General features: G+C 36.9%; 54 protein-coding genes, 3 tRNA genes and 1 riboswitch (2 of these 58 running past the window's edge). Of the genes, 45 read left to right on the top strand and 12 right to left on the bottom strand.

The features are described 5' to 3' along the window. From IGL32_RS05125 to IGL32_RS05180, 12 genes are all read left to right on the top strand, one after another. A protein-coding gene (locus IGL32_RS05125; RefSeq protein ID WP_002379375.1) for a phage tail protein crosses the window boundary here: on the top strand, positions 1-238 show its end. 1,220 nt of this gene lie to the left of the window's left edge; 238 of the gene's 1,458 nt are visible here — the last part of the coding sequence; its start codon lies off the left edge, out of view; its stop codon occupies positions 236-238. Between the two features lie 32 nt (positions 239-270). Further along, positions 271-2,040, top strand: coding sequence for a hypothetical protein (locus tag IGL32_RS05130; RefSeq protein WP_002379376.1), 1,770 nt, complete (start codon positions 271-273; stop codon positions 2,038-2,040). A gap of 23 nt (positions 2,041-2,063) precedes the next feature. After that, positions 2,064-2,459, top strand: coding sequence for a phage holin family protein (locus IGL32_RS05135; protein ID WP_002357842.1), 396 nt, complete (start codon positions 2,064-2,066; stop codon positions 2,457-2,459). Between the two features lie 118 nt (positions 2,460-2,577). Then, entirely contained in the window at positions 2,578-3,702 is a 1,125-nt protein-coding gene (locus tag IGL32_RS05140; protein ID WP_002382241.1) for an SH3 domain-containing protein, read from the top strand. A gap of 153 nt (positions 3,703-3,855) precedes the next feature. After that, positions 3,856-4,776, top strand: a complete 921-nt coding sequence (gene truB, locus IGL32_RS05145; protein WP_002379378.1) for a tRNA pseudouridine(55) synthase TruB — start codon at positions 3,856-3,858, stop codon at positions 4,774-4,776. Between the two features lie 25 nt (positions 4,777-4,801). Continuing rightward, the gene (gene ribF / locus IGL32_RS05150) at positions 4,802-5,752 is read left to right on the top strand and encodes a riboflavin biosynthesis protein RibF (protein WP_002363808.1); all 951 of its coding nucleotides are present in this window, start codon (positions 4,802-4,804) and stop codon (positions 5,750-5,752) included. Beyond that, positions 5,752-6,348, top strand: coding sequence for a GNAT family N-acetyltransferase (locus IGL32_RS05155; protein ID WP_002361699.1), 597 nt, complete (start codon positions 5,752-5,754; stop codon positions 6,346-6,348). Before ribF ends, IGL32_RS05155 begins: the two co-directional genes overlap by 1 nt. 149 nt (positions 6,349-6,497) lie before the next feature. Beyond that, positions 6,498-6,839 carry a PadR family transcriptional regulator gene (locus tag IGL32_RS05160; protein ID WP_002379380.1) on the top strand — a complete coding sequence of 114 codons (342 nt, stop codon included), beginning with the start codon at positions 6,498-6,500 and terminating at the stop codon, positions 6,837-6,839. Further along, positions 6,826-7,167 carry a DUF1048 domain-containing protein gene (locus IGL32_RS05165; RefSeq protein WP_002379381.1) on the top strand — a complete coding sequence of 114 codons (342 nt, stop codon included), beginning with the start codon at positions 6,826-6,828 and terminating at the stop codon, positions 7,165-7,167. The genes IGL32_RS05160 and IGL32_RS05165 overlap by 14 nt, the downstream gene beginning before the upstream one ends. 25 nt (positions 7,168-7,192) lie before the next feature. Continuing rightward, complete coding sequence (locus IGL32_RS05170) at positions 7,193-7,453, top strand: DUF2087 domain-containing protein (RefSeq protein WP_002360471.1); 261 nt, start codon at positions 7,193-7,195, stop codon at positions 7,451-7,453. A gap of 158 nt (positions 7,454-7,611) precedes the next feature. Then, the gene (locus IGL32_RS05175; RefSeq protein ID WP_002357834.1) at positions 7,612-8,787 is read left to right on the top strand and encodes an FtsW/RodA/SpoVE family cell cycle protein; all 1,176 of its coding nucleotides are present in this window, start codon (positions 7,612-7,614) and stop codon (positions 8,785-8,787) included. Continuing rightward, on the top strand, positions 8,753-9,901 hold the full coding sequence (locus tag IGL32_RS05180; RefSeq protein WP_002357833.1) for an FtsW/RodA/SpoVE family cell cycle protein: 1,149 nt from the start codon (positions 8,753-8,755) through the stop codon (positions 9,899-9,901). Before IGL32_RS05175 ends, IGL32_RS05180 begins: the two co-directional genes overlap by 35 nt. Before the next feature lie 61 nt (positions 9,902-9,962). Here the strand turns inward: IGL32_RS05180 and IGL32_RS05185 are convergent, their stop codons facing one another. Beyond that, entirely contained in the window at positions 9,963-10,850 is an 888-nt protein-coding gene (locus tag IGL32_RS05185) for a LysR family transcriptional regulator (RefSeq protein WP_002357832.1), read from the bottom strand. Between the two features lie 23 nt (positions 10,851-10,873). Continuing rightward, on the bottom strand, positions 10,874-11,749 hold the full coding sequence (locus IGL32_RS05190) for a LysR family transcriptional regulator (protein ID WP_002382245.1): 876 nt from the start codon (positions 11,747-11,749) through the stop codon (positions 10,874-10,876). Positions 11,750-12,001: 252 nt separating this feature from the next. Then, a riboswitch (M-box (ykoK) riboswitch) is annotated at positions 12,002-12,172 on the top strand. 113 nt (positions 12,173-12,285) lie between these two features. On the opposite strand from IGL32_RS05190, the gene mgtA reads away from it, so the two are divergent. From mgtA to IGL32_RS05250, 12 genes are all read left to right on the top strand, one after another. Then, complete coding sequence (gene mgtA / locus IGL32_RS05195; RefSeq protein ID WP_002379382.1) at positions 12,286-14,946, top strand: magnesium-translocating P-type ATPase; 2,661 nt, start codon at positions 12,286-12,288, stop codon at positions 14,944-14,946. A gap of 243 nt (positions 14,947-15,189) precedes the next feature. Beyond that, complete coding sequence (gene hemW, locus IGL32_RS05200; protein ID WP_002360468.1) at positions 15,190-16,338, top strand: radical SAM family heme chaperone HemW; 1,149 nt, start codon at positions 15,190-15,192, stop codon at positions 16,336-16,338. Positions 16,339-16,563: 225 nt separating this feature from the next. Beyond that, positions 16,564-17,607, top strand: coding sequence for a heat-inducible transcriptional repressor HrcA (gene hrcA, locus IGL32_RS05205; protein WP_002357828.1), 1,044 nt, complete (start codon positions 16,564-16,566; stop codon positions 17,605-17,607). A 54-nt stretch (positions 17,608-17,661) separates the two neighbouring features. Beyond that, positions 17,662-18,201 carry a nucleotide exchange factor GrpE gene (gene grpE, locus IGL32_RS05210; protein WP_002357827.1) on the top strand — a complete coding sequence of 180 codons (540 nt, stop codon included), beginning with the start codon at positions 17,662-17,664 and terminating at the stop codon, positions 18,199-18,201. Positions 18,202-18,260: 59 nt separating this feature from the next. Continuing rightward, positions 18,261-20,090 carry a molecular chaperone DnaK gene (gene dnaK / locus IGL32_RS05215; RefSeq protein ID WP_002357825.1) on the top strand — a complete coding sequence of 610 codons (1,830 nt, stop codon included), beginning with the start codon at positions 18,261-18,263 and terminating at the stop codon, positions 20,088-20,090. Between the two features lie 114 nt (positions 20,091-20,204). Further along, complete coding sequence (locus tag IGL32_RS05220; protein ID WP_002357824.1) at positions 20,205-20,327, top strand: hypothetical protein; 123 nt, start codon at positions 20,205-20,207, stop codon at positions 20,325-20,327. Positions 20,328-20,381: 54 nt separating this feature from the next. Beyond that, positions 20,382-21,548, top strand: coding sequence for a molecular chaperone DnaJ (gene dnaJ / locus IGL32_RS05225; protein ID WP_002361704.1), 1,167 nt, complete (start codon positions 20,382-20,384; stop codon positions 21,546-21,548). A 238-nt stretch (positions 21,549-21,786) separates the two neighbouring features. Continuing rightward, the gene (locus IGL32_RS05230; RefSeq protein ID WP_002379384.1) at positions 21,787-22,521 is read left to right on the top strand and encodes a metallophosphoesterase family protein; all 735 of its coding nucleotides are present in this window, start codon (positions 21,787-21,789) and stop codon (positions 22,519-22,521) included. Between the two features lie 97 nt (positions 22,522-22,618). Further along, positions 22,619-24,811, top strand: a complete 2,193-nt coding sequence (locus tag IGL32_RS05235) for a Tex family protein (protein ID WP_002366578.1) — start codon at positions 22,619-22,621, stop codon at positions 24,809-24,811. A gap of 26 nt (positions 24,812-24,837) precedes the next feature. Then, positions 24,838-25,299, top strand: a complete 462-nt coding sequence (locus IGL32_RS05240) for a SprT family protein (protein WP_002365561.1) — start codon at positions 24,838-24,840, stop codon at positions 25,297-25,299. Positions 25,300-25,367: 68 nt separating this feature from the next. Next, positions 25,368-25,451 (top strand) — tRNA-Leu (locus IGL32_RS05245). A gap of 246 nt (positions 25,452-25,697) precedes the next feature. Then, positions 25,698-26,915 (top strand): pyridoxal phosphate-dependent aminotransferase, encoded by a 1,218-nt coding sequence (locus IGL32_RS05250; RefSeq protein WP_002382249.1) that lies wholly within the window; start codon positions 25,698-25,700, stop codon positions 26,913-26,915. Between the two features lie 65 nt (positions 26,916-26,980). Here IGL32_RS05250 and IGL32_RS05255 read toward each other — a convergent pair whose 3' ends face one another. Continuing rightward, complete coding sequence (locus tag IGL32_RS05255; protein ID WP_002357816.1) at positions 26,981-27,157, bottom strand: hypothetical protein; 177 nt, start codon at positions 27,155-27,157, stop codon at positions 26,981-26,983. 177 nt (positions 27,158-27,334) lie between these two features. On the opposite strand from IGL32_RS05255, the gene IGL32_RS05260 reads away from it, so the two are divergent. Both IGL32_RS05260 and nagA read left to right on the top strand, forming a co-directional pair. Then, on the top strand, positions 27,335-28,162 hold the full coding sequence (locus IGL32_RS05260; protein ID WP_002381942.1) for a helix-turn-helix domain-containing protein: 828 nt from the start codon (positions 27,335-27,337) through the stop codon (positions 28,160-28,162). A 100-nt stretch (positions 28,163-28,262) separates the two neighbouring features. Next, positions 28,263-29,411, top strand: a complete 1,149-nt coding sequence (gene nagA, locus IGL32_RS05265; protein ID WP_002357814.1) for an N-acetylglucosamine-6-phosphate deacetylase — start codon at positions 28,263-28,265, stop codon at positions 29,409-29,411. Between the two features lie 42 nt (positions 29,412-29,453). Here nagA and IGL32_RS05270 read toward each other — a convergent pair whose 3' ends face one another. Together IGL32_RS05270 and IGL32_RS05275 are read right to left on the bottom strand one after the other, a co-directional pair. Continuing rightward, a complete protein-coding gene (locus IGL32_RS05270; RefSeq protein WP_002357813.1) occupies positions 29,454-29,840 on the bottom strand; it encodes a hypothetical protein in 387 nt (128 codons plus the stop codon). Positions 29,841-29,853: 13 nt separating this feature from the next. Next, on the bottom strand, positions 29,854-30,513 hold the full coding sequence (locus IGL32_RS05275; protein WP_002382251.1) for a DNA/RNA non-specific endonuclease: 660 nt from the start codon (positions 30,511-30,513) through the stop codon (positions 29,854-29,856). A 160-nt stretch (positions 30,514-30,673) separates the two neighbouring features. Between IGL32_RS05275 and IGL32_RS05280 the strand changes: the two genes are divergently transcribed. The 8 genes from IGL32_RS05280 (at position 30,674) to IGL32_RS05315 (ending at position 37,196) form a co-directional block, all read left to right on the top strand. Next, entirely contained in the window at positions 30,674-31,375 is a 702-nt protein-coding gene (locus tag IGL32_RS05280) for an ABC transporter ATP-binding protein (protein WP_002363831.1), read from the top strand. 9 nt (positions 31,376-31,384) lie between these two features. Beyond that, entirely contained in the window at positions 31,385-34,021 is a 2,637-nt protein-coding gene (locus IGL32_RS05285; protein ID WP_010706591.1) for an FtsX-like permease family protein, read from the top strand. A gap of 183 nt (positions 34,022-34,204) precedes the next feature. Beyond that, entirely contained in the window at positions 34,205-34,738 is a 534-nt protein-coding gene (locus tag IGL32_RS05290; RefSeq protein ID WP_002357809.1) for a hypothetical protein, read from the top strand. Between the two features lie 16 nt (positions 34,739-34,754). Continuing rightward, positions 34,755-36,224: a flotillin family protein gene (locus IGL32_RS05295; protein WP_002357808.1), complete on the top strand. Its 1,470-nt coding sequence runs from the start codon at positions 34,755-34,757 to the stop codon at positions 36,222-36,224. A gap of 146 nt (positions 36,225-36,370) precedes the next feature. Continuing rightward, positions 36,371-36,604, top strand: coding sequence for a DUF2969 domain-containing protein (locus IGL32_RS05300; RefSeq protein ID WP_002357806.1), 234 nt, complete (start codon positions 36,371-36,373; stop codon positions 36,602-36,604). A 96-nt stretch (positions 36,605-36,700) separates the two neighbouring features. Beyond that, a tRNA-Tyr gene (locus IGL32_RS05305) sits at positions 36,701-36,781 on the top strand. A 9-nt stretch (positions 36,782-36,790) separates the two neighbouring features. Further along, positions 36,791-36,862, top strand: a tRNA-Gln gene (locus IGL32_RS05310). 154 nt (positions 36,863-37,016) lie between these two features. After that, entirely contained in the window at positions 37,017-37,196 is a 180-nt protein-coding gene (locus IGL32_RS05315) for a hypothetical protein (protein WP_002357804.1), read from the top strand. A gap of 55 nt (positions 37,197-37,251) precedes the next feature. On the opposite strand, the gene IGL32_RS05320 is transcribed toward IGL32_RS05315, so the two are convergent. Next, the gene (locus IGL32_RS05320; RefSeq protein ID WP_002357803.1) at positions 37,252-37,863 is read right to left on the bottom strand and encodes a TetR/AcrR family transcriptional regulator; all 612 of its coding nucleotides are present in this window, start codon (positions 37,861-37,863) and stop codon (positions 37,252-37,254) included. Positions 37,864-38,038: 175 nt separating this feature from the next. Here IGL32_RS05320 and IGL32_RS05325 point away from each other — a divergent pair, with 175 nt between their 5' ends. From IGL32_RS05325 to IGL32_RS05360, 8 genes are all read left to right on the top strand, one after another. Continuing rightward, a complete protein-coding gene (locus IGL32_RS05325) occupies positions 38,039-42,286 on the top strand; it encodes a 2-hydroxyacyl-CoA dehydratase (protein ID WP_002385954.1) in 4,248 nt (1,415 codons plus the stop codon). A 206-nt stretch (positions 42,287-42,492) separates the two neighbouring features. Further along, complete coding sequence (locus tag IGL32_RS05330; RefSeq protein WP_002357800.1) at positions 42,493-43,200, top strand: GntR family transcriptional regulator; 708 nt, start codon at positions 42,493-42,495, stop codon at positions 43,198-43,200. A 662-nt stretch (positions 43,201-43,862) separates the two neighbouring features. Then, entirely contained in the window at positions 43,863-44,996 is a 1,134-nt protein-coding gene (locus IGL32_RS05335; protein ID WP_430600105.1) for a ThiF family adenylyltransferase, read from the top strand. Continuing rightward, positions 44,960-45,832 (top strand): hypothetical protein, encoded by an 873-nt coding sequence (locus tag IGL32_RS05340; protein ID WP_002379389.1) that lies wholly within the window; start codon positions 44,960-44,962, stop codon positions 45,830-45,832. Before IGL32_RS05335 ends, IGL32_RS05340 begins: the two co-directional genes overlap by 37 nt. A 22-nt stretch (positions 45,833-45,854) precedes the next feature. Next, complete coding sequence (locus IGL32_RS05345) at positions 45,855-46,799, top strand: ABC transporter ATP-binding protein (protein WP_002379390.1); 945 nt, start codon at positions 45,855-45,857, stop codon at positions 46,797-46,799. After that, entirely contained in the window at positions 46,777-47,535 is a 759-nt protein-coding gene (locus IGL32_RS05350) for an ABC transporter permease (protein WP_002382254.1), read from the top strand. The genes IGL32_RS05345 and IGL32_RS05350 overlap by 23 nt, the downstream gene beginning before the upstream one ends. Before the next feature lie 8 nt (positions 47,536-47,543). Next, a complete protein-coding gene (locus IGL32_RS05355; protein ID WP_002378341.1) occupies positions 47,544-48,257 on the top strand; it encodes an ATP-binding cassette domain-containing protein in 714 nt (237 codons plus the stop codon). Continuing rightward, a complete protein-coding gene (locus tag IGL32_RS05360; RefSeq protein ID WP_002382255.1) occupies positions 48,229-48,963 on the top strand; it encodes a hypothetical protein in 735 nt (244 codons plus the stop codon). The genes IGL32_RS05355 and IGL32_RS05360 overlap by 29 nt, the downstream gene beginning before the upstream one ends. A 21-nt stretch (positions 48,964-48,984) precedes the next feature. Here the strand turns inward: IGL32_RS05360 and IGL32_RS05365 are convergent, their stop codons facing one another. Together IGL32_RS05365 and IGL32_RS05370 are read right to left on the bottom strand one after the other, a co-directional pair. After that, positions 48,985-50,016 carry a sensor histidine kinase gene (locus IGL32_RS05365; protein WP_010717312.1) on the bottom strand — a complete coding sequence of 344 codons (1,032 nt, stop codon included), beginning with the start codon at positions 50,014-50,016 and terminating at the stop codon, positions 48,985-48,987. Between the two features lie 278 nt (positions 50,017-50,294). Continuing rightward, positions 50,295-50,993 (bottom strand): LytR/AlgR family response regulator transcription factor, encoded by a 699-nt coding sequence (locus tag IGL32_RS05370; RefSeq protein ID WP_156210051.1) that lies wholly within the window; start codon positions 50,991-50,993, stop codon positions 50,295-50,297. A 576-nt stretch (positions 50,994-51,569) separates the two neighbouring features. On the opposite strand from IGL32_RS05370, the gene IGL32_RS05375 reads away from it, so the two are divergent. Continuing rightward, the gene (locus tag IGL32_RS05375) at positions 51,570-52,001 is read left to right on the top strand and encodes a cupin domain-containing protein (RefSeq protein WP_002379393.1); all 432 of its coding nucleotides are present in this window, start codon (positions 51,570-51,572) and stop codon (positions 51,999-52,001) included. A 168-nt stretch (positions 52,002-52,169) separates the two neighbouring features. Further along, positions 52,170-53,084, top strand: coding sequence for a thioredoxin-disulfide reductase (gene trxB, locus IGL32_RS05380; protein WP_002357780.1), 915 nt, complete (start codon positions 52,170-52,172; stop codon positions 53,082-53,084). 42 nt (positions 53,085-53,126) lie between these two features. Here the strand turns inward: trxB and IGL32_RS05385 are convergent, their stop codons facing one another. From IGL32_RS05385 to IGL32_RS05395, 3 genes are all read right to left on the bottom strand, one after another. Beyond that, entirely contained in the window at positions 53,127-53,588 is a 462-nt protein-coding gene (locus tag IGL32_RS05385; RefSeq protein ID WP_002355960.1) for a hypothetical protein, read from the bottom strand. A 196-nt stretch (positions 53,589-53,784) separates the two neighbouring features. Continuing rightward, positions 53,785-54,285, bottom strand: a complete 501-nt coding sequence (camE, locus tag IGL32_RS05390; protein WP_002358931.1) for a plasmid sex pheromone cAM373 precursor — start codon at positions 54,283-54,285, stop codon at positions 53,785-53,787. 118 nt (positions 54,286-54,403) lie between these two features. Next, entirely contained in the window at positions 54,404-56,743 is a 2,340-nt protein-coding gene (locus IGL32_RS05395; RefSeq protein ID WP_002360456.1) for an ATP-binding cassette domain-containing protein, read from the bottom strand. 124 nt (positions 56,744-56,867) lie between these two features. On the opposite strand from IGL32_RS05395, the gene IGL32_RS05400 reads away from it, so the two are divergent. Then, complete coding sequence (locus tag IGL32_RS05400; RefSeq protein WP_002365578.1) at positions 56,868-57,377, top strand: MarR family winged helix-turn-helix transcriptional regulator; 510 nt, start codon at positions 56,868-56,870, stop codon at positions 57,375-57,377. 37 nt (positions 57,378-57,414) lie between these two features. On the opposite strand, the gene IGL32_RS05405 is transcribed toward IGL32_RS05400, so the two are convergent. Beyond that, positions 57,415-57,671: the final stretch of a sugar ABC transporter permease gene (locus IGL32_RS05405; RefSeq protein ID WP_002360454.1), read on the bottom strand. The gene runs 607 nt beyond the window's last position; only the last 257 of its 864 coding nucleotides appear in the window; the start codon falls outside the window, past its right edge — the gene reads right to left on this strand; it ends in the stop codon at positions 57,415-57,417.

A 57,671-nucleotide genomic window follows, 5' to 3' on the forward strand; every position in this document is an offset into this window, starting at 1 on the left:
TAAAGGACCTTCGCATTCTGTAACGAACATTGATTTGGTAGTGGATGGCAAAAAATTACCCCAACTATCATTGCAACAACAACGGCTAAACATTTTGAGTTATTTACGAAAAACAACAGATGAAAAAATCGAACGCGGCAATCACACGCTTCAATTTTTCTCTCATCAGCCACTATGGTTGGATGCTTCGGTCATCTGTCGTGTGTATATTCAATCCCAATTGGGTGGCCAGTTTTAATAAAATAATGAAAACTAGAGGAGTGTGACGAAATGTCAGTAGAACATATTGAAGAATTAGATACCCTGAATCAAGGTCGCCTTAAAATCAATGCAATCTTGGATCAGTCGAATGCATCAGCTGAGAAAGTAGATGCTTACCAAGTCCAGTTAACGAATGGAATTTCTGAAGCGAAAAACATAGCAGATGAAGCTGGCAAAGAAGCCGTACAAATTGCCACCGATGCAGGCAATCAAGCAAATGAAACAGCCAACCAAGCGATGAACAATGCCAAAACAGCAATCATGATTGCAGGAAATGCAGTTTCAACGGCAAATAATAATAAACAAGAATTTGATACTTTACGAAATGATTTCGATCAATTAGTAGCAGAAGCGGGTGATAGTAATCCAGAAATTGTCCAAGCACGTACAGATACACAAGGCATCAAACAAGCTACCTTAGCGAATCGTCTTCAAATTGATTTGAATGACCGTATGACAAAAGCAGACGGTATTTCTTTATTGGCTAAGCCAACTACTGTCAAAATGAAGTTAGACTTTAACGGTAAAACGGCCGGCAATACAGCCACCAATGCAAACAGTTATTCCACTGATTTTACGGCAAAAATTCTTAAGAAGCCAACAGAAGTTTGGGAGGAAGTTTCCCAAGCGGACTACAATAAAATGGCCAGCCGTGATGATGAGGGCGTGAAAACAGGTTCCACCCAAAGCGGTGTGATTCCGCAACAATTAGCGGCCTTCAATCTCGTTGAAGCCGCTAAAAAATTAATTCCACAAATGTTTGAAACAGTCACAACTGACGAGGCGGTGGCATTTATTCGCCAGAACGTTCAATTTTTTACGATTAATCAACGTGTGAAAGCCGCTGCGCCCAATAATCAAACGATTAAAATCGCTACGTATTTACCAACTACGGATAATTGGGTAACTCAAATCCAAGAATCAGCAAAAGAGTTTGGCGATTTTTCAATTCAAATCAATGATCAGAATTTTATCACAGATGAAGGTTTCATTTATTTAATGAGCTATACAGATTCATCGAATGGGGTAACGCCAGCTAGCTTAGAAGTTGATTACGTGGGGCTTCATATTGGTCTGTCTGTTGATGCCCAAGCGGTTTTAGCGAAGAGTGGTTTTGTTCAAGCAGAGCAACTCAATACCCATATGGAAAATCAAGATAACCCGCACCAAGTAACCGCTGAACAAGTGGGGCTAGGCAATGTAGAAAATTATGGCTTCGCATCAGACAGCGAAGCAGTCGCGGGAACTTTAACGAGTAAATATATGCACCCGAAAAACGTTGCGGAAGCGATTAAAGGTCAAGCTGTGACACAAACAGGTGATCAAGAGATTGCTGGGGTGAAGAATTTTGTAACTATGCCAACCGTCAATGGTGTGCCTTTGGAATCCTCTAGAATGGCCATTTATGAAGCTAGTGGAGTTGGTGAAGTCGAGGCAAAATATCAGGCGGCCTTTAATAAGGATAATATGAAATTTGTATTAATTAGGGTAGGAAATCGTGTCGATGCATTTGTAAGATGTAATTTGAGTGATCCAACGAAATTGAATAATAATTTGGTTAAAGTGTTTACTGTTCCAACAGGATATACATTATCGACGAAGATTACAAAGGGAATATGGAATTTGGCGTTAACTGCTATGCAATATACATTCCCTCAACCGAATTGTGCTGGTTTATATGAGATGGGAAATCAAGGAATTCTTTTTGGTGCTAACCGTGCTGGAAATATTTACCTACAAGGAAGTTGGTACACGGACGATCCGTTTCCAACAAAATAACAAGCTAGTTTAGGAGTCTTTTTATGGAACGTTATCTCAACACAATAACAATGCTTTTAAGCATTTTCGGTGGGATTGTCGTACGTTTATTAGGCGGATTAGATCAATTGTTGGATGTCTTCCTCTTTTTAATTATTGTCGATTTCATCACAGGTTGGATTAAGGCAATCGCCACAAAAGAATTGTCCAGTCGGATTGGTATGCTCGGAATTGCGAAAAAAGTGACGATGTTATTTGTGGTTGCCGTAGCGGTTCGTGTTGAAAAAGTTGTGGGGAACAATTTGCCAATTCGGGAAATGGTTCTGATTTTTTACATTGCGAACGAAGGACTTTCTTTTTTTGAAAACATTGCGACCTTTATTCCTATGCCGAAAAAGTTAAAAGAGTTATTTATTCAGTTAAAAAATAAAGATGATTAAGTAGAAGTGGTCGGGACAAACGTAGAACTTTCGGCTGATTGCCGAAGAAATTACTTCTGTCCCGCCATTTATATGCAGGTTTAAGCCGTGGAAGGGAAGTTATTTTGACTTTCCTTTCATGGCTTTTTTAAGAAAGGAGCATGCTATGTTTAAAAAATTAATGATTCAACTTGCTTTAGTGATTGGTTTAAGTTTAACGATTCCGATGACGGCTTGCGCTTACACCATCGAAGCGGATCCAATCAACTTTACTTATTTTCCCGGCTCTGCAAGCAATGAATTAATTGTTTTACATGAATCTGGAAACGAGCGGAACCTAGGACCACACAGTTTAGACAATGAAGTGGCCTATATGAAACGAAATTGGTCAAATGCTTATGTCTCATATTTTGTCGGATCTGGTGGACGAGTGAAACAATTAGCTCCTGCTGGCCAAATTCAATATGGCGCAGGTTCTTTAGCTAATCAAAAAGCCTATGCGCAAATCGAATTGGCTCGAACGAATAATGCGGCGACATTTAAAAAAGATTATGCTGCCTATGTTAATTTGGCCCGTGATTTGGCTCAGAACATTGGTGCTGATTTTTCTCTGGACGATGGAACAGGTTATGGCATAGTCACTCATGATTGGATTACAAAAAATTGGTGGGGAGATCATACAGATCCTTATGGTTATTTAGCGCGTTGGGGGATTAGTAAAGCGCAGTTGGCACAAGATTTACAAACGGGCGTTTCTGAAACAGGTGAGACTGTCATTATTCAGCCAGGTAAACCTAATGCGCCAAAATATCAAGTAGGACAAGCAATTCGTTTCACTTCAATCTATCCAACACCAGATGCTTTAATCAATGAACATCTATCAGCAGAGGCACTTTGGACACAAGTAGGAACAATTACAGCGAAATTACCGGACCGACAAAACCTTTACCGTGTTGAAAATAGCGGACATTTGTTAGGTTATGTGAACGACGGCGACATTGCTGAACTTTGGCGCCCGCAAACGAAGAAATCATTTCTAATTGGTGTGGACGAAGGCATTGTTTTAAGAGCAGGACAACCTAGTCTGTTAGCACCCATTTATGGTATTTGGCCTAAAAATACTCGCTTTTATTACGATACGTTTTATATTGCAGATGGGTATGTTTTTATTGGTGGAACAGATACGACAGGCGCGAGAATTTATTTGCCAATCGGACCAAACGATGGCAACGCACAGAATACATGGGGATCATTTGCTAGCTAAAAAAAGCCACAAACTCTGCTTTTATCAGAGTTTGTGGCTTTTTTTGCATTTAGCAGAGATTTTTCCAAAGGGAATAAGCAACGGAGACTGCGAAGCTAGGTACTTTTATGCTATAATGACAAAGTTAGTATTATCGGAACTGGAGGAACTATAATGGACGGCATTTTACCGTTATGGAAGGAACGTGGCATGACAAGTCATGACTGCGTATTTAAATTGAGAAAAATTTTACATACCAAAAAAATTGGTCATGGTGGTACGCTAGATCCAGATGTCGAAGGGGTCTTACCCATCTGCGTTGGCAAAGGAACGAAAGTGATCGAATACATGGTAGATTCTGGCAAAACCTATGAAGGTGAAATTACACTTGGATTTGCTACGACAACCGAAGATGTTAGTGGCGAAATTGTTGAAAAAAAACCAGTTACAGCACCTCTGTCAACTGAACAAATTGATCAAGCAATGGCCGAAATGACAGGTGAAATCACACAAATCCCACCGATGTTTTCTGCGGTGAAAGTCAATGGTAAACGTTTATATGAATATGCGCGGAACGGGGAAGAAGTTGAACGGCCCCAACGAAAAGCTATGATTTATTCATTTGAACGCACTAGTGAACCAATTTTTAACGAATCCGCTCATACACAAAGTTGGCGGTTTAAAGTGGTCTGTGGCAAAGGAACCTATGTGCGGACACTATCAGTGGATACTGGCAAAAAATTAGGCTATCCTGCCCATATGTCGGATTTAACGAGAACGGCAAGTGGCGGTTTGCAAGCTGCGCAATGCTTAACGTTAGAAGAAGTAGCCAAACAAATGGCTGCTGAAACAATCGATCAATGCCTGTTGCCCATTGAGACAGCAGTAGAACAATTCCCACGAATTGATTTATCAGATGAATTGTATCAAAAAGTAAAAAATGGCATGCGTTTGCACAAAAAAGAATTAGGAATAAAGGCAATGCCAGAATCCTTAGTCGCCTTATTTTACCAAAATCAAGTGGTTAGTTTATACATGCCACACCCAACGCATGATAAATTATTGAAACCAAGTAAAGTTCTACGGAACAATTAAATAAAAAAGAAGGAAGTTTTTGCACATGCAAGTTATTCAACTACATCATCCCTATGAACCCAATCAAATTCCTAATGAAGAAGTCGTGATGGTCCTAGGCTTTTTTGACGGTGTTCACAAAGGCCACCAAAAAGTAATTGAAACAGGTAAAAAGATTGCGGAGGAAAAAGGCTTGAAGTTAGCTGTGATGACCTTCAACCAACACCCATCAATCGTTTTTCAAAAAGTTTTACCAGAAAATATGAAATATTTAACTAGCTTGGAACAAAAAGAACGCCTAATGGCCAACTTGGGCGTTGATATTTTATATATTGTCGAATTTACTTCAGCGTTTGCTCAATTAAAGCCGCAAGATTTTGTCGATCAGTATATCGTTAATTTAAATAGTGCAGTGGCAGTCTCTGGGTTTGATTATACGTATGGTCCTAAAGAAATTGCTGGAGTCAAACAGTTACCAACTTATGCGCAAGGCCGTTTTGAAGTGGTGACAGTACCAAAAGAAGAAATGACTGGTGCCAAAATTAGCTCAACAAGAATTCGCGAAAAAATGGAAGCCGGCGAAATGGAGGAGGTCACGGAGTTGTTAGGATATATTTATGAAACAGAAGGAACAGTTGTCCATGGCGATGCTCGTGGCCGTTTATTGGGTTTCCCGACCGCTAATGTCAAAGTGAAAAGCACCGTGCGTTTACCAAGAATTGGCGTCTATGCTGTGCAAATCGAAGTTGGTGGCAAATGGTATGTCGGCATGGGCTCAATTGGTCATAATGACACCTTTGGAGAAGGACGCGATTTAACCGTGGAAGTCTATATTTTGGACTTCCATCAAGACATCTATGGTGAGCAAGTGGTGGTTCGTTGGAATCATTATTTACGTGACCAAGTGAAATTCAATGGGGCTGAAGCCTTGATCGACCAATTAAAACAAGATGAACGAGATACGGCTGACTATTTCCAACAATCTGAGGACAAATAATGAAGATTCGTCAAGAAAAACCTGCAGAGTATCAAGCTGTAGAACGTTTAACGTATCAAGCGTTTAAGGAATTAAACTTGACCGAAAACTGGCGTCCCACAGAGCATTTTATCGTGCATTTATTAAGAGAAAGTGCCGACTTTATTCCGGAGTTGTCCTTAGTTTCAGAAACTGATCAAGGAAAATTAACGGGTCATATTATGTCTTCAAAAGCCAAACTACGATTACCTGATCATACAGAAAAGGCTGTTTTGACCGTTGGGCCGCTAAGTGTCCATCCAGAAGCACAGAACACGGGCGTAGGCTCAGCGTTAATTAAGCATTCTGTTCAGAAGGCCAAAGAATTAGGCATCGGCGGATTGATTATCCTGGGCCATCCAACTTACTATACGAAGTTCGGTTTTGTTCCAGCGACTACTTTTCAGATTACGTTACCGGAAAAAGAAACATCAGAAGCATTATTGGCTTTGGAATTACTGCCAGGTTATTTTGGCACAAGTGGTGGGGAGTGGCATTTTTCAACATGCTTTGCTTATCCAGAAACACACCCTGCAGAATTAGAAGCCTTTGAAGCAGAACTCGGAATAAATGAATAAAGAATAATAAGACGCGACAACTACTAGTTAAGTACTGGTGGTTGTCGCGTCTTTACTACTTTTTATTACAAAGTAGTTGACAGAACCGGTACTCAGTATTATTATGTAGTGGTACGTAGTACTAAAGAGTAGTTTAGGGAGGAAAAGCAGTGAAGCAGACAGAGTTGCTAAAAGGCATTTTAGAAGGTTTAGTTTTAGCCATCATCCAAAGGAAAGAAACATATGGTTATGAAATTACAAAAATTTTAAATGACCAAGGGTTTACTGAAATTGTTGAAGGAACCGTTTATACGATTTTACTGCGTTTAGAAAAAAATCAATGGGTTATAGCTGAAAAAAAGCCTTCAGAAAAAGGGCCAATGCGGAAGTTCTATCGCTTAACCTCATCAGGAGAAGCAGAACTCGCTGATTTTTGGCAGCGATGGACGTTGCTTTCAAAACAAGTAAACAAGATGAAAAAAAATGGAGGGATAGAGCATGTCAAATTTTAAAGCGTTGATCAAAAAAGTTGTTGGGGATAAAAAAGAGTACAAAGAATATAAACGACGGATTGCAGCATTACCAGTAGAGTATCGACAAGTATTTCAAGAAATTGAAAAATATGCTTGGCATTTTTCAGATCATAGTGGAGCCAATATGTTCAATGCGTTGACTGATTTACTTGATTTGTTTGAAGAAGGAGCTGCTAACGGAACACCTATCAAAAATATTACGGGAGAAAAAGTAGGTGATTTTGCTGAAACAATTGTCAATGAAGTCGCTGGCAAATGGACTGATAAACAGAAAGAAAAACTGAATCATCAATTTTCTAAACAATAGTCAAAACAAAAAAAGGAGAATAAACATGGTTGAAAATTTTTTTAAAGAAGGAAAGTTGCTGGTTATTCCCAAGAAAAATGCGAAAAAAGTCCAAGTGTTTCAACGTGTGGCCAACCAATTTGAATTTGGGAAAGAATATACGGAAAAAGAAGTCAATCAGCGACTTAGAGAAATCTATGAAGATTATGCACTTTTGAGACGGTATTTAGTAGATTATCAGTATTTAGAAAGAGATAAGTTTGGAAAAATTTATCAGAAATGTGAGCAACACACAAAAATTATATAAATGGCTTTTTTTAAAAGTAGCGAAACTAAGTGAAATGAACCAAGTCTAGCTACTTTTTGTTATGTAAGCTTAGTAATAGTTCTATAAAAAACTCTCTATTTGTTTTCTAACTCAGACTGGTAAGATTGATTTAATTAGAAAAAGATAGAGGTGAGAGAATGAATCTACGTACTTTAGGTCTAACAAAAATTCTTTTGACCTTTATTATATTAAGTATTATTGGCGCGTTAATGATTTATAGCGCCAGTAGCTATGACTTGTTGATGCAAGGCGTGAAGCCCACTGCTGTGTTTATTAAACAAGGCATTATTATGTGTCTCAGCTGGGTGCTAATGTTCGTGATTTACAAAGTTCGACTAGAAGTGTTATTTAATAAGAAAATTGCGATTGGACTGCTTTTAGTTTCGGTACTATTACTGTTAATGGTTCGACTACCTTTTTTTGGTGTAGCAGCGAATGGCGCACAACGTTGGATTTCTCTCTTTGGAATCCAGTTTCAGCCATCAGAACTTTGTAATTTTGCGATTATTTATTACTTGAGCTGTTATTTAGGTGAAAAAGAAAATGGCTTGACAACGAAGCAGTTAAGGAAACAATGGCTGTTTGTTTTGGTCGTTGCATTTTTAGTTTTGATTCAACCCAAAGTTGGCGGGGCCATTCTTATTTTAGTTATTGGCAGTGTCTTGATTTTCTCAGCAAGTATTCATGCAAAATTTAGTGTAATTGCTGCGGGGATTGTCGTTGCTAGCGCGGCGCTTCTTTCTAAAATAATTATTTTTCTAGGCGATCACCGCTACTTACCACATTTTTTTGCGCATGTGTATGACCGCTTAGTTGTTTTGAAAAATCCGTTTTTATCCTTTCATGATCGAGGATTTCAGCCTTCAATGGCCTATTTAGCAATGTATAACGGTGGGTTTTGGGGCACTGGACTAGCCAATGGTATGGTAAAAAAAGGTGGCTTGCCAGAAGGTCAAACCGATTTTATCTTTGCGGTGATTGTGGAAGAACTTGGTTTGATTGGCGGCTTACTATTGCTATTTCTTTTGTTATTTTTAGCGGCCTCGATTTTGCGGAGTAGTTGTGTAATAAAGAATCATTGTTACGGCTTGTTTTTGTTAGGGGTCGGGACCTTGATTTTAGCTCAAACGGCGATTAACATTGGTGGCGTTTTGGGTTTGATTCCAATGACGGGAATTCCTTTACCGTTTGTTAGTTACGGTGGGACAAGTTATTTAATCTTTTCAGTGGCATTAGGAATCGTCATTAAAATTATTGCAAACGAAAGGCGGCAGTTAAATGGTCAATACAAAAAAATTCAACTTACATCTTAATTATGATTTATTATTGCCCATTTTTTTACTCACACTTTTATCTTCTGGTGTGCAATATTGGATTGCCGTTAATGAAGGAAAAGATGGAACTGTGCCAGCATTAAAACAACTTTTCTTTATTTTTGTTGGCTATGCAGGCATGTTTTTAGCTAGTCGGCTGTCACAGAAATTTATTTGGAAAGTAGCTCCTTTTTTCTATGGGTTTTCATTAATCTTAATGAGTGCTTTGTATTTTTCCTATGACAAAGGAATGTATTTATTGACGGGCACAAAGCGCTGGTTAGATTTAGGGTTTATTAAATTTCAGCCATCAGAAATTGCGAAAATTGCGTTTATTTTAATGTTGGCAAAAATTATTGTCCAACATGAGCAACAAGACTGGTCTGATAAATGGCGTTCAGACAAGCAACTTCTAAAAAAAATCGTTGCGGTTAGTGTCCCTGTTTTTTTCTTGATGGCGGTACAAAAAGATTTTGGGACATCCCTTGTTTTCGTAACGATTATTCTATCTCTTTTAGTTATTTCAGGAATTGATCGCAAAATTTTAATCATTATTTTCAGTGCTTTAGCAACGTTAGGCGTGGTCTTGATTCTGTTAGTCTTTACAGAGTGGGGGCACAAAGTACTCTTCTTTTTACATTTTAAACAATATCAATTGGATCGAATTTTAGCATGGATTCATCCCTATGATTATGTCGATAAAATCTCCTATCAACAAGTACAAGGCTTATTGGCAATTGGTTCGGGTGGTTTATTTGGCAAGGGTGTGCATGGGATTGAAGTGTATGTTCCTGTTCGTGAGTCTGATATGGTTTTTACTTTTATCGGGGAAGCCTGGGGCTTTGTGGGCAGTGCCACCGTTGTTTTTCTCTATTTTTACTTGTTTTATCAAGTTTTAGTAGCTGGCTTGCGGAGCAATTCGCGTTTTTGTATGTACATCTGTGTCGCCCTCATTTTTTCGCTGGTCTTTCAAACGGTGGAGAATATCGGTGCGGTGATTGGACTGTTGCCGTTAAAAGGTATTCCGCTTCCGTTTTTAAGTCAAGGAGGCACTTCGTTAGTGATGGCTATCACTTCTTTAGGATTTGTCAAAGGAAGAGAAGCCGCTACCTGAAAACACAAATAAAAACCAAGACTGGAACTCGCTTGCCGACAAGCTCTAGTCTTGGTTTTTACTATTGAAATTGTTTTTGGCATTCAGCCAAAAGTTGTTGAAGTTGTCGACTCATGTAACGTTCTTTTAAATAATAAACTGCCATGTTTCGTTTAGGTAGTTCTTGGTAAGTTAGTGTATGGATCGAATTGTCTAAAAGTTGAATATTTGTGTATTCGGGGACAATAGCGAAACTATCGGAATGAGACACCAAGTGAGTAATAAGTGAAAGAGTATCCACTTGAATGACTTTCTCTGGAGAAAAATTAGAAAACGTAGTATCTAGCCAATTGGTTAATTTGTTTTGCTCGGAAAATTCGGTATTTAAACGGACGAAGGGGTACATTGTTAGTTCTTTTAAAATTTCTTCCGTCGTGGCTTTTGCCAAAGCTGGATGATCGTTTCTTAAAATGAATTGATAATTTGCTGTAAATAAATCAATTTTACCAATATGTTCAGGTAATGGTAAGTCAGCAAAGGAAATACCAAAATCTGCATCCATTGTTTCCAAGGATTGAAGAATATTTTCTGTAATAATAGTGTGGACTTGTAAGTTGGATGAACGATCCGTTAATGTTGTCATTAGTAAGTCATTCAATTTATATTCTAAATCACAGAGATAAGTGGCCACATAAATATGGTTGGAAGAATGATTAATTTCTTTTAGCTCTTCTTCAATTGAGACCAACTCATTGGTGATGCGCCAACAATATTTTTCTAAAATTAATCCAGCTGGCGTTAAGGTGGTAGTTTGGCCTTGGCGATTAAAAAGTTCCGCGCCTAACGTTGCTTCAAGAATTTTTATTTGCTTACTTAATGCAGCTTGAGAAATTGCTAAATTTTCGGCTGCTTTAGTAAATTGTTTCACTTTGCATAACTCTAAAAAATAATGTAAACGAAATAGTTCCATGGGAATTCCTCCTTTTTCTATTCCTAGAATAAATAACGTAATTGTTCGAATAAATAACGGTGTGCTTCACAATGTCCGTGATGATTATTCTGAACTAAATAGATGGCTCGTTCTGGACTATCTTCCAGAGGAATACCAACTAAGTTACGTCTGTTTAGTTCATCAGTGAGTGAATAGGGAAGGATGCTACAGGCTTTTTCTCGTTGGACCATGTCTAAGACTAAATGAAGAGAAGGAAGTTCGATGACGATTTGCCGATTTTCCCAATTGATTTTACGTTCCCAACGTTTGAACACTTTTTTTTCATATACTTGATCGGAATATGCAGCAAAAGGTAAAGAACGAATTTCGTCAATCGTCACGCTATCGGCATGGGCTAAAGGATGATTTTTATTGACACAAAGGAGATAGCTTTCTGTATAAATTAATTCTTTCTCTAATGGAATCGAGGTATCCAAAAATATCCCAATCCCAATGTCAATTAAATCTGTTTCCAAGGCTGTTTCAAGATCGTAATAATACTTAAAATCAATACTTACATACGGATAGGATTGATTAAATAACAACAAGACTTCTCCAAATGCTTTATCTATATCAATTAAGTTTGTTCCAATCCGAATGGTCGTTGTCGATCCTTGGGTCACTAATTCATTAATCTCTTCTTGCGCTTCCTTAATGAGTGCAAAAATCATTTCTGTTCGCTTGGCGACGACTTCGCCTGCTGGAGAAAGCCGACAATGTTTCTTGTCTCTTAAAATTAATGAAGCACCTAATTCACGTTCCAACTCCTTGAGCTGGGTACTTAAATAAGGTTGACTCGTATGGAGCTTTTGAGAAGCTAAAGTAAAACTCGCATACTTTGAAACTGCCATAAAATATTCTAGTTGTTGTAATTTCATTTTCCTCACCGCCGTTTCTTTAACTATACAAAAAATAGCAGAAGAAAAGCTTCTCGACAAGGCTATCTGACGGTCTTTAGATTAATTTAACCAGTTATGATTCTATGAATAAATACGAATCATACCAGAAAACCATAGTAAATAAGCGGATTATTTTTCTTTTTGTTACTGAATGGACAAAAAGTTATCTACTAAAAACTTTTTCTATATCGTTATTTTTTCATGGAAGAATTATACTTGCTGTTGTAATTAAATAAGATTTGTTAGGTGAGGCTCCTATACAAACATAGGCTACTGCCCAAAAATGTCGAGAGACGCCAATGGGTAGAACAGGAACTGTCGAATGAAGGCTTTTCTTAAGGTAGCTAAAAGCAATCGCTTTTTACGTTGTATAGTGCTAAAGCTCAACGATAAGAACGATTATTCTTTGACACGTTGAGTTTTCAGCGTGTCTTTTTTTGTGGAAAGGGTGAGGAAAATGGAAGATGAACCGATCGTCAATTCAAGTCAACCACAGATAAATGAGGTGAAAGAAAATGGAAAAGAAAATGCGTCACTTGGGCCATGACTATAGTTACAAAAAGTTTGCCCATTCAGAAGTAGAAAAAGTTTTACAACGTTTTGGCTCAACTTGGGATGGCATTAAACACCAAGATATTGAAGAATTACAAGAACGTTATGGCCGCAATAAAATTATGAATGAAAAAAAAGCTTCGCGGCTGCGACTTTTTATAAAATCGTATATCACGCCGTTTACTTTGGTGTTACTAGCACTAGCCACGATTTCATTTTTTACAGAATATGTCTATGCTGCGCCAGAGGAAAAAGATGTTACTGGCGTGTTAATTATGTTAGCGATGGTCATCTTAAGCGGCACGATGAGTTTTGTCCAATCAGTCAAATCAAGCAATGCAGTTGAAAAATTACAAAATATGATTAAAGTTACAGCGACAGTCATTCGTGACAAGAAGCAAATGGAAATTCCTATTGAGGAAGTTGTGTGTGGCGACTTAGTCCAACTATCCGCTGGCGATATGATTCCAGCCGATTTACGTTTAATCCAATCTAAGGACTTATTTGTTTCCCAATCATCCTTGACTGGAGAGAGTTTTCCCATTGAAAAACACGCGACTCATCAAAAAGATAGTGATCAAATTGATACAGAATACGACAATCTTTTGTTTTTAGGAACAAATGTAATTAGTGGCACTGGTTTGGGCATTGTCATTAAAGTTGGTAATCAAACTTTATTCGGAAGGATGGCTTCTGATAACGGAGAAGAGCAGCAGCAGACGAGTTTTGAAACAGGAATTAATAAAACAACGTGGGTGCTGATTCGCTTTATGTTGGTCATTACGCCAACTGTTTTTCTAATTAATGGGTTAACAAAAGGTGATTGGGCGGAAGCGTTAATGTTTGCGATTGCCACAGCTGTCGGCTTGACACCAGAAATGTTACCTATGATTGTAACAACCAATTTAGTCAAAGGTTCTCGAGAAATGGCTAAAGAAGGCACGATTATGAAAAATGTCAATGCCATTCAAAATTTTGGCGGGATGGATGTACTTTGTACGGATAAAACAGGTACCTTAACACAAGATAAAGTAATTTTAGAATACCACTATAATATTGGGTGCCAAGAAGATCAAAAAGTCTTGGATTTAGCATTTCTAAACAGTTATTTTCAAACAGGTTTGCGTAATTTAATGGATAACGCCGTTATTCAAGCGGCGACACAAGAAAGTGATATACAATCAGATGATTTTTATAAAGTAGATGAAATTCCTTTCGATTTCAATCGACGTCGAATGAGTGTGATTATCAAAGAGTTTAAAACGCGAGAAACACGCTTAATTACCAAAGGGGCGGTTGAAGAAATGCTCTTGGTCTGCACACAGGTACTTTTAAATGGCGAAATTGTGCCCTTAACAGAGACGCTGCGTCAAAAAATTACCAAAGACGTTGAAGCTTTAAATCGAGATGGTTTGCGCGTTCTAGCAATTGCCGATAAAAAAGTCGAAGCGGCTGAATGGGAGTATACAACTAAAGATGAATCAGAGTTGATTTTACAAGGCTATCTTGCTTTCTTAGATCCACCAAAAGAAACAGCGGCGGCAGCTATTCACGCCTTGCATCAACATAATGTAGCTGTGAAAGTATTAACGGGGGACAATCAGTATGTGACGCATTCTGTTTGTAAAGAAGTTGGTCTGGCTGGTGAAAAAATTATTACAGGAAATGAACTTCAACAATTAAACCAAGAAGAATTAAGAAAAACCGTTCAAGCGTATAATATTTTCGCCAAAATTACGCCTGACCAAAAAGTTCGTATTGTAAATGCGTTAACTGAAAATGGTCAAACTGTTGGCTTTTTAGGTGATGGAATAAATGATGCTGGAGCAATGCGTGCTGCTGATGTAGGAATCTCTGTTGATACAGCTGTCGATGTGGCGAAAGAATCGGCGGATGTAATTTTATTGAGAAAAGATTTAATGGTTTTGGAAAAAGGGATTTTATCTGGACGGCGCGTGTTTACGAACACGATGAAGTACGTCAAATTAACAGCAAGTTCTAATTTTGGCAATGTTTTTTCCGTGATCCCAGCAAGTATCTTTTTACCATTTTTACCGATTGCTCCGATTCAATCGCTATTATTAAATCTAATTTACGATACTTCGTGTATGTCAGTTCCTTGGGACAAAGTAGATGAAGAATACGTAGAAAAACCAAAAAAATGGGAACCAAAATCAATTGGTAATTTTATGCGTTGGTTTGGCCCAACGAGTTCTATTTTTGATATTGTTACCTATTTATTTATGTATTTCATTGTGTGTCCGGCTATCCTAGGTGGCTCATTCTTTGAATTAAATGGAGCAGATCAATTGCTCTTTATCGGTATTTTCCATGCAGGGTGGTTCATTGAGTCCTTATGGTCCCAAATGCTCGTCTTGCATTTCCTACGAACAGAAAAAATGCCTTTCCTTCAAAGTAGTGCTTCTGGAATTATGACGTTAGTCACTACAGCAGGGATTGTTCTCGGAACTGTTTTACCCTTTACCGCTTTCGGTGCAGAACTAGGATTTGTCGGTTTATCACCAAGCTATTTCTTGTATTTAATCCCGACAATTGTTGCTTATTTAGCACTGGTTGCGTTCATTAAAGTTTTATACGTCAAACGTTACGGTCAATTACTGTAACTGATTTGTACTATTATATATAGAAAAATTTTTTTACTTTTCTTTCAAGGTTGAGGAGGTGTCGGTTTTTATGACAGCTCCTCTTTGTTGTTTTAAGTGACTGTGCGAATTTTTTTATGGATTTATTTGTCATTTACAGTTAGTATGGCTAGTAGAGACTTTCCAAAAAGAACGAGCTTTTTGGTAATAAGGAGATAAAACGAGCTAATGACCAAAACAAACCAACTTTCAACTTCAACGCCGATGTTCGATCGGTCGGCCTATATTCATATTCCATTTTGTGAGCATATTTGTTACTATTGCGATTTTAACAAGGTCTTTTTAGAAGGACAACCAGTTGATGAATATATTCAGAGTTTATTAAAAGAAATTCAACTTACGCAAGCATTGTATCCAGAACAAGAAATGAAAACCATCTATATTGGCGGAGGCACGCCAACTTCATTATCAGCGAAACAGTTAGATGTGCTACTAAAAGGGGTTCGCGAACAGCTAACGTTTGATGACCGAAATGAATTTACGGTGGAAGCAAACCCTGGTGATTTAACCCAAGAAAAATTACAAGTCATGAAAAACTATGGCGTCAATCGTCTTTCGATGGGCGTTCAGACATTTGATGATCGCTTGCTCAAAAAAATCGGTCGCAAGCACACCGCCGCAGATGTTTATGAAACAATGAAATTTTTAGAGAAAGAAAATTTTACCAATGTCAGTATTGACTTAATCTATGCTTTACCTGGACAAACATTGGAAAGTTTTCGCGATACTTTGACAAGAGCCTTAGCATTGGACTTGCCGCACTATTCGCTTTATTCATTAATTCTTGAAAATAAAACAATGTTCATGAACTGGGTTCGTCAAGGACGGTTACAGCTGCCTGAAGAAGAAATCGAAGCACAAATGTTTGACGAAACGATTGAAGCAATGGAGAAAAAAGGACGTCACCAATATGAAGTCAGTAATTTTGCTTTAACAGGAAAAGAAAGCCAGCATAATCTGGCTTATTGGAATAATGACCACTACTATGGATTTGGCGCAGGTGCCAGCGGCTATCTTGGGCAAACTCGTTACAAAAATCACGGTCCAATCCAACATTATTTGAAACCCTTGCGAGAAAATCAATTGCCAATTGTGGAGACTGAAGAATTAACTCGTCTAAATCAAATAGAAGAAGAGCTATTTTTAGGCTTACGTAAAAAAGTAGGCATTTCTAAACAAAAATTCCAACAAAAATTTCAGGAACCAATTGAAGCAATTTATGGAGAGGTCATTCAACGCTTAATCAAAGAAGAATTATTAATTGAAGAAGCAGATATCTTACGTTTAACGAAAAAAGGGCTATTTGTGGGGAATAATGTTTTTGAAGCATTTTTGTTAAGTGAAAAAGAGTAAAAAAATAAAAAAATCATCGAAGTGTGACAAAGCATTTCGATGATTTTTTTATTACAAAAGTTGGTATTGATGGTTTTTGAAGGTGGTTTGCAGCGATTAGCACTCTTGCGTTAAGAGTGCTAAAAAGTTGCGTATTTCCCTTGACAAAAAGGTAAGGACTTGTTATATTAGTATATGTAGTTAGCACTTAGATGTTAAGAGTGCTAATGAAGGGTGGTAATAACGATGATTACAGAAAGACAACAAAATATCTTGAGACTTATCATCCAAAATTACACGAACACGGGCTTACCTGTCGGTTCTAAGAAATTGATGGAGGATGGCATTGCCTCTAGTTCTGCCACAATTCGTAATGATATGAAAGCATTAGAGGAATACGGCTTATTAGCTAAGACCCATTCTTCTTCAGGGCGAATCCCCTCAATGGCTGGTTATCGTTACTACGTGGATCATCTTTTACAACCAACACAAGTAGAAGAGAACGAACTTAGAAGAATCCGTCAATCTTTTGGAAAAGAATTTCATGAGATTAATGATATTATTCGACAATCAGCTGAAATTCTATCAGAATTGACAAGTTATACTGCTTTTTCATTAGGACCTGAAGTGAAAGAACGGAAATTAACCGGCTTTCGAATGGTTCCTTTGAATGATCGGCAAGTCCTTGCTATTATAGTGACAGATAAAGGCAATGTTGAAAACCAAGTATTTGCCATTCCTGCCGCTGTTTCTAGCCAAGATCTTGAAAAAATGACACAAATCATCAATGATAAGTTGGTTGGACAACCTTTGTTGACCGTTTATCATCGTTTGCGGACGGAGATTCCGATGATTTTACATCGCTATTTCCAAACACCAGAAGGAATGATGAACTTATTCGATGAGATGTTAGGACATGCCTTTGAAGAAAAAGTCTTTGTCGGTGGTCGCATGAATTTGTTAGATTTTGGCATCAAACAAGATATTGAACAATTGAAATCTGTCTATTCCTTTATGCAAAATTCTGATGAGCTGACGCATTTATTAAATGGTTCTGCAACAACAGAAAATCCAATTGTTTTTCGTATCGGCTCAGAAATTGGCAACAATCTCTTAGAAGATATGAGCATGATCACTGCTACGTATGAAGTATCAGGACATGGCAAAGGAACAATTGCCCTGCTAGGACCAACCAGTATGCCGTATTCAAAAATATTCGGTTTGGTAGACACGTTTCGACATGAGCTAGCTTCACAACTAGGTGACTATTACCGTTTTTTAGGTAATTAAGCAAACCTTGTTAGGATAAGAAGTAGATGCATAAAGAGAAAGGAAGTTGCTGAAGTGAGTAAAAAAGAAGAGAAGCAAGAAGAATTACAAGAAGAAATGGAAGCTGTTGATGCTGCTGGCGTTTCTGAAGTAGAAGTTGAAGCAACAGAGATTGAAAATCTTAAAGCAGAGCTTTCCGAAATGGAAGACAAGTTCTTGCGGGCAAGAGCCGAAATTGCTAATATGAGCAATCGAAATAAAAACGAACGAGAATTATTAGTTCGTTACCGCTCACAAGATTTAGGTAAAAAGATTTTACCATCTATTGATAATTTAGAACGAGCAATGGCTATTGAAGTATCAGATGAACAAGGCGAAAGCTTGAAAAAAGGTATTTCGATGGTGCTAGAAAGTATTACTGTGGCTTTAAAAGAAGAAGGAATTGAAGAAATCCCAGCAATGGGTGAAACCTTTGATCCAAATTTACATCAAGCCGTTCAAACAGTCCCTGCTTCTGAAGAAACCCCAGCAGATACCATTGTTGAAGTTCTACAAAAAGGGTACAAATTACAAGATCGTGTGTTACGACCATCAATGGTCATTGTTGCACAATAACAAACGTTAATTAAAAATATATTATTATAGAAAACTAATACAGATTGGAGATATTCACTATGAGTAAAATTATTGGTATTGACTTAGGAACAACAAACTCAGCTGTCGCAGTACTAGAAGGCGGCGAAGCGAAAATTATTGCAAACCCAGAAGGTAACCGCACAACTCCTTCGGTCGTTTCATTCAAAAACGGTGAAATTCAAGTGGGCGAAGTAGCAAAACGTCAAGCTGTTACAAATCCTAACACGATTTCATCTATTAAACGTCACATGGGTGAAGCTGGCTACAAAGTTGATGTTGAAGGAAAATCATATACACCACAAGAAGTTTCTGCAATGATCTTACAATATTTAAAAGGTTTTGCTGAAGACTATTTAGGTGAAAAAGTTGAAAAAGCAGTTATTACAGTTCCTGCATATTTCAACGATGCGCAACGTCAAGCAACAAAAGATGCTGGTAAAATTGCTGGTTTAGAAGTAGAACGGATCGTTAACGAACCAACAGCAGCAGCTTTAGCTTATGGCTTAGATAAAACAGACAAAGATGAAAAAATTCTTGTCTTTGACCTTGGTGGTGGTACATTCGACGTGTCAATCCTTGAATTAGGCGATGGCGTTTTCGATGTATTATCAACAGCCGGTGATAACAACCTAGGTGGGGATGACTTTGATAATAAGATCATTGACTACATGGTTGCAGAATTTAAAAAAGAAAATGGCATTGACTTAGCTAACGATAAAATGGCATTACAACGTTTGAAAGATGCTGCTGAAAAAGCGAAAAAAGACTTATCAGGTGTAACAAGCACACAAATCAGCTTGCCATTTATTACTGCTGGCGAAGCAGGACCATTGCACTTAGAAATGAACTTAACTCGTGCAAAATTTGATGAATTAACAAGTGATTTAGTTGAACGTACAAAAGTACCAGTACGTCAAGCCTTAAAAGATGCTGGATTAAATCCTTCTGAAATCGACGAAGTTATCCTAGTTGGTGGTTCAACACGTATTCCAGCTGTAGTTGAAGCTGTTCGCAAAGAAACAAACAAAGAACCAAACAAATCAGTTAACCCTGACGAAGTAGTAGCAATGGGTGCTGCAATCCAAGGTGGTGTAATCACTGGTGATGTTAAAGACGTTGTCTTATTAGACGTAACACCGTTGTCATTAGGGATTGAAACAATGGGTGGCGTATTTACAAAATTAATTGATCGTAACACTACGATTCCAACAAGTAAATCACAAGTATTCTCAACTGCTGCTGACAATCAACCAGCTGTTGATATTCACGTTTTACAAGGTGAACGTCCAATGGCCGCTGATAATAAAACATTAGGTCGTTTCCAATTAACAGATATTCCTGCAGCTCCTCGTGGTGTGCCACAAATTGAAGTAAGCTTTGACATTGATAAAAACGGGATTGTAAATGTTCGTGCGAAAGACTTAGGCACTCAAAAAGAACAAACAATCACGATTAAATCTTCTTCAGGTTTATCTGATGATGAAATCGAACGTATGGTGAAAGATGCTGAAGCAAACGCTGAAGCAGATAAACAACGTAAAGAAGAAGTTGACTTACGTAACGATGCAGATGCTTTATTATTCACTGTTGATAAAACATTGAAAGAATTAGAAGGCAAAGTAGATGCTGAAGAAGTGAAAAAAGCAGAAGATGCGCGTGATGAATTAAAAGCAGCCATCGAAGCAAACGATATCGAACAAATGAAAGCAAAACGTGATTCATTAAATGAAATCGTCCAAAACTTAACAGTAAAACTTTACGAACAAGCTGCGCAACAACAAGCACAAGAAAATCCTGAAGCTGCTCAAGGTGGCGCTGATGATGTTGTTGATGCTGATTTTGAAGAAGTAAATGGTGATGACAAATAATCAATAACAATTGATTTTAGGGACTGGATCATTAGTACAATGACTAATGTCCCAGTCCCTTGTCTTTTGTGAGAAAATCAACCACAATCAAGTTAGCAAGAAACTATTTAGGTTTTGAAAGAACTGTGGTATGATTACAACGATGTTAAACAAGCTGAAAATACCTATTCACAGCTAGTAACACTGATTCAAGGTGTGACAGATAATCCAACCAGAGAGACCGAAAGCAATCGATGAATTTGGCTGGTTCTAAACACATTGTAAAGTTTGAAGAAAGTTGGAGGGAAGTCAATGGCGACGAAACGAGATTATTATGAAGTGCTAGGATTAGCAAAAGGTGCTTCAGATGATGAAATTAAAAAAGCATACCGCAAACTTTCCAAAAAGTACCATCCAGATATTAACAAAGAAGCCGATGCGGAAGAAAAATTTAAAGAAGTTTCTGAAGCGTATGAAGTATTAAGTGATCCACAGAAAAAAGCGGCCTATGACCAATATGGCCATGCAGGAACTGATCCTAATTACGGTGGCGGCGCTGGTGGCTTTGGCGGTTTCGGTGGCGGCGGATTTAGCAGTAGTGGTTTTGGTGGATTCGAAGATATTTTCGATTCATTCTTTGGCGGCGGTGGCCGTTCTGTTGATCCAAATGCACCAAGACAAGGCGCCGATTTACAATATACAATTCAATTGAAATTTGAAGAAGCTATTTTCGGTGTCGAAAAAGAGATTAAGTACAATCGAGAAGATACTTGTGCAACCTGTGGCGGTAATGGCGCCAAACCAGGCACACACCCAGAAACTTGTCATAAATGTCATGGCTCTGGAACAATCAATGTTGAACGTCAAACGCCATTAGGTCGTATGATGAGTCGTCAAACTTGTGATGTGTGTCATGGCACAGGGAAAGAAATCAAAGAACCATGTCCAACTTGTCATGGCACAGGTCATGAGAAAAAAGCACATACTGTCAAAGTAAATGTGCCTGCTGGAGTAGAAGACGGTCAACAAATGCGCTTAGCTAACCAAGGAGAAGCGGGTACCAATGGTGGACCTTATGGTGATTTATATGTAGTCTTTCGTGTTGAAGATAGTGATATTTTCGATCGAGATGGCGCAGAAATCTACTATGATTTACCAGTAAGTTTCGTCCAAGCGGCTCTAGGGGACGAAGTAACTGTCCCAACTGTTCATGGTGACGTGAAATTAAAAATTCCGGCTGGAACACAAACTGGCACAAACTTCCGCTTAAGAGGCAAAGGTGCGCCACGTTTACGTGGTGGGGGCAATGGTGATCAACACGTGAAAGTGAAATTAATAACACCAAAAAATCTTAATGAAGAACAAAAGGATGCCCTACGAGCTTTTGCAAAAGCTGGCGGACAAAATGTAACTGAACAACAAGAAGAAGGCTTCTTTGATAAAATGAAAGATGCGTTTGGCGGTAAGAAGAAAAAATAAACCAAACGAGTCAGAGACAAAAGCAGTTAGCTCCAAGTGTTCATCACTCTCGAAGGCTAAATTGCAACGAGTAATTGTAGGTGCTGCTTTTGTTCAACTGATTATTTTAAGATTTAGAGAGTGGGACATAAGTCGTTTTGACTTATGTCCTATTTTCGTTTTTTATTTCCAAACATTTTACGAGAATATTTTAAAATTTAGCGTATACTTAATATAAGCAAGTTAGGAGGGCTTATTTATGAAACCATATGTTTATGTAATCAGTGATATTCATGGACAAGCAGATTTGTTTGATGCCTTACTCACAGACTATGACCCAGTCGAGCATCAGCTAGTTTTAATTGGTGATTTAAACGACCGTGGTTCGGATTCTAAAGCCTGTTTTCTCAAAGGAAAAGAACTTGTCGAGCAACACGGCGCTGTTTATTTACGAGGCAATCATGAAGAATATTTTTTGCAGTTTCTTCAAAATCCAGAGGACTGGTTTGCAGGATATGTTCGCAATGGTGGCAAGGAAACAATTGAAAGCCTCTTGCATCCAGGAGCTACTGCAGAATACTCACCAACAGAAATGGCCTTAATGATCCGTAGTCGCTATCCAGAGTTAATTGATTTTTTAACAAAACGACCACTTTATTTTGAATGGCAGCATTACTTATTTGTGCATGCTGGGGTTGATTTAACGATGGAAGATTGGCGGCAAACAGCACCTAAGGATTTTTTGTGGATTCGCGAACCCTTTCATCAAGGGAAAAATAATACAGGCAAGACCATTGTTTTTGGTCATACCATTACTCCGATGTTACATGGTGATATGCAGACCACGGACCTTTGGCAAAGTGATGGAAAAATTGGGATAGATGGTGGTGCTATTTTTGGTGGCTCTGTGCATGGTGTGATTTTTAATGAAAAAGGCATTGTCCAAGATATCGAATATCAAAAACGCACCCCTGCGTGGCAACCAGAATTTTGATTCCTTAATCGTATGAATCAGTTACCTCACTTCTATATTTAGAAGCAAAAATATGCTAAAATAGATAAGTATGCATAAGAAAAGAGGTATCTAGTTAATGGCAGAAGCTTATAACGAAGAAGTAGTAGCGCTACTTCAAAAAGAATTGACAACGTATCGTTCAAAACAAATAACAACGGTTTTAACTTTATTAAATGAAGGAAATACAGTTCCTTTTATTGCCCGTTACCGGAAAGAAATGACTGGAAGTTTAGATGAAGTCCAAATCCGTGAAATAGAAGAACGTTATCATTATTTACAAAACTTGAAAAAGCGGAAAGAAGAAGTTCTCCGTTTAATTGAAGAGCAAGGAAAACTAACAAAAGAACTCAAAACAGATATTCAAAAAGCAGTAAAAATGCAACAAGTGGAAGATTTGTATCGACCATATAAACAAAAACGTCGGACCAAAGCGACTATCGCGAAAGAAAAAGGGTTGGAACCATTAGCAGATTGGTTGCTCTCTTTACCTGAAAACGCGGATATCTTAGCCAAAGCGGCTACTTTTATTAATGAAGAAAAAGAAGTTGCAACCGCCGAGATAGCCTTGCAAGGTGCTCATGAAATTTTAGCAGAACGTATTAGCGATGAACCAAAATACCGAACATGGTTACGTGATTATATGGTTAAGCATGCGCAATACGTTAGCGTAGTTAAGGATGAAGAAAAAGACGAAAAGCGGACCTATGAAATGTATTACGATTTTGCAGAACCAGTTAGCAAAATGGTGCCGCACCGTGTCTTAGCAACGAATCGTGGTGAAAAAGAAGACATTTTAAAGGTTTCCCTTGTCGCTGATGAAACAAAAATTAATGATTATTTCCAACGTCAACTAATCGGCAAGCAAGCAACAAGTTTAGCTGCTCCATACATTGAGGCTGCTTATTTAGATAGCTATAAACGATTCATTGGACCAGCGATTGAACGGGAGATTCGCAATGAATTAACAGAAAAAGCTGATGAACAAGCGATTGCAATTTTCGGTGAAAATTTACGTAATTTATTATTACAGTCACCACTTAAAGGAAAAGTTGTTCTAGGATTTGACCCGGCTTATCGGACAGGCTGTAAATTAGCAGTTGTCGATGAAACTGGTAAAGTTTTAGCAATTCAAGTGATTTATCCACATAAACCAGCGACTGCTGCGAAACGTGAAGCCGCTGGTCCAGCCTTTAAAAAGATCATTGAAGACTATCAAGTGGACATGGTAGCTATTGGAAACGGAACGGCAAGTCGTGAATCTGAATTGTTTGTGGCAGAGCAATTAAAAGCGGTGAAGCGTGACGTCTTTTACGTGATTGTTAATGAAGCAGGGGCTTCCGTTTACTCTGCGAGTGAAGTGGCTCGTAAAGAGTTTCCTGATTTACAAGTCGAAGAACGAAGTGCGGTCAGCATTGCACGTCGTTTGCAAGATCCGTTGGCAGAATTAGTAAAAATTGATCCCAAAGCAGTCGGGGTCGGTCAATATCAGCATGACGTATCGCAAAAACGTCTTGCCGAGCAATTGGATTTTGTTGTAGAAACTGCGGTAAACCAAGTTGGTGTTGATGTGAATACAGCGAGTGCTCAACTTTTACAACATATTTCTGGCTTAAATAAAACAACGGCGCAAAACTTAGTCACTTATCGTGATGAAAATGGTGTCTTTACAGCACGAAATCAAGTCAAAAAAGTACCTCGTTTAGGACCAAAAGCATTTGAACAAGCAATTGGCTTTTTACGAATTCCTAATGGCAAAAATGTGTTAGATAACACTGGCATTCACCCAGAAAGTTATCCAGTAGCACAAGCAATTTTAGAAAAAGCAGAGATTGCTTCTAAAGAATTAGGGACAGCAGAAGCTATCGAAAAATTGAAACAGTTACCAGTGAATCAATTAGCTACTGAGTTAGAAGTAGGTTCAGAAACACTCACGGATATTATTGCTAGTTTAATCCAACCAGGTCGTGATATGCGCGATGAGATGTCAGCACCACTTTTACGTAAAGACGTGTTGACGATGGAAGATTTGAAACCAGGAATGGAAATGCAAGGGACTGTTCGAAACGTAATTGACTTTGGTGCGTTTGTCGATATTGGTGTGAAGCAAGATGGCTTAGTCCACATTTCTAAGTTAAGTACTAAATTTGTTAAGCACCCAACGGATGTTGTTGCGGTGGGGGATGTAGTCACAGTTTGGGTAGAAGATGTTGACTTGAAAAAGGGGCGTATTAGTTTAACCATGTTGCCTCGGGCTGATAGAAAAGAGTAACAATGAAAGAGTCTCAACCAGTCTTGATGACAGATCAAGCGCTTCAAACGCTAGTGGAAAAAATTTCAATCGTATTTTTTCAGAAACCTTTTCTGCATCAAGCTACATTTAATCGGCGGTTAAAAACTACGGGCGGTCGCTATCATTTAGCTTCGCATCACCTGGATTTTAATCCAACTGTCTTTTTAAAGTATGGACAAGAGGAACTGGAAAAAGTCATTAAGCATGAGTTATGTCACTATCATTTACATTTAGCTGGCAAAGGCTATCAGCATAAAGATAAGGACTTTAAAGAGTTATTGGCTAAGACTGGCGGTGCCCGTTATGCACCGCCTTTAGTAGAACGGAAAAAAGCAGTTTTCCATCAGTACCAATGTCAGTCTTGTGGAGAAGTCATCCTCAGAAAACGACGAATTGATACGACACGATATGTCTGCGGAAAATGTCATGGGCGTTTGTCCTGGCAAGCGAAAAAAGAACAAATCTAACAATTCTGGTCTTTGTTATCTTGACAAAGACCAGTAATTATTTTAGGATAAATAAGTGCTCTTAAAATGCAGATGTGTTGGAATTGGCAGACAAGCATGATTGAGGGTCATGTGGACAGATGTCCGTGTGGGTTCGAGTCCCATCATCTGCATCAACTAGTATAACAAGAGGTCGGGACAGAAGTGTTTAACTCCGAGAAATAAGAAGGAGTTGCTTCTGTTCCCGCCGTTTATCAGTTTTTGAGCGTGGAGCAAAAATCCAAAGTGATTTTTGTCCCACGCTCTTGTTTATTACGGAAAAACCATCAATTTTTTATTAAATTCTGATATTTATTATTGCTTTTTCATTATAGTTGGCGTAACTTTAGAGTATAAATTTGTGAAGCGAGGGAGTCCGTGTGAGAAATTTTAAAAAATCCGATAAATTAAATAACGTAAGTTACGATGTCCGTGGTCCTGTTTTAGAAGAAGCAGAACGCATGCAAGAAGAGGGCATACGTATTTTGAAATTAAATACAGGGAATCCAGCGCCATTTGGTTTTGATGCCCCAAATGAAATTGTGCGCGACATGATTGTAAATGTTCGCGATTCAGAAGGTTATTCCGATTCAAAAGGTATTTTTTCTGCAAGAAAAGCGATTGAACAATATTGCCAATTAAAAAAATTTCCTAATGTAACGATTAATGATATTTACACTGGTAATGGCGTGAGTGAACTAATTACCATGTGTATGCAAGGCTTGTTAAATAACGGCGATGAAGTACTTGTGCCAATGCCAGACTATCCTTTATGGACTGCATCTGTTTCTTTGGCGGGCGGTACACCCGTTCATTATATTTGTGATGAGCAAGCAGAATGGTATCCAGACATTGATGATATAAAATCAAAAATAACTTCGAATACAAAAGCAATCGTTATTATCAATCCCAATAATCCGACTGGTGCTTTATATCCGAAAGAGTTATTACTAGAAATTGTCGAAGTGGCACGTCAAAATGATTTAATTATTTACTCCGATGAAATTTATGATCGCTTGGTCATGGACGGTTTGGTTCATGTACCGATTGCTACATTAGCTCCTGATTTATTTGTCGTAACATTGAATGGTTTGTCAAAATCACATCGAGTGGCAGGCTTCCGATGCGGTTGGATGGTGTTAAGTGGAGATAAATCACGAGTAAAAGGGTATATCGAAGGGCTAAATATGCTTGCTTCCATGCGGTTATGCTCAAATGTGTTGTCACAACAAATCATTCAAACTGCATTAGGTGGCTATCAAAGTGTCGATGGTTTACTTTTGCCAGGTGGCAGAATTTACGAACAACGAGAATTTATTTACAATGCGATAAATGATATTCCTGGTTTATCAGCCGTGAAGCCTAAAGCAGCTTTCTATATTTTTCCGAAAATTGATACGGCCAAATTTGACATTTATGATGATGAAAAATTTGTTTTAGATTTCTTACACAAACATCATATTTTATTAGTCCATGGTGGTGGGTTCAACTGGCAACAACCAGATCACTTCCGTATTGTTTATTTACCGAAGATGGAAGACTTAAAAACTACAGCAGATAAAATGCGTGAATTTTTAAGTACCTACAAACAAAAATAAAAGAACTACCAAAAAATAGCCTCTAACGAAGCTATTTTTTGGTAGTTCTTGTTTTATCAACAATACTATTCTGCGGTTTCACATGCTTTTTTACTAATAATCATTCGGTTGGTATATTTTTCTTCCATATCAGGACTAGGATTTGCTACTACGATGAGATAAGAATTTTCATACTCCTTCTCCACAAAGCCTGAATAATTTGTTTTTTCCCAAATGAAGTGAACCTTTTTCTCTTCGGCCATACAATAACACTCCTTTTTAATAAAAATGAACCTATTTATTTTCTAAGAAAACCTTAGATAATGTTCTTGCAGTATATTATGCAATAAAGTACAATAAAAGCATAATGCGAATTCGCATATTTTGACAAAATCCCCATTTTGCAAGGAAAATGGCCGATATAAATAGGAGCTATTGTGATGAATTCTTTAGGTGCAGTTATTAAAGAAATTAGAAAAAATAGAAAATTGACACAGAAAATGTTATCAGAAGACATCTGTTCGCAAAGCGTTTTAAGTCGCATTGAAAACAATGAAGAGTTGCCAAACGTTCTCGTAATGCAACAACTTTGTGATCGTTTAGGTGTGACTGTTGATCAGATTATGCGTTATAAATCTGGTGATGTGCACGTTGTTACGTATTCATTTGAAAAAATGGCTGAATATTTTCGCCATAAAAAATATCAATTATTATTAAATTATTTAAAGGAAAATCGTATTGAAGAACAATTGTATTTAGATACGGACTGGCAAAAATATTATTATTATTTAGGTAGTTGTGAATTGTTTGTTCTAAATGATTATGAAAAAGCTATTGCTAGCTTGCGTAAAGGGTTATCTTTCACCTATAAAGCCGATAAGTTAAATGTTTCTGATTTAGAGATTCAATTAATTAGTTGTCTAGGTGCCACTTATGGTTACATGGGCAATCGAGTAGAAGCAGAACGATTTTTAAGTTTGAGTATTCATTATTTTAATCAATTGCCAAATGAACGCAGTAATGCAGAGTTAACGAAAATATTTTTTAATTATGCTGATTTCTTATTTAAAAATTATACAGAAAAAGATGCCGAAATTTATGTGGATCAAGGAATTACTTGGGCCCGCAAAAAAAATAGTTATTATTATTTAAGTGAATTATTAAATCTAAAATATTTAGTTTTAATGAGAAAGAATAAACACGAAGAAGCAGAACGTTATCTGAACTTAGCACAACAAATGAAAAATGTGGAAAGTGGCAATCTTTAAAAAATCCTCAGAATTGCTTAAAAGGTCTACACCATTTCTTGACTTTTGTACTGATTAAGAGTACTTTTGAAGTAAGTAAAATAAAGAAAGAAGGATGAAGATGAAAACATTTATCTTTGCAGACAAGTTCTTTTTAAAAAGCGATGTTAAAGGACCTGGTTATTTAGAAATCACGGATGGTATCTTTGGTAATTATACAAAAGATGAACCGCAAGGGGACGTAAAAATTATTCGTGAGGAAGGCAAATGGATTGCCCCAGGTTTAGTCGATACTCATATTCATGGTTACATGAATCATGACGTAATGGATAACGATGCAGAAGGCATTAAAGTGATGTCTGAAGGCTTATTATCTTGTGGTGTAACTTCATTTTTACCAACAACGTTAACTTCAAGTAAAGAACGTTTAACAGACGTTGCACGTACGATTGGTCAAGTCTACCAAGAAGTACCTGGTGCAAAAATTCAAGGGATTTACTTTGAAGGACCTTTCTTTACTGAAGAACATAAAGGCGCACAAAATCCAAGTTATTTTGGAGATCCAGACCTTGATACATTCCACGAATGGCAAGAAGCTTCAGGCGGAATTATTAAGAAAATTGCGTTGGCACCAGAACGTAATGGTGTGAAAGAATTTGTTGAAACCGTTACAGATGAAGGTGTCGTTGTTGCTTTAGGCCATAGTAATGCGACCTTAGAAGAAGCTGATGTGGCAGTTGAAGCAGGCGCTAGCGTTTTTGTTCATGCATATAATGGGATGCGCGGCTTAAATCACCGTGAACCAGGGATGGTTGGTGCATTGTTAACGTTACAACACGTTTTCTCTGAATTAATTTGTGATGGACACCATGTACATCCGCAAGCGGCTGAAGTATTGATGGAAAAAGCGGGCCATGATCACGTTGCGTTAATTACAGACTGCATGATGGCTGGCGGTATGCCAGATGGCAACTATAATTTAGGTGAATTTCCTGTTGTGGTAGCAGAAGGAACGGCTCGTTTGGATACTGGGAACTTAGCAGGTAGTATTTTAAAACTAAAAGAAGCAATTAAAAATGTAGTTGATTGGGGTATTGCAACACCTGCACAAGCAATTATGATGGCTTCATTAGTTCCTGCGATTAGCTGTAAAATTGATGATCAATGTGGCATGATTGCAAATGGTCGCGATGCTGACTTTATCGTATTAGAACCAACCATGGAATTAGCAGCCACTTATTTAGATGGCGTAGAACGTTATCGAGCATAAGACACAAGAAAAAGCTTGCGGAAATTTATCCGCAAGCTTTTTTTATAATTCTTTTGGTAAAATCGCAGAAGTGATTTCTTTGTTCTCGTAGGCAATAAAAAAATCGATTAATTGCTTGTCAAATTGCTCAATATCCTCTTTGTAAAGGGAGCTAGGAATCACAAAGGTTTGCTCTAGGGTGCCTGCTAGATAATCGCCATCTAAACTTTGGGCGACAACTAAAAATTCTTGTTCGCGCCAATGTTCCACATCTGTTTCAGAAATGGTTTCTGGAGAGGCTAAAAATTTACAATTTTCGACAAACTGTTCATCAATTTCTTCACTGAAAGTTAATTCAGCATCCTCTTCTTGAGGTTGAGAGAGGATTGCTTGCAAAAATGTTTGTGGTTTTGCATCGGGTAATGTTTCTTTTAGCTGTTCAAAATCCAATGAAAGTTCCTCCTTATTGTTTGTTTAAAATAGTTACTGAAAAATCAATGGGTGAATTTGTTTTAAGGCTTTTGGCTTCTAAGATGATTTTTTCAGCCAACAAATCGTTTCCGTTATATACAGGTGTCACGCGATAGCGAACGGTTTCGCCGCGATTAAGAGCTGCCCGAATCTGATTTTCATATTTCGTCATATAAGGAGTGTTGACAGGATTCTGATACAAGGTGGTTAAGTTACGTGGATCATCACCACTGCCTCCCATTTGACGGCCGATTAGGTGGCCACGCGAATGATTAGCTTTTCCTGAAATGAAACCAGCTGGTCGAATATCTTTATTAGCGGAAGTTCCTGTATTGACCATTGCGGGTTTTAATAGCGCATCAGCGCCTGTCGCTCGTTTTAGACGATCTAGAGAATGATAAGTAATCCAGCCGTTTGAGTTATCCTTTAATTCCTCTGCTGAAAATGTGGCTTTACCATTTTCGATGGGTCCGGGATTATCTCCTTTTGGTGCTGGTGTGCTTGAAGGGGTGGTTGTTTGTGGTTGAACATTAAATAAATCTTGTAAAGCATCAGGAACTTTAACGCCAACCGCGCCTAAAATTAAAATGATTAATGCGCCAATCAGCATGATGGTTGAATTAAATGGTGGTTTCTTCTTTCTGTTTGCCATAACGTGCTCCTCTAATTTTATACTTGCAATAGTCCAAATTTAAGTGGACCATCTTTTCTATTATACGTAAATTTGCTAAAAAATCAAAAAAGGCTTTTCTTTGAAAGACTTGTTTTCTCAGATATGTTACTATTTTAATGTAGAAGGGAAGGGATAGTGGATGGCCTATATTGAAGTCAAAAATGAATACAAGCGTTACCAAATGGGAGAGACAACTATTACTGCGAATGACGGCATTTCTTTTGAAGTGGAAAAAGGAGAAGTAGCGGTTATTTTAGGCCCCAGCGGTGCTGGAAAATCAACTGTTTTAAATATTCTTGGTGGAATGGACAGCTGTGATGAAGGGGAAATTATTATTGATGGCACAGATATCGCTCAGTTTTCAGAGAAACAATTAACCACTTATCGACGAAATGATGTCGGGTTTGTTTTCCAATTTTACAATTTAGTCCCAAATTTAACGGCAAAAGAAAATGTCGAATTGGCTTCGCAAATCGTTGCGGATGCGTTGGATTCGACCAATGTTTTACAATCGGTGGGTTTAGGGGAACGTTTAGATAATTTTCCAGCGCAACTTTCTGGTGGTGAACAACAACGAGTAACCATCGCCCGTGCGATTGCTAAAAAGCCCAAGTTACTTTTATGTGATGAACCGACAGGAGCGCTGGATTATGAAACAGGGAAACAAATTTTAACCATTTTGCAAAACACTGCTCGTGAAACTGGAACGACCGTCTTAATTATTACCCACAATTCAGCCATTGCAGAAATGGCCGATCGGGTAATTCGAATTAATGATGCGAAAGTTCGCGAAATGACTGTGAATGATCAGCCTAAATTGGTTGCTGAAATTGAATGGTAGGTGCCTAAAATGAAGAAAACAGCGCTAATTAAAACAAGCTTACGTGAAATTAGACAATCTACTACACGATTTTTATCGATTATGGGGATTATTTTCCTTGGTGTAATGGTCTTTGTTGGTTTGAAAGCTACTGGACCAGATATGATTAAAACCGCGAATAATTATTACCAGAAAGAGCAGCTTCCAGATGCGCGAATAATTTCTACAATGGGACTGGAAAAGAAAGATTTAACAACACTACAGTCTTTAAAAGATGTCGAAACAGTTGTGCCGCGGTATACAATAGATGCCACGATTGGGCCGCAAAATAATGCAGTAAAATTGTTTGGCTATCGAAAAAATCAAGCAGGATCGGTTAACTATCAAGTAGTTGACGGTCGGTTACCTAAACAAACAAATGAAATTGCATTAGATACATTAGCGAAAACTAGATATGACTATAAAATGGGTGATAAAATCACTTTAAACGATGCAGCGATTAAAGAAAAAGGGCTGAAACAAACTCATTTTACTGTTGTTGGATTTATCAATTCACCAGAATATATTGATAATACATCCAGGGGAACCACAACGGTCGGGTCTGGAACGTTAAACTTTTTTGGCGTGGTTTCGGAAAAAGCCTTTGACAGTCAACGGTATCCAGAATTGCTAATCTCATTTCGTTCATTAAAACATCAAAATACGTATTCCTCTGATTATGAAAAGAAAAGAGAGCAGGCCTTAAATCAAGTAAAAGAGGCACTGAAAAATCGGCCAGAAGAACAGGTTGCGGCTCTGCGTGATTCGGCTCAGCCGGACATTAACCAAGGTCGGCAAGCGCTGGAAACGGGAAAACAAGCACTTGCGCAGTTGGAGCAACAACCAGGAATTCCAGCTGAGATGCTTGAAAAGCAAAAAGACGAATTGGCTAAACAAGAACAACTGTTGGCTGAAAAAGAAACAGAGCTAGCCAATTTGAAAGCCCCAACGTATTATTATTTTACTAGGGAAGACAATCCAGGATTTTCTGAATATCAAGATAACGCTGATCGGATTTCTTCTTTAGCCACGCTGTTCCCGTTGTTCTTTTTCCTAATTGCGGCATTAGTCAGCTTAACTACCATGACACGTATGGTTGAAGAAAAAAGAATGGAAATTGGTAGTTTGAAAGCTTTAGGTTATCGTAATCGTGAAATTGCTTCGATTTTTATTACCTATGCAACGGTTGCCAGCTTAACAGGTGCATTATTAGGATTGGCAGTTGGCTATTATCTATTCCCTAAAATAATTTTTGATGCCTACGGTCAAATGTACAATATTCCTGATTTAGTTACACCGTGGTACTTAAATTACAGTTTATGGGGCATCATTGTAGCCTTAGCTTGTACTGTGGGAGCGGCCTTAGTGACATTAAGAATCGATTTATTAAGTACCCCAGCTACCTTGCTAAGACCCAAAGCGCCGAAAGCAGGCCAACGGATTTTACTAGAACGAATCCGCCCTTTATGGCAACGCATGAGCTTTATTCAAAAAGTGACCGCTAGAAATCTGTTCCGCTATAAACGACGGATGCTGATGACCGTTATCGGAATAGCTGGTTGTATGGGGCTGTTAATTGTTGGTTTTGGTTTACGCGATTCAATTGTGGATGTCGCTACAATTCAATTTAATAAAATCTGGCATTACCAAGCAGTCGTGACTTTTAAAGAGCAAACAACACCTGAAGAGACAAAAGAGTATCAAGAAACGTTGCGCAAAATGGATGGTTTGAATAAAACAATTCCGTTATATTCAGAAATCTTTAAAACGAAGGGCAAAGGCGCACCAACTCAAAATATTACTCTTTATGTGCCACAAGATCCTTCGAAAATGGCTGATTTTCAATTATTTAATGATCGAGTCACTGGAGAAAAATATTCCCTCAACGATGACGGTGTAATCATTAATGAAAAATTAGCTAAATTATTTGGCTATAAAGTCGGAGATCAATTAAATTTAGAAAATAGTGATAATCAAACCTATCACGTGAAAATTGCCGCGATTGCAGAGAACTACACGGGTCATTTTGTCTATATGACGCCGAAACTCTACCAGACGATGACGAAACAGAAGCCGGAGTATAATACAGAATTCCTACTTTTTGACAAAAAGTTATCCTCAAAACAAGAAACCTCAATCGGAGAGGCGTTGACAAAACAGCCGAAAGTGTTGAACATTACGTTTTTAACTGCGATGAAAGGTTCGTTTGATGATATGCTGAAAAGCCTTGATATTGTCATTTGGGTACTAATTGCTGTTTCTGGTTCTTTAGCGTTAATTGTGTTATATAATTTAACCAACATTAATGTTTCTGAACGGATTCGAGAACTTTCCACGATTAAGGTTTTAGGGTTTTACGATCGTGAAGTCACCACCTATGTTTACCGTGAAAACATTATTTTAACGTTCATTGGTATTATTGTTGGCTGCTTCTTTGGGAAAATTTTGCATCAGTATATTTTAGCAACCGTTGAAGTTGATTTAATTATGTTTTCGCCAATTATTCATTGGCCAAGTTATCTGTATTCCGCAGTCATCACCATGTGTTTCACGTTGTTTGTGATGGTCATTATGCATCGGAAATTGAAGAAAATCAATATGATTGAAGCGTTAAAATCAAATGAATAGCACATTTTAAAAAACGAGGAGTCCGTAGAAGTTCGATAATTCTAGGGCTGCTCGTTTATTGCTGCTTCTTTTATTAAGAAAAAATAGGTCTTAAGATGTATCTTTTGAGATTTATTTGGAAATTACTACTCTTTTTATTTAAAAATTGGTACACTATTACTAGGTTATAGCACAGAAAGGAGTGTGGGAAAAGTGTTAGAAGGTCTACCATTGGAAACGGTTTATTTTTATGCATTAGTGGGGAGCGCGGTCCTCGCTTTTTTACTAATTATTTTTGGGGATGTTTTTAATTTTGATGGACCGGTTGACCCAATGCTGATTATTCCATGGATTGCTTTTACCTCGCTGTTTGGGTACCTTGGGGAAGAATTAACAGCGGTGAATAGTTGGCTTATTTTAATTGTCAGTGGTATTCTTTCAACCATTATTGTTTTCTTCCTAAATTTTTATGTGTTGGTCCCTTTGAAAAATTCGGAGGCCACAATTTCTATTTCGGAAAAAGACATGGAGGGTCGTGTTGCTACTGTGATTACCCCAATTCCTGTCCGGGGAATGGGCGAGATTCAATTGAAGAGTGTCACAGGTTCGTTAAGTCGACCAGCAGCATTTTATGTGCCACAAGAAGTGGCTGCGCCAAGAGGTAGTGAGGTATTGATTATTGAATTGAAAGAACGGGTTTGTTATGTCATTCCTTACGAAGGCAGTCTAAAAATATAGAGTAGGAGAGAAGAAAATGGGGATTTTGTTACCGATTATTATTGCAGTTTTAGTATTATTAATGTTATTAATTGTGTTTGTTTCTAAATATCAGACAGCCAAACCTGATGAAGCGTTAATTATCAGCGGGAGCTATCTAGGCTCTAAAAATGTTCATGTAGACGAAGGTGGCAACAAAATTAAAATCGTTCGTGGCGGTGGTGCGTTTGTCTTACCAGTGTTCCAACGTTCAAATCGAATTAGTTTGCTTTCAAGTAAATTAGATGTTTCCACACCAGAAGTGTACACAGAACAAGGGGTTCCTGTGATGTGTGATGGGACATCAATCATTAAAATTGGTTCGTCAGTTGAAGAAATTGCGACAGCAGCGGAACAATTTTTAGGAAAAACAACGGAAGAATTAGAAAATGAAGCACGTGAAGTATTAGAAGGACATTTACGTTCGATTTTAGGTTCAATGACAGTGGAAGAAATTTACCAAAATCGTGATAAATTTAGCCAAAGTGTACAAGAAGTTGCCAGTGTTGACTTAGCTAAAATGGGCTTAGTTATTGTGTCGTTCACAATTAAAGAAGTTCGTGATAAAAATGGATACTTGGATTCATTAGGGAAACCAAGAATCGCTCAAGTTAAACGTGATGCAGATATTGCAGAAGCAGAAGCCTTGAAAGAAACTCGCATCAAAAAAGCAGAAGCAGAAAAAGAATCACAACAAGCGGAATTGCAACGTCAAACAGAAATTGCAGAAGCTTCAAAAGAAAAAGAATTGAAATTAGCGTTATACAAACAAGAACAAGATATTGCCAAAGCCAAAGCAGACCAAGCCTATAACTTGGAAAGCGCGCGTGCACAACAACACGTGGTGGAACAAGAAATGGAAGTCAAAGTCGTTGAACGTCAAAAACAAATTGAGTTAGAAGAAAAAGAAATTACGCGTCGTGAAAAACAATACGACTCAGAAGTGAAGAAAAAAGCCGATGCAGATCGTTACGCACGCGAACAAGAAGCTCTTGCTCAAAAGGCACGCGAAGTGGCAGAAGCCGAAGCAGAACGCTTCAAAGTTGAAGCATTAGCCGAAGCGGAAGCCAACAAAACGCGTTTAACAGGTCAAGCGCAAGCCGAAGCTATTTTAGCTCGTGGTGCAGCGGAAGCCGAAGCCAAACAAAAGATTGCTGATGCCTTCAAAGAATATGGTGAAGCAGCTGTGTTAAGTATGGTGATGGAAATGTTGCCACAATTAATGAAAGAAGCAGCACAACCATTGGGCAACATCGACAAGATTTCAGTGGTAGATACAGGCGCAGGTGGCGAAAATTCTGGCGCCAACCGTATTACAAATTATGCAACAAATTTGTTGGCTGGTACACAAGAAACACTAAAAGAAACAACGGGCCTCGACGTGAAAGAGCTAATTGAAAACTTTTCTAAAAAAGGTACCTCAAATAGCGTGAACTATCATGCAACAGAAGGTTCAGAAAAAGAATAGAAATCAGTCTTTGAGGAGTAGCGAATCGCATTTCGTTACTCCTTAATGCTGCATTGAAACGATAAACGAGCAATCTGACAGAGAAATAGCGAGTGCTTGTTTTGTTTCAAAGATTCTGATAACATAGAGTTCTTGGAGGGATAGAGATGTCAAAAAAGAATAAAGATATTGAAGTACGTGTTGAAGAAGAAAAAGCCCAATACAATGGAGCAAATGTTTTAATGAACAAATTATTTATTGGTAAAAAAGAAATCGGTCGTGTCATTCCGCAAAATGATAAAAAATTCATCATTGAAATTGATGGCAAGCAAGAAGGTACAGCAAAAAATCTGGACGAAGCCTTTGAAACAATTATTCGTCAATGGAATTTAAGTGAATAAAAAATAAATAACAATTTTTTTAAAAAAAGGGTTGCTTTTTTCTGGAAAAGATTGTATTATAACTAAGTCAGGTCGTTACAGCGACAATGACTTTTTGGAGGAATAGCGAAGTGGCTAAACGCGACGGACTGTAAATCCGTTCCTTAGGGTTCAGTGGTTCGAATCCACTTTCCTCCATTTTCTTTTTGGGGTATAGCCAAGCGGTAAGGCAACGGACTTTGACTCCGTCATGCGTTGGTTCGAATCCAGCTACCCCAGTTTTCAGAACATTTCTGGTAGAGAGATGTTCTTTTTTTGTATAATTATATAACAAAAATGAAGTAAGATTTTCCTCATGTACAGGCTAGAAAAGTTTTCATTTATATAAGAATATGCTAAAGTATTAAGAAAGAATAGTCTGGAGTTGATAAGAATGAACTTTAAAGAAAAAATTACAGAAATGGTTGAAAATGTTTACGATTTAGCACGCGATGGTAAGTATGATGTCAAAGTTGACTTAATTCCTCGTAAAAAAGGCAACATCAAAAGTGGTGTTAAAGTCACTTCTTCAAGAAATACAGCCCACAATATCAAATGGCGTTCAAAAAACTAATTCGTCTTTAACAGAAACACCGGAGCAGACAAAATTATTGTCTACTCCGGTGTTTTTATTTTTCTAATTCGATACCTAAGACAGTTAAATGCCCATTACCAACTAATTTGATAACTAATTGGGCTAAGTGGTTGGGTGTCATATCTGTTTCGCTAGTAATCCACCAATGAAGGGTACCGATGAAGATAGAGGTCATGTATTCAATAACAAAATCTATCGGTACATCAATATCATTTTCGGTAATACGCAACTGCGAAAAAATCGTCGCATATTTTTCTTCGATAATTTCAGCTAAGCGTTTTCGAAAGTGTTCGTTGAAATTATTGTCCATGATAGTTAAGAAGAAAGATTTGTTCTCTTGAATATTAATATAGAGTTGCGTCAGAAGTTCTTCAATGTGCTTCACGCGGACACGGTTGCCATTAACCAGTTGTTGCGAATCAAGAATAGCGGTAAAAGCACTAAGCGTAAAGGTGAAGATTGCATCATATAAATGCTGTTTGTCTTTAAAATGAGCATAAAAAGTCGCACGATTAATCATAGCTTCATCAGCAATATCCTGAATCGTCACCGCTTCGTAGCCTTTCGTTTCTACAAGTTTAAAAAAAGCTTCAATAATCATTTTTCTGGTTCGTTGTACTCTAAGGTCTGTTTTCTTTGCCATCATAAATTCCTTTCGAGATAGTCAACATTCGCGGAAACTTTGTTGTTTATCTCACAAAATAGGGTAAATTGCTTGTTGCAAATCATTTAGAACCTTTCTAAAATAGGTATATCTATTATAACAAACAGTTTGTATAATAATCAACAAACTGTTGAAAAATGAAGGGGTATTTTAATTGATGGTTATGAGAGCAGGGATTGATGTTGGGTCAACGACAGTAAAATTAGTATTTTTAAATAAGCAAAATCAGCCTATTTTTACAAAATATGAACGCCATTTTTCAGATGTCAAAGCAGCAACGGAACGCATTTTAAAAGAAGGGCTAGCAAGGATCGGTGCAGACCAACCTGTGACAATGAGCATAACTGGCTCTGGTGGTATGGGGCTGGCTGAGGTATTAGGGATTCCCTTTGTTCAAGAGGTTATCGCGTGTACACGAACTGTTGAAACAATAATACCAGAAACGGATGTTGCTATTGAACTTGGCGGAGAAGATGCAAAAATCACTTTTTTTGATGGTGCTTTAGAGCAACGAATGAATGGTAGTTGTGCAGGTGGGACAGGCGCCTTCATCGATCAAATGGCTGTTTTACTTAAAACGGATGCCAATGGAGTGAATGAATTGGCGAAGAATTATCAAACTATTTATCCGATTGCTTCCCGCTGTGGGGTTTTTGCCAAAACGGATGTTCAACCTTTAATCAATGAAGGAGCAGCGAAAGAAGATATCGCGGCGAGTATTTTTCAAGCGGTAGTTAATCAAACAATCGCCGGGTTAGCTGCTGGTCGAAAAATTAAAGGTAAAGTAGCATTTTTAGGGGGACCTTTATTTTTCATGTCAGAATTGAGAAAACGGTTTGTTGAAACCTTAGCAATTCAGACAGAAGATGTTATTTTTCCAGAACAACCGCAACTGTTTGTAGCAATGGGTGCAGCACTTTATTCAGAAGATGCAGCCGAATGTACATTGGAAGAATTAATTCAGCGCTTAGTGAACAGCCAGGCTACTGATTTACAGCCGAGCGACACGTTACCACCGTTATTTAACAGCGCAGAAGATTTGGCAGATTTTCGAGAAAGACATGCGCAAGCCCAAGCAACGGAGAAACCTTTATCTCAACATACTGGCGTGACCTTTTTAGGGATTGATGCAGGCTCCACAACGACAAAAGTCACATTGATTGATGAAGATGGTCATTTGTTGTTTTCTTTTTATGGTAATAACCAAGGGCAACCTTTAGAAACCACCATGACAGTACTGAAATCACTTTATCAACAACTGCCTGAAGAAGTTTTTATCGGAAAAGCGGCTGTTACAGGATATGGAGAACAGCTAATAAAAAATGCGTTAAAAGTCGATATTGGTGAAGTTGAAACGATGGCCCATTACAAAGCAGCCAACCATTTTCAGCCAGGTGTGGATTTTATTTTGGATATCGGAGGACAAGATATGAAAGCGATGACCATTAAAAATGGCGTGCTTTCCTCGATACAATTAAATGAAGCTTGTTCTTCTGGGTGCGGTTCCTTTATCGAAACCTTTGCGCAATCTTTAAAATATAATGTGAAGGATTTTGCTTTGGCGGCTTTAGAATCGCAAGCGCCTGTTGATTTAGGTTCTCGGTGTACTGTTTTTATGAACTCAAAAGTGAAACAGGTTCAAAAAGAAGGGGCCTCCGTCGGCGATATTTCTGCTGGACTATCTTATTCAGTCATCAAAAATGCCATTTATAAAGTCATTAAGGTTCGCCGACCTGAAGAGTTGGGAGAAAAGATTGTCTGCCAGGGAGGAACATTTTACAATGAAGCTGTCTTGAGAGCTTTTGAAAAAATTAGCGGTCGTGAAGTGGTTCGTCCTTCTATTGCTGGTTTGATGGGGGCCTATGGAGCAGCGCTGATTGCTTTGGACGCTTATGAAATTGGGGAAGAAACCACGCTTCTTTCTTTAGAAGAGTTAGCGGCATTTACCTCTGAAAAGGAATTTACTCATTGCGGCTTGTGTGAAAACAATTGTCAATTAACGGTCACAGTGTTTTCAGATGGGCGCCAATTTATTACGGGAAATCGCTGTGAACGTGGTGCACGAATTAAAATTAAACGAGAAGAACGCAAAGTAAATTTGGTTGATTATAAGTACCGCAAGTTATTTAAGTACCGACCTTTGCGGGAAAATAAAGCGTTTCGTGGGCGCTTGGGTATCCCTAGAGTCCTAAACATGTATGAAAATTATCCTTTGTGGCATACATTTTTTACTGACTTAGGCTTTCGGGTCGAATTATCGCCACGTTCTAATAAGCAAATCTATGAACAAGGCCTTGAAACGATTCCCAGTGATACGGTTTGTTACCCAGCGAAAATGGCGCATGGACATATTCAAGCATTAATTGATGCGCAAGTGCCAATTATCTTTTATCCTGGTGTTGTTTTTGAACAGCAAGAAACAGTGGAAGCAGATAATCATTTTAATTGTCCAATTGTGCAAAGCTACCCAGATGTTATTCGAAATAATGTGGATGCCATCAGAGAGGGCCAAGTGGATTATCGAAATCCCTATCTTAATTTAGCGAATGAAGCTGCAGTTGCCAAAGTTTTAGCTGAAAATTTTGCTGATTTAGGGATTTCCTTAGAAGAAATTCAAACAGCGCTGCATCATGGTTATCAAGAATTAGCAGCTTTTAAAAAAGAAATTCAAGAAAAAGGCGAAGAAACGTTAGCCATGTTAACTGAAAAAGGCCAGAGAGGGATTGTCTTATCGGGGCGACCGTATCACTTGGATCCAGAGATTAATCACGGCATTGCCGAAGTCATTACACAGGAAGGATTCCATGTCTTGACAGAAGACAGTATCTCGCATCTTGGAGACGTGCAGAATTTACGTGTGGTGAATCAATGGGTCTATCATTCTCGCTTATATGCGGCGGCTAAAGTAGTGGCTAAGACGAAAAATTTAGAACTTGTCCAACTGAATTCCTTTGGTTGCGGCTTAGATGCTGTGACAACCGATCAAGTAGAAGAAATCATGGATCGGTCTGGCAAAATTTATACAGTCCTCAAAATCGATGAAGGTGCGAATTTGGGCGCAATTCGTATTCGGTTGCGCTCCTTGAAAGCGGCTGTCAATGAGCGGGAGAAGCAACAGTTTGTTCCGCATATGCAAATGGAAGAGCCAGAGAAAATTGTGTTTACAAAACAAATGAAAAAAACACATACCTTACTGTTACCAATGCTTAGCCCGATTCATCAATCTGGATTAGTCGATGTAGCATTACAAGCTTCTGGCTATCATGTTGTCTGTTTGCCTGCGCAGGATAAAGAAGCCGTGAATGTCGGGTTAAAATATGTCAATAATGATGCGTGTTACCCAGCAATTATTTCTATCGGACAACTAGTCGAAGCTTTGGAAAGTGGTCAATATGATTTGGATAATGTCAGTGTCTTAATGACGCAAACAGGGGGCGGTTGTCGCGCAACGAATTACATTCCCTTATTACGAAAAGCCTTAAATGATGCTGGTTTTTCTCAAGTTCCTGTAGTTTCAGTTTCGATGGGCAATAAAGGGGTCGAATCCAATCCAGGATTTAAATTTACGTTGCCAATGATCAAACGCTTAGTGGTTGCCTTTTTATATGGTGACTTATTCGAACGAGTAGTTTATCGAACAAGACCTTATGAAACAGAAAAAGGAATGGTGGATCAACTGCACCAAGATTGGCTAAAAAGAGTGGAAGCCAATGTCCGGAATGGTTCGCTGACACAATTTAATCACTTCATGAAAAAAATTATTCGGACGTTTGATGAAATTCCTTTACAAGAGATAAAAAAACCAAAAGTCGGTGTGGTCGGGGAAATTTTAGTGAAATATTCGCCGACAGCGAATAATGATATTGTGCGTTTGCTAGAAGAAGAAGGTGCTGAAGCAGTTGTGCCAGATATTGTTGGCTTTATGAACTATTCTTTGTACAATCAAATTTGGAAATACGAAAATATGGGCATGTCAAAACAAAGCAAACGTTTAGCAGAATTTGCGATAAAAATCATTGAATTGGTAGAAAAACCAATGGATAAGGCATTGAGAAAATCGGTCCGTTTTGATGGTATTCATTCCATTTATGATATGGCAGCAGACGCAAGTAAAATTTTATCAATTGGCAATCATACGGGTGAAGGTTGGTTTTTAACAGCTGAAATGATTGAGCTCTTAAAACACGAGGTGAATAACATCGTTTGTATGCAGCCGTTTGGATGTTTACCAAACCATATTGTTGGAAAAGGGGTCGTGAAAGAGCTACGACGTCAATATCCGCAAGCAAATATTGCGGCGGTGGATTATGATCCAGGGGTATCTTTGGTTAATCAGTTGAACCGAATCCGTTTGATGATGGCCACAGCGAACAAGTTGTTGAAAGAAGAAAATGTAAAAAGATAATAACTAATAGAAATTCGTTTAAAAACATTTGACTTGGTCACTTTTTACTGACTAAGCCAAATGTTTTTGTTATAAAAAGAAAGCATGCAACTAGACCAACTTTGATAAAAATTCCAATTCCTCTTTTATTTATCATTTTTTGGTTGTTTACACGGTCTATACCAGTTATAATAGAAGAGGAGATGAACGAAGAGGAGGAAGCGTAAATGGTTCAAAATATACCAATTTATATTCAAATTCACGATAAAATCAAAGAAGATATTGAAAAAGGTGTCTGGAGTATCGGGGATCGTTTGCCCTCTGAGCGAGAATTAGCCTTGAAATTTGATGTTAGTCGAATGACCTTACGCCAAGCCATCCAGACTTTAGCAGACGAAGGGATTTTAGAACGAAAAATTGGTTCAGGAACGTATGTAGCACGTAAGAAAGTTCAAGAAACAATGACAGGTACCACTAGTTTTACAGAAATTACCTTGTCTCAAAATCGCGTTCCTTCTAGTCGGACGGTGTCTTATTTTGTAGCGAAACCTAGTTCTAGTGAGATGGAAAAATTACAACTAGGTCCAGAAGATTCAATTTTACGAATGGAAAGAATTCGTTTTGCGGATGACATTCCGATTTGTTTTGAGGTGGCGAGCATTCCTTATTCATTGGTCTCGCAATATGGCAAATCTGAAATCACGAACTCTTTTTATAAAACACTTGAAGCCAAATCTGGCCACAAAATTGGCCATTCTAACCAAACAATCTCTGCTGTTCAAGCATCGGAACAGATCGCAGAATATTTAGAGATTAAACGAGGCGATGCGATTCTGCGTGTGCGCCAAGTATCCTATTTTGAAAACGGACTACCTTTTGAATATGTTCGTACGCAGTATGCAGGAAGTCGATTTGAGTTTTATTTAGAGAAGTAGAGAAATGATAAGTATAGAAAAATGCCAAGAAATAGGCTGAGGTAAGATATTTTAACCTCCAAAAGTTGTATCTGAAAAATACAATTTTTGGAGGTTATTTTTTATGAACTTATCAGGTAGAATTCAAATTAAAATTAGTGAAAGCATCTCAATTCAAATAAATATTGAATAGAGTAGCAAGTCTGAATACCAAAAAAGTGAGATGGTTTGTCCCGCTATAAATATTGTTAAAAATAAACTTATAATAGCTGCTAGTTTATTTGCTTTTATTCTTTTTTTGGCTGTAGTTCATTTTTGTCCATTTTTTACATTTCTTTTTTAAACTGTAACCTAATATAAGATATACCCGTTCAACGCTTTAATCAAATAGTTGCAAAATCAGCAGTTGTTTTGCAAATTGTTACATTGAAATTGTTAGTTATTACCAATCAATAATACTTATGATTGTCAAAGTTATTATATAGATATACTGAAAGAGAAATTTATTTTCTTTTTCAATAAAAAGTTTAGCGGAAGGAGTGATGCGGAATGAAAAAAATTAACGTACGTAAAGCCGATACAGTTGATGCAACAGCATGGTGGATTATTATCTAATTTGATAACCAAATAACGGTTAGACGAGATAGAAATATCTCGTCATTTTTTAATAAGGAGTGAAAAAAATGAAGTATAAATATCCCAGAATAAAACCAATCTATCCATTATATCAATTAAATAAAGAGAGATTTAGAGTTGGGGCCCAATTAGGAATCACTATTGAATTTGATGATGATGAAGGTCAATTTTGGACATTATCTAATTTACTCGATGGAGTTAGATCGTTTGATGAAGTTGTCACAGAAATGAAGAGGAAATATCCGGAATTAACAGTAAAAGATATCGAAGAAGGGATAGATTTTTTAAATGATGAAGGTCTAATCGAGGAGACGTTTCCTGGTAGAATGATTGAAGATAGATACTTAGCTAATGTGAATTACTTTAGTAGGTACTGTAAAGCTGATGATGATAGATTTGAAATACAGGAAAAGATAAATAACTTGAAAATACTATTATTAGGTCTTGGTGGAGGAGGATCAAATATTCTAACGTTACTAGCGGGTCTTGGCCCCAAGATGATTAGAATGGTGGACTATGACCGAGTTGAAGCAAGTAATTTAGGTCGTCAATTACTATATAGAGAAGCAGATATTGGTGAGAAGAAAACTGTAGTTGCTAAAAGAGCCATTAATGAAATGAACTCAAATATTAACGTTGAAACTGTAGATAAAAAAATAATAGATGTGAATGATGTTGTTGAATTGACAGAAGGAATAGATATCATTGTTTGCGCTATTGATGAACCCCCTTTCCTTATACATAGAATTGTGAATGAAGCTATTGTAAAAGTTGGTTTGCCGTGCGTGTTTGGTGCCTCACAGGTTAGCCGAGGAAGAGTATACACTGTAATACCCCAGAAAACAGTATGCTTTGATTGCATGAATTTGAACTTCAGTAAAAATGACCCTAAATTTGTTGAACAATTTGTAGGTTTTAGAAATATTCAATTTGCTCCCCCATCCATAGCTTATGGTCCTGGTATCTTTCAATTAACAGCATCAATTGTAGATGAGTTAATAAGAGTGGTAACAAGATATGCTGAGCCAAAAAGTTTGGGAACGCAATATGAAATTAACTATGAGGACGGAAACTCGTTCACGCATAAAACTTGGCCAAGGTTTGAGAGTGAATGTCCAACTTGTGGTAAAGGAGATGTCTCCCAATGGGAAATATTTCAATATTATCAAGAGAAGAAATAGGCCGAGACTATACCGAAGCTCGTACGTTAAAACGTAAGCTAAACAATGGCGATTGGGTTTATGTATCAGAAGAAAATCAACTATTAGTGTTGAGTGATGAAGTGGCGAGACAAATTAATTCATCCGAACTAATCGAAGAAGAGGTACTTAATGAATTAGTTGAAAATAAAATTATGATAAAAAAAGCCGATCAGAGAGATGATTATAAGCCGCTATTTGTCGAGCCTAAGAATATCTTATTTAAAAGCTCCTCTTTCCTGATTGATGTTAACGGTATTGTTGCGTTTACGATTAGCATATTTTTATTCGTAATCAAGGGGTCTCCTTTTGGAAGTGCAGTAAATGTTTTGTTTACAAATCCTTTAAAATTTCTTCTAATTGCTATTCTTGTCTCAATCGTATCTACAACTTTTCACGAATTTATGCACATTATATTTTCAAGGAATTCAAGGAAAATCAATTTAAACATAGTTAAAGCCGTTGCTACGATACCTATGACTCATGTATGGACGTGGAGTAGGTTTGGTAGAATCACGGCGATCACCTCTGGAATGTCGTCGGATGCAATATTCTTGTTAGTTTTTTTGATTATGAATAATAAAAGTGTTGGAGTTAATTCTATTGCGGCATCAATACTTATAACAAGGATATTGTGGCAATTTATCATTATACAAAAAACAGATATTAACATTTTGATTTCTTTTGTGGTTGATAATCCTTTCTACTTTGAAGAGGTCGCAATTATGAAATTAATCATTATTAAAGTAATAAGCATAAGTGTGCTAGTAATGATAATTTGGTTATGGTTCCAACCTGTTATCAATCAATTTAATTAAGTCTAAATATAGGAGGTTTGCTTTGAATCAACAGTTAGAATTACATTCGCTAAGTAAAAAGTACAAGAAATCAGAGAGCTATGCAAATGATAATATAAATTTGCGCTTTAATAAAGGTGAAATAACTGCCATAGCTGGACATAACGGCGCTGGTAAAACAACAATGTTGAATCAGATTATAGGTATAACGAAATCAACAAAGGGCTCTATAACATTTAATGGTCTATCATTTGCGAGAGATAGTAAAATTGCAAGAGAATATGTCTCTATGATGCCTCAACTACATGCTCCCTTGGCAGGTATAACGATGGCTCAATCTGTCGAGTCAATAATAAGAATAAGAGGAGGCAGTCAGAAAATAGCTGAAGAAGAGTGTATTAAAATTTTAAAAGAATTAAAAATAGATGGATGGAAAGATATACCAGGACAGAAACTTTCAGGCGGACTTAGAAGGCTCACTTCATTTGCAATGGCCGTTGTATATCCTTCTCCAATAATAGTCCTTGACGAACCTACTAATGATGTGGATCCTATTAGACGGCAAAAAATATGGAGATATCTGAAAAAATTATCTAATAAGGGGCATATAATCATCGTGGTCACACACAATATTTTAGAAGTTGAAAAATATGCTGATAGATATATTTTAATGAATCATGGAAAGGTTCTTGAGGATAAGAACTTAAAAAAACAGTCTATAAAAATAAACGATCGAAATTATATGACTGTTAACTTTCTTAATCTAAGTGATTTGAAGAGTGTAATAGTACCGAGTGCAATTCAGACTAACATAAACGATGAGGAATTAATGATAGAAATGGAATTAGAGAACAGTCAAGTGTTAGAAGCAGTTGACTGGGTCATGAAATTAGTAATAGAAAGAAAAGTTCAAAATTATAAAGTTTCCCCAAAATCCTTAAATGAAACCTATGGAGAGTTAATAGATGAAAATGATAAAAAATTATAGAAGAAAATCAATGATTAAGGAATTATTTGCTTTAGTAGGGTGGAGTTTATTAAGACATAAATACTTATTGCCTGTTTTTACATTAACTCAAGTATTTCTATCATTAGCAATTGTCTACGGGTTAGCACTTCTAATACCAGATGTGAATAATCAGACAGCTATCTATCTGTCATCTGGAGCAACTACTCTTGGGATTATTGCGGTAGGGTGCGTTCTTGCTGCTCAAATAGTAAGTACAGCAAAACAGGAGGGCATTGTGGACTATCAAAGGACATTGCCAGTTTCTCGGTTGAACATATTAATTTCCGACTTTATAATTTGGGGAATGGCCTCACTACCTGGGGTGTTTATGTCATTTTTAGCGGCATATTTAAGATTCGATGTCCAAATTAGATTCTCAATGAAGGCCCTAGCTATTCTTAGTCTAATTCAATTATGTATGATCTCTATAGGTTTTGCTTTGGCATATTGGTTAACACCTAATGTAGTAGGATTAGCAACTCAGATAATTATGATAGGTGGACTTTTATTCTCGCCTATTACTTATCCAACAGATAGATTGCCTTCTGCTTTAGTGAACTTTTTTGAATTTTTACCATTTGTTCCATCGAGTAATTTGATAAGATCACTGTTTTATGAACAGAATACTGTTAATGTTTCTAATATTATTGTAGTTTGTTTTTGGTTCGTGTTAACTACATTACTTTCACTTATTTCATTGTCAAGAAGGGACTGAATTGCAAAATGCAAACAATAAATATAAATAATTTATATAAAAAAGTAAGTGATACATTCAATTTAAAGGTTGATCAATTAGATTTAGAAGTAGGGAAAATTTATGGATTAGTTGGTCCGAATGGTGCAGGTAAAACAACTTTGATGAAATGTCTATGTAGTTTGCTTAGACCTGATAGTGGAATACTTAAAATAGACAATCGGCAAGTAGAAATAGCAGACCCTAAAATATTATTGCAGGTGGGTACTAACTTTGTTAACTCAGATAGTTTAAATGGATTTATGCTTGAAGATATATACAATGACCATGCTTTTTATTACAAGTTAAAAAATTTGTTAATGATAGAGACTCTATTAATGGATGTTGGTCTAAATGTAAATAAAAAAAGAAAGTTTAATACGATGTCTTTAGGAATGAAACAAAGGTTTTTGCTAGGTCTTGCTACAGCTCACAACCCTTCATTAGTATTATTAGATGAGCCATTTAACGGTTTAGATCCTGATGGTGTAGAGTTATTTATTGAGAATGTTAAGACCTTGTCCGAAAATAGAGTGTTGATAATTAGTAGTCATATATTGAGAGATATGGAAACATTTCTTGATGACGTTATATTTATAGAGAAAGGCAATGTACAAGAACCAAAATCAATGGTTGAGATTCGAGAAGAGTATAGAGAGGGGTTGAAAGAGTATTATGATGAACAAAAGAGAAAACATGATTAGTGACTCAAAATTGAATGTTTATAGATATGAATTAGATAAAATTAAAAATGTTTGGTTTAAAGTTTTCTTAATTACACTGGTAATCCAAATGTTATTTTTTATGTTTTTCTCATTTGTGGGAATATTTGATGAAAGTGCTGATACGATCTCGTCATTTCAAGGAATTATAGCATTATCGAACACTGTTTCTATGTGCGGCATATCAATTTATGGAGCTGTATTACTAAGGAAAGAGCTTGTACGATTTTATGTTGGCAATCACCGGAATAGAACGTTTCTTTTTCCGATTGATCGAAAAGAGCTTCTCGTAAAAAAAACAAGTTCTTTTTACGTGATAATCTTATCTAGCTTTGGAAGTGCGCTTCTTATTTCATTTGTGACTGAGGTTTTGCTTAACTTAATTTTGAAGTTTCATAGTTCAAATTTATTTTTTGAAATTTACCTTGGTCTTATTACCATAGTTACAAGTTGTAGTCTACTATTCGTAATTTTGATATTGTCAGAAATAATTTCAATTTGGAAACAATCGGAAATTGCTTCAATAATAACGTCAGTGGTACTAATGCTAATATATTCGAATTTTTCTGCTATGGGTCTTATGAATTTTCCAACTATAACGTTCCTATTTTCAACGATTATGGGATTGATGCTTGTTTGGTTATTTTTGAAATTTTCTGATAAATTATGCGACATGGAAGTATACTAAAAAATGCGGTGATTTACTTGATTAGTTATCACCGCATTTGTTTCCTTTGTATACATTAAATATAACTATAGTTACAAAATATCTACGTTCTTTCGTCCAGTGACGTTGAATACCACCTAATTGTTGTAAGAGATCATCAATGTTTTTCATTCCTAAACCTTTATTTTTTCTATGTTTTCTTGTAAAAATTTCTTCAGAATTATAGTTATTAGATACTTCAATAAATAAATCATTATTGACTTGCTTGATAATTATATTGACATATCTGTCAATCGGCTTGATTCTCTTCGATGCTTGTATGGCGTTATCAATTATATTTCCAATTACAATAGTTAGAACGTCATTATTAATTTTTATATTTTTAGAGACAAATATCTGATGATCAACATTAATTTGATTCTTTCTTGCTTCAGCAAGCTTTTCATTCAATAGGTAGTTTAATACTCCATCGGCAGCATAAGTTTTTGTTGGTGGTTCTAAAATATCAAAACTACTCTTAATATAATCGATAGCTTCATTAACTTCTTCATTTTCGATAAGTCCGAGGATTGTTAAGTATTGATTCTTCAAATCATGTTTTAATTTTAAAACGTTAGTTCTGTTTCTCTTTATTTCATTTAAAATTCTATACTCCACTTCGATATTTTTTTTTCTCAAAGTAAGATTATATTGATTTTTTTGATATTCTATAGTGATTTTATAAAGAAAAATTACACAGATGTTTAAAAATATGACACTAATCGTAATAGTAATCTCAGAAATTTTGTCATTGTTGTTTCCTATTAAAAGCCCAAATAAAATGATTATTGATAGTATGGGAATAGGTAATAAAATCACAATAAATGATAAGTTTGTCGATAATTCAGACTTTGCTTCTTTAACTATTGAAAATTTAAGTATGACTATCCAGGCTACCCCAATCAAAGTTGTAATTGTTATTGAAGTTATGAAAAAAGTAGGGCTACCATAGGATGTTAATTCTGCATTTAAAATTATTTTCGTAAAGTGTAACGACAATACTTCACAGATTAAATTTATTGATATAAGTGTCATTGTCCATACGGCCGAGTCGAGATAAGGGACCGAGTGTAGCATAGCAATAGTGTAAGTTAAAATGAAACTTAGTAATAAGTTAAGATACGGTAAATAAATGTTCGGTATGTAAGCATTGGATAATATAATCGTAACCATGGCTGATATGATTATAACAATCCAGATGACATTATAAAATTCTCTATGATTTTTAATAGCTGTTGACCAATTAGAAAAAAAATAAGAGATAAGAAATAAATAAACTAACAAACTTAGGCTTCGTAATGTTATATCAAGCATTATATCTTTCCTCTCATGGACATAACTATACTTTTATGAGCGGCGGCTTTGAAGCGCCTACTTATTGGTATTTCAATACATTTAGAATCCATTAATAGGAAATTTTTTCCTAACTCTTTTATATAAGCGCAATTTATTATGAAAGAAGAGTGGACTTGCACAAAATTCGTATCAAGTTGTTCGTTTATCTGATTCGTTGACATATAGGGTTTGTAGATTTCTCCAACTGTATGAATCAATACTTGTCTTTTATCTTTTTCGAAATAAATGATATCTTTGGTTGGTATTTTATAAGTAACTTTGTTACTAGAAAATACAAAGTAATTTCTTTTTTTTTCTAGCTGTTGTCTCAGTTTTTCCAAAACTTGGTGCAACCGATCTTCCGTAGGCGGTTTCAATAAATAATCAAAAGTTTGTACTTGGAAGACTTCTTCCATGTATTCTTTGTAACTCGTCAAAAAAACGATAGGTGATAAAATATCACGTTCTCGGATTTTTTTTGCCAAGTCTATTCCGCTCATTTCACTCATTTCTATATCTAAAATAAAAAAGTCAAAATTTTCTTGGTCAAGTTGATTGACTAACTTGAGAGGATTGTAGTAGGTATAGGTTTCAAATATATTTGGGTTATAATTAAATAGCATCGTGTTTATTTTTTCGGTTAACGTTGGATTGTCATCACAAATAGCAACTTTCAGCAATAAAACCTCCTTTTTTTCATTCTATATATATTATGAATTAAATTATCTTTAAAAACAATCATTTTTTGTTAGCACAACTGATAAACCGACATAAGTAATCTGGATAAAAATATCAAAAATTCAGGTTACTGACAAACATTTAATTAGCATCTAAAAAATAATCATGTAAATTAAATGAGCAACGAAAACATCTGTTAGGGTGCTATCAGTTTTTTTTAAATCTACATATGATTAAAACTTGATGCTATAATGTTACTAGTAAGGTCAATGTATACCATAGCAGTACTTGAGAAAAGTAGAAGTGTTTCTGATGTTAGATATGTGGGCTGTATGTTGACTGATTTTCCTTTGAAGTTGAATAATAAGTTCGTGAATAATCGGAAATACTATATTTTTTCTGGTGAACAGATGGATTAGTGAAGATTGATACTGAACAGTCAATTGTTTTAAAAAAAGTGATTTTCAAATGGTAATAAAAGTATATTTAAAGGAACTCGAATTTTCAGAAAGTAGCTTCAAACTTAGTTTGAAAGAATAGCTTTCGGCTATAAAAAAAGTTAAAAGGAGTCTGCCATGTTACAGAAATATATAGAAATTTTAACAAGAGACGAGGTCATCTTTCGTAAAAAGCCAGATGGAACAGAAGTAAATTATTTTCTATTTCCAGAGTTTGAAATACATATAAATAGCTTGCCAGGAAAAACTGTGCAAGGTTGGCATAAGCATCACGAAATCGAAGAAGTTTTACTTGTGCAGTCGGGAAAAGTGAAAATAGAAGAGCTAGAAAATCAGCAAATTATTTCAAGAATTTGTGCAGAAGGAGAACTTATTCGGATGCATAAAAGTCTTCATCGGATTAGTAATCCTGATACGTTATCTGCATCATTTACAGTATTTCGTTTTGTTCCACAAGGGCAAAATCAACAAGAATGCATAAAAAATGATAAAGAAGAATTCTCTGATGCGGCAGTACAACGGCTTCTAAAAATCAATGATTCGTTGTGATCGTTATTTTTAAACTTTTCTTTTCCCCCTCCTAGAAAACACAAAACCGTGGTACAATAACTTACGTAATAGACACACCTACTCCGAATGTCAAAAAAGGGCAGAAAAGTAGACAAGAAATTGTTTAAGGAGTAAAGTAAACTTACTTAAAATTTTGGGGGAAATAAAATGTATGATGTAATTATCATTGGTGCCGGTCCTGCTGGGATGACGGCAGCACTTTATGCATCACGGTCCAATCTTTCTGTATTAATGATTGAACGCGGTGCGCCTGGTGGGCAAATGAACAACACTGCTGAGGTAGAGAATTACCCAGGCTTTGATTCTATTATGGGTCCAGAATTGGCCTATAAAATGTATGAAAATGTAGAAAAATTTGGTACGGAAAATGCGTATGGTATTGTGATGGGCATTGAAGACCACGGATCCTATAAAGAAGTGATTTGTGATGACAAATCTTATGAAGCTAAAGCGGTAATTATTGCAACAGGCTGTGAACACCGAAAATTGGGTGTAAAAGGCGAAGAAGAATTTGCTGGCCGTGGTGTTTCTTATTGTGCTGTTTGTGACGGTGCTTTCTTTAAAAATAAACGCTTAGTAGTCGTTGGCGGCGGCGATTCTGCAGTTGAAGAAGCAATCTATTTAACGCAATTTGCTTCTGAAGTAGTGATTGTTCACCGTCGTGATGAATTGCGTGCGCAAAAAATCATTCAAGATCGTGCCTTTGCAAATGAAAAGATTTCCTTTGTTTGGGATACAGTTGTCGAAGAAATTGTTGGCAATGAAATGGTCGTGACAGGTGTGAAAGCACGGAATGTCAAAACAGATGAAGTTTCTGAAATTGAAGCAAACGGCGTGTTCATTTACGTGGGGCTAGATCCATTAACAGAACCATTTAAAAAAGCTGGTATTACGAATGAGGCTGGTTGGATTGAAACAGACCAAGAAATGAGAACAAAAATTCCTGGTGTTTATGCCATTGGTGATGTCCGTGAAAAAACATTGCGTCAAATCACGACAGCGGTCGGTGAAGGCGGTATTGCTGGACAACAAGTATTTAACTATATTGAAGAATTAAAATAAAAAAATGCTTTTGCCTTTAATAATAAGGGCAAAAGCATTTTTTTAATAGGTTCCTTTAATGACAAAATAAGAGCCGCGAATGGTTCCAGCTAATTTTGATTTTTGACGAGCAAATTTGAATTTTCCTTCAAATTCTGCAGGGATTGCCATACCATCTGAAAGTTTAAACCCAACGGCGCGTTTGCCTTCCTCAGCTAATGTGTACATCACGTTAACTGCTAAGCCGTTTTCATAAAATACATAGGCCATTTTTATGCCATCTAAAGTGAAAGAAGAAATTTCAAGTGGCTTGTAAGGGAAATGTAATTCTCGTTCTAATAAAATTTTTTCAATCCAGGCCAATGTTTCTGGAGCTTCAGAGGCAGGGACGGTCGTAAAGCGATGTTTGTATTTATTCCAAAAATAGCGAGCTTCATTCGCTCTTAGTCCAGCAAGGGCAGGTGCCACTGGTGAACTTTCTAAACCAATAGTGGCTACTTCTTTAAAATCAACTGTATAAACCATGAATTGATACTCCCATCTTTTCTTTTAAACTAAGTATAACGGTAGCAGGGGTAACGAACAATTATTATTACTTAAAAGAATGAAATTGGGACAGAACGATCGGCTTCGGAAAATGTTAAGGTTTCCTAATGCGTAGTTTCTGTCCCAAAGAGTATTTTAAGATTTGGTTATTTCGTGATAAGTTATACGCTTGTGCTTATTTATTGGCATCTAAGGTAACTTTTTCATCTGCCGTAGTCGTTTTAACATCTACTGTATAAACAAGTTTATTGTTATTTTTGGTTAACTTCCAAGTCAAAATACGTGGAGAAAGTCCTCCAACTTCTTTTTTTGCTTTGGCTAAAACGTCGTTAACAGCGCCTAATTCTTTGACTTCAGCAGCTGAAAAGGCTGTCTCGTTTTCGCCAAGTTGATTTGCTTCAGTATTTTTGGTGACTTTTCCTGTTTCAGGATTCACGTAAAGTGTTTCTGTATCGTTAGTAAAGATATAGCTGTAGTCACTTGCTGGTTCTGTATCAAATTGGACATTTACTAATGGTTTGCTGTTGCCAGCTTCTTTTTCATAGATTTCAGCAGCTTGCTGCAAACTAACTTTGTACTTAGTATCTGTGACAGCATCTTTTCCTATGCCACAACTAGCTAAAATAAAAATAGCTCCTAAAAGTGAAAAAAATAGTAAAAATGGTTTTTTTAACATGAAATTACCTCGTTTCTTTTTATTAAGCATTCACAATCATTTAGTATACGGTGGTTTTATAAAAATTACAAACAAAAAATAATCCTTTAAGAGAAATTAAAGGATTATTTTTTGTTATTTATTCTGCACGTAAAGCAACTGCCGCATCTTTTTTCGCTGCCATTCGGGCAGGGATATGGCCACCAATCATGGTTAAGATTGTGCTAATTACAATCAAAATAATCCCGTGAATTGGATTTAAGGTGGCAACATTTTCTAAATCAGTCAGGTTATAGAGCACTGCATTGATCGGAAATGTTGCGAGAAAGGCAATCACAACACCAAGAATACCAGAGGCAACGCCTAAAATAGCAGTTTCGGCATCGAACACCCGGGTAATATCTTTTTTACGAGCTCCTAACGCTTTCAGGATACCGATTTCTTTGGTCCGCTCAATGACAGAAGTATAGGTGATAATCCCAATCATAATCATACTTGTAACAAGGGAAATCCCAGCAAATGCAATCAGCACATAGGTGATGGCATCCATTAAACCACCTGTTAAGCGGGTCATTGTTCCAGCTAAATCAGAATAGATGATTTGGTCTTTTTTATCTTTTCCTTTGTTATAAGCATCTAAATAATCAAGAATTTTATCTTTTGATTTGAAATCGTTTGGATAAATCATAATACTTGAAGGGATTTCGTTCGCTCCTAAATAAGACAACAGGTTTTCTTTCGCGGAAGCATCTAATGTTTCGTTAGTCATAACGTTAGTGTTGCTGGCTTCTTGCGCTTTAACAATGTCAGAGGTTTTGTTTTTGGCAATCATATTAGTTGAAAGTGCATCGCTATAAGCAATTCCAGGTGCTAATAGATTCATTGTTGAAGAATCTTTAATTCGCAAAATCCCTGAAATTGTTAATTCAGTATTTTCTGGGTTATCGTAAACAGCTTGCAAATCTTGGTTAGGAATGAAGTTGCCTGTCGGTAATTTGGTGTAAAATGCATTATTATTGGCTAATTTCATTTTTGTGCCAACAATGTCTGAAAAGGCAATCTTTTGATTATCTTTCACGTCAAAGCCAAGATTTTTTAAAGCATTAATATTGGTGGTATTGTTACTATCGACGATTAAAACGACATCGGTTTCTTTTTCTGGATAATTTCCTTCAAGCAACGAGTAATTGTCTTTTAAGAAATTGTTTTTTCCATTTTCTAGTTGTTTAGGAAAAGCAGAAACGCCGACACCAGTTTGGGCAGCCATCATAGAAGCCATCGCGTTTGATTGGCCGTCGGGTGCATCGTTTGAAAATTTGACAGCTTGTGCTTTCCCGTTGATTTCTCTTAATAAGTTCATATTGACTAGACGAGTATAGCCGATATTATTACTTAATTCAGGATCAATGTGATTGACATAGTCAATAAACTTTTGATCAATTAAATTCGTGTGTTGCGCACGGTCCGCATCGCTAATTTTAGCAGTCACTTCTTTTTCTTTCGGGAAGGTGCCTTTTTTGTCCTGATTATTGAAACTTTCTGGATCTTGATCGGTCGCTATTTTAGAAATGGTAATCGGAAATTGCGCTAACGTTTCCGACTGAGTTTTATCAATTTGTTTCTGGAATCCTGTTGAAAGAGAAAGGACAATCGCAATACTGATAATTCCGATACTTGAAGCAAAGGCGGTTAAAAAAGTTCGCCCTTTTTTAGTGCGGATATTATTAAAAGATAAACGCAGCGCAGTCGTGAATTTCATTTTGGTGCGTTTCAATTCGAAAGGTTCTTTTTTTTCATGTTCAATATGAGGACGCGAGTCATGACGAATTTGGCCATCTGAAAATTCAATAATTCGATCAGCGTATTCGTGAGCTAATTCAGGATTGTGGGTCACCATAATAACTAATTTTTCTTTCGAAAGTTCTTGGATAAGTGCCATAATTTGCAGACTGGTTTCTGAATCCAATGCACCAGTTGGTTCATCACAAAGTAAAATATCGGGATCATTAGCTAAAGCACGAGCAATGGCAACCCGTTGCATTTGACCGCCAGATAATTGGGAAGGTTTTTTATGGATATGGTCCTTCAAACCGACACGGATGAGTGCATCTTCGGCTTTTTGGCGTCTTTCTGCTTTTGAAATACCACTCAGTGTCATACCAAGCTCGACATTATCCAAAATCCCTTGATGACTAATTAAGTTGTAACTTTGAAAAATAAAACCAATTGAGTTATTCCGATAAGCATCCCAGTCGGCTTCTTTAAAATTTTTTGTTGATTTGCCGTTAATGATTAAGTCACCAGAATCGTAATTGTCCAATCCGCCAATCACATTCAACATCGTCGTTTTACCAGAGCCGCTGGGACCCAGAATGGCTACAAATTCTTGTTTTCGAAAAGCGACAGAGACGCCATCTAAAGCTTTAGTGGTCGTTCCGCCGACAGTATAATATTTTTTTATCTCTTTGAGTTCTAGCATATTTTTCGCATCCTTCTTCCAATTTATCAACAATACAACCTTAAGTTAGTGTATAACGTAACATAATAGTTAACAAAAATCAATCATTACCATTTGATAATCAAGTGAATTTAGTATACACTAGGTGGGAAACGAGGGAGAACATATGGATAAAGAGAAGCATTCATCAAATTTAGATATTAGTGTCTTTACTGAAATTTTTTCATATATGAGCCAATTGCTTTTTAAAGACCTAGACTTGGAGGATCTAAAATTAACCAAGTTAGACATGTTAATTTTATTAATTGTGGCAACAAATGAAGGAATTAGTATGACGGAGTTAGCCAACCAAGTAGGAACGTCGAAAGTTCAAGTGAGTCGCTCTATTGCGGGGTTAGAAGAACGAGCGATTGTTCAACGTCGCCATAATCAAGAAAATCGCCGCGTGGTTAATGTTTATACGACAAAAGAAGGCGAGAAGCTCTTTAAGCAAAAAGAAAATCAAGTAAAACAGCAACTATCTGAAACGCTTAGTGTTCTTTCCTTAGAGGATTATCAAGAGGTCAATCAACACTTTTTGGCGGTCATGAAAATTTTGTCCAATTATCAAGCGCTACGAAGAAAAACGTGTAAGGAAAACAACGCCAAAAAATAAAAAACATCGTTTGGCTATAAACCAAACGATGTTTTTTCTAGCCTTTGACAGAGCCAGAAGTCACGCCTTCTACATAGAAACGTTGCATTAATATAAATAAAATAGTAATTGGAATGGCAATCAGCACACATCCTGCTGTAAAAGCCATGAATAGTGAATTGGCTGTTGATTTGGTCATCATCGAAAAGAGACCAATCGCAACGGTGTAATTTTCAACTTTATCACCCATAATAACTTTTGCGAAAATAAAATCCATCCAAGGGCCCATGAAGGCGGTTAAAGAAGTATAGACAA

The organism is Enterococcus sp. AZ035, assembly GCF_050548325.1.
GTDB lineage: Bacteria > Bacillota > Bacilli > Lactobacillales > Enterococcaceae > Enterococcus > Enterococcus faecalis.

Excerpts from the sequence above, each read along its gene's own strand:
- IGL32_RS05130 (WP_002379376.1), top strand. The coding sequence starts at position 271 with ATGTCAGTAGAACATATTGAAGAATTAGATACCCTGAATCAAGGTCGC.
- IGL32_RS05135 (WP_002357842.1), top strand. The coding sequence starts at position 2,064 with ATGGAACGTTATCTCAACACAATAACAATGCTTTTAAGCATTTTCGGT.
- IGL32_RS05140 (WP_002382241.1), top strand. The coding sequence starts at position 2,578 with ATGGCTTTTTTAAGAAAGGAGCATGCTATGTTTAAAAAATTAATGATT.
- truB (WP_002379378.1), top strand. The coding sequence starts at position 3,856 with ATGGACGGCATTTTACCGTTATGGAAGGAACGTGGCATGACAAGTCAT.
- ribF (WP_002363808.1), top strand. The coding sequence starts at position 4,802 with ATGCAAGTTATTCAACTACATCATCCCTATGAACCCAATCAAATTCCT.
- IGL32_RS05155 (WP_002361699.1), top strand. The coding sequence starts at position 5,752 with ATGAAGATTCGTCAAGAAAAACCTGCAGAGTATCAAGCTGTAGAACGT.
- IGL32_RS05165 (WP_002379381.1), top strand. The coding sequence starts at position 6,826 with ATGTCAAATTTTAAAGCGTTGATCAAAAAAGTTGTTGGGGATAAAAAA.
- IGL32_RS05170 (WP_002360471.1), top strand. The coding sequence starts at position 7,193 with ATGGTTGAAAATTTTTTTAAAGAAGGAAAGTTGCTGGTTATTCCCAAG.
- IGL32_RS05175 (WP_002357834.1), top strand. The coding sequence starts at position 7,612 with ATGAATCTACGTACTTTAGGTCTAACAAAAATTCTTTTGACCTTTATT.
- IGL32_RS05180 (WP_002357833.1), top strand. The coding sequence starts at position 8,753 with ATGGTCAATACAAAAAAATTCAACTTACATCTTAATTATGATTTATTA.
- IGL32_RS05185 (WP_002357832.1), bottom strand. The coding sequence starts at position 10,850 with ATGGAACTATTTCGTTTACATTATTTTTTAGAGTTATGCAAAGTGAAA.
- IGL32_RS05190 (WP_002382245.1), bottom strand. The coding sequence starts at position 11,749 with ATGAAATTACAACAACTAGAATATTTTATGGCAGTTTCAAAGTATGCG.
- mgtA (WP_002379382.1), top strand. The coding sequence starts at position 12,286 with ATGGAAAAGAAAATGCGTCACTTGGGCCATGACTATAGTTACAAAAAG.
- hemW (WP_002360468.1), top strand. The coding sequence starts at position 15,190 with ATGTTCGATCGGTCGGCCTATATTCATATTCCATTTTGTGAGCATATT.
- hrcA (WP_002357828.1), top strand. The coding sequence starts at position 16,564 with ATGATTACAGAAAGACAACAAAATATCTTGAGACTTATCATCCAAAAT.
- dnaK (WP_002357825.1), top strand. The coding sequence starts at position 18,261 with ATGAGTAAAATTATTGGTATTGACTTAGGAACAACAAACTCAGCTGTC.
- dnaJ (WP_002361704.1), top strand. The coding sequence starts at position 20,382 with ATGGCGACGAAACGAGATTATTATGAAGTGCTAGGATTAGCAAAAGGT.
- IGL32_RS05230 (WP_002379384.1), top strand. The coding sequence starts at position 21,787 with ATGAAACCATATGTTTATGTAATCAGTGATATTCATGGACAAGCAGAT.
- IGL32_RS05235 (WP_002366578.1), top strand. The coding sequence starts at position 22,619 with ATGGCAGAAGCTTATAACGAAGAAGTAGTAGCGCTACTTCAAAAAGAA.
- IGL32_RS05240 (WP_002365561.1), top strand. The coding sequence starts at position 24,838 with ATGACAGATCAAGCGCTTCAAACGCTAGTGGAAAAAATTTCAATCGTA.
- IGL32_RS05255 (WP_002357816.1), bottom strand. The coding sequence starts at position 27,157 with ATGGCCGAAGAGAAAAAGGTTCACTTCATTTGGGAAAAAACAAATTAT.
- IGL32_RS05260 (WP_002381942.1), top strand. The coding sequence starts at position 27,335 with ATGAATTCTTTAGGTGCAGTTATTAAAGAAATTAGAAAAAATAGAAAA.
- nagA (WP_002357814.1), top strand. The coding sequence starts at position 28,263 with ATGAAAACATTTATCTTTGCAGACAAGTTCTTTTTAAAAAGCGATGTT.
- IGL32_RS05275 (WP_002382251.1), bottom strand. The coding sequence starts at position 30,513 with ATGGCAAACAGAAAGAAGAAACCACCATTTAATTCAACCATCATGCTG.
- IGL32_RS05280 (WP_002363831.1), top strand. The coding sequence starts at position 30,674 with ATGGCCTATATTGAAGTCAAAAATGAATACAAGCGTTACCAAATGGGA.
- IGL32_RS05285 (WP_010706591.1), top strand. The coding sequence starts at position 31,385 with ATGAAGAAAACAGCGCTAATTAAAACAAGCTTACGTGAAATTAGACAA.
- IGL32_RS05295 (WP_002357808.1), top strand. The coding sequence starts at position 34,755 with ATGGGGATTTTGTTACCGATTATTATTGCAGTTTTAGTATTATTAATG.
- IGL32_RS05300 (WP_002357806.1), top strand. The coding sequence starts at position 36,371 with ATGTCAAAAAAGAATAAAGATATTGAAGTACGTGTTGAAGAAGAAAAA.
- IGL32_RS05315 (WP_002357804.1), top strand. The coding sequence starts at position 37,017 with ATGAACTTTAAAGAAAAAATTACAGAAATGGTTGAAAATGTTTACGAT.
- IGL32_RS05320 (WP_002357803.1), bottom strand. The coding sequence starts at position 37,863 with ATGATGGCAAAGAAAACAGACCTTAGAGTACAACGAACCAGAAAAATG.
- IGL32_RS05325 (WP_002385954.1), top strand. The coding sequence starts at position 38,039 with ATGGTTATGAGAGCAGGGATTGATGTTGGGTCAACGACAGTAAAATTA.
- IGL32_RS05330 (WP_002357800.1), top strand. The coding sequence starts at position 42,493 with ATGGTTCAAAATATACCAATTTATATTCAAATTCACGATAAAATCAAA.
- IGL32_RS05335 (WP_430600105.1), top strand. The coding sequence starts at position 43,863 with ATGAAGTATAAATATCCCAGAATAAAACCAATCTATCCATTATATCAA.
- IGL32_RS05340 (WP_002379389.1), top strand. The coding sequence starts at position 44,960 with ATGGGAAATATTTCAATATTATCAAGAGAAGAAATAGGCCGAGACTAT.
- IGL32_RS05350 (WP_002382254.1), top strand. The coding sequence starts at position 46,777 with ATGAAAATGATAAAAAATTATAGAAGAAAATCAATGATTAAGGAATTA.
- IGL32_RS05355 (WP_002378341.1), top strand. The coding sequence starts at position 47,544 with ATGCAAACAATAAATATAAATAATTTATATAAAAAAGTAAGTGATACA.
- IGL32_RS05360 (WP_002382255.1), top strand. The coding sequence starts at position 48,229 with ATGATGAACAAAAGAGAAAACATGATTAGTGACTCAAAATTGAATGTT.
- IGL32_RS05365 (WP_010717312.1), bottom strand. The coding sequence starts at position 50,016 with ATGACACTTATATCAATAAATTTAATCTGTGAAGTATTGTCGTTACAC.
- IGL32_RS05375 (WP_002379393.1), top strand. The coding sequence starts at position 51,570 with ATGTTACAGAAATATATAGAAATTTTAACAAGAGACGAGGTCATCTTT.
- trxB (WP_002357780.1), top strand. The coding sequence starts at position 52,170 with ATGTATGATGTAATTATCATTGGTGCCGGTCCTGCTGGGATGACGGCA.
- IGL32_RS05385 (WP_002355960.1), bottom strand. The coding sequence starts at position 53,588 with ATGGTTTATACAGTTGATTTTAAAGAAGTAGCCACTATTGGTTTAGAA.
- camE (WP_002358931.1), bottom strand. The coding sequence starts at position 54,285 with ATGTTAAAAAAACCATTTTTACTATTTTTTTCACTTTTAGGAGCTATT.
- IGL32_RS05395 (WP_002360456.1), bottom strand. The coding sequence starts at position 56,743 with ATGCTAGAACTCAAAGAGATAAAAAAATATTATACTGTCGGCGGAACG.